Annotated in this window: 38 protein-coding genes and 3 pseudogenes; 8 read left to right on the plus strand and 33 right to left on the minus strand. The window is 63.6% G+C overall.

Features of this window, described 5'->3' with window-relative positions:
• The 8 genes and pseudogenes from SCA01S_RS21945 to SCA01S_RS19490 form a co-directional block, all read right to left on the minus strand.
• Positions 1-802, minus strand: a pseudogene (locus SCA01S_RS21945) (IS3 family transposase); the annotation flags it as partial.
• Positions 803-863: 61 nt separating this feature from the next.
• Positions 864-1,130: a hypothetical protein gene (locus tag SCA01S_RS22395; protein ID WP_157089054.1), complete on the minus strand. Its 267-nt coding sequence runs from the start codon at positions 1,128-1,130 to the stop codon at positions 864-866.
• Between the two features lie 84 nt (positions 1,131-1,214).
• Complete coding sequence (locus tag SCA01S_RS19470) at positions 1,215-1,694, minus strand: tetratricopeptide repeat protein (protein ID WP_062788350.1); 480 nt, start codon at positions 1,692-1,694, stop codon at positions 1,215-1,217.
• On the minus strand, positions 1,691-2,860 hold the full coding sequence (locus SCA01S_RS19475; protein ID WP_245652797.1) for a calcium:cation antiporter family protein: 1,170 nt from the start codon (positions 2,858-2,860) through the stop codon (positions 1,691-1,693). Before SCA01S_RS19475 ends, SCA01S_RS19470 begins: the two co-directional genes overlap by 4 nt.
• A 116-nt stretch (positions 2,861-2,976) precedes the next feature.
• On the minus strand, positions 2,977-3,339 hold the full coding sequence (locus SCA01S_RS21950) for a DUF190 domain-containing protein (RefSeq protein WP_327196016.1): 363 nt from the start codon (positions 3,337-3,339) through the stop codon (positions 2,977-2,979).
• Positions 3,340-3,351: 12 nt separating this feature from the next.
• Positions 3,352-6,606 carry an efflux RND transporter permease subunit gene (locus SCA01S_RS19480; protein ID WP_062788353.1) on the minus strand — a complete coding sequence of 1,085 codons (3,255 nt, stop codon included), beginning with the start codon at positions 6,604-6,606 and terminating at the stop codon, positions 3,352-3,354.
• Between the two features lie 3 nt (positions 6,607-6,609).
• Positions 6,610-7,779 carry an efflux RND transporter periplasmic adaptor subunit gene (locus SCA01S_RS19485; RefSeq protein ID WP_062788355.1) on the minus strand — a complete coding sequence of 390 codons (1,170 nt, stop codon included), beginning with the start codon at positions 7,777-7,779 and terminating at the stop codon, positions 6,610-6,612.
• Positions 7,776-9,038 (minus strand): TolC family protein, encoded by a 1,263-nt coding sequence (locus SCA01S_RS19490; protein WP_062788357.1) that lies wholly within the window; start codon positions 9,036-9,038, stop codon positions 7,776-7,778. The genes SCA01S_RS19485 and SCA01S_RS19490 overlap by 4 nt, the downstream gene beginning before the upstream one ends.
• A 782-nt stretch (positions 9,039-9,820) precedes the next feature.
• Here SCA01S_RS19490 and SCA01S_RS19495 point away from each other — a divergent pair.
• Entirely contained in the window at positions 9,821-10,225 is a 405-nt protein-coding gene (locus SCA01S_RS19495; RefSeq protein ID WP_062788359.1) for a MerR family transcriptional regulator, read from the plus strand.
• Between the two features lie 265 nt (positions 10,226-10,490).
• Positions 10,491-11,036 carry an MAPEG family protein gene (locus SCA01S_RS19500; protein ID WP_157089055.1) on the plus strand — a complete coding sequence of 182 codons (546 nt, stop codon included), beginning with the start codon at positions 10,491-10,493 and terminating at the stop codon, positions 11,034-11,036.
• 91 nt (positions 11,037-11,127) lie between these two features.
• Here the strand turns inward: SCA01S_RS19500 and SCA01S_RS19505 are convergent, their stop codons facing one another.
• The 3 genes from SCA01S_RS19505 to SCA01S_RS19515 all read right to left on the minus strand — a co-directional run bounded on the left by SCA01S_RS19505 (position 11,128) and on the right by SCA01S_RS19515 (position 14,870).
• Positions 11,128-12,279 (minus strand): aspartyl protease family protein, encoded by a 1,152-nt coding sequence (locus tag SCA01S_RS19505; protein ID WP_245652799.1) that lies wholly within the window; start codon positions 12,277-12,279, stop codon positions 11,128-11,130.
• A gap of 79 nt (positions 12,280-12,358) precedes the next feature.
• Positions 12,359-14,308 (minus strand): FTR1 family protein, encoded by a 1,950-nt coding sequence (locus tag SCA01S_RS19510; RefSeq protein WP_412103072.1) that lies wholly within the window; start codon positions 14,306-14,308, stop codon positions 12,359-12,361.
• A gap of 142 nt (positions 14,309-14,450) precedes the next feature.
• Positions 14,451-14,870, minus strand: a complete 420-nt coding sequence (locus tag SCA01S_RS19515; protein ID WP_062788362.1) for a MerR family transcriptional regulator — start codon at positions 14,868-14,870, stop codon at positions 14,451-14,453.
• Positions 14,871-14,937: 67 nt separating this feature from the next.
• Between SCA01S_RS19515 and SCA01S_RS19520 the strand changes: the two genes are divergently transcribed.
• From SCA01S_RS19520 to SCA01S_RS22885, 3 genes are all read left to right on the plus strand, one after another.
• The gene (locus tag SCA01S_RS19520; protein WP_245652801.1) at positions 14,938-17,460 is read left to right on the plus strand and encodes a heavy metal translocating P-type ATPase; all 2,523 of its coding nucleotides are present in this window, start codon (positions 14,938-14,940) and stop codon (positions 17,458-17,460) included.
• A gap of 65 nt (positions 17,461-17,525) precedes the next feature.
• Positions 17,526-18,398, plus strand: coding sequence for an undecaprenyl-diphosphate phosphatase (locus tag SCA01S_RS19525; RefSeq protein WP_062788364.1), 873 nt, complete (start codon positions 17,526-17,528; stop codon positions 18,396-18,398).
• A gap of 200 nt (positions 18,399-18,598) precedes the next feature.
• Positions 18,599-19,015 carry a hypothetical protein gene (locus tag SCA01S_RS22885; protein ID WP_245652803.1) on the plus strand — a complete coding sequence of 139 codons (417 nt, stop codon included), beginning with the start codon at positions 18,599-18,601 and terminating at the stop codon, positions 19,013-19,015.
• Positions 19,016-19,372: 357 nt separating this feature from the next.
• Here SCA01S_RS22885 and SCA01S_RS19535 read toward each other — a convergent pair whose 3' ends face one another.
• The 7 genes and pseudogenes from SCA01S_RS19535 to SCA01S_RS19560 all read right to left on the minus strand — a co-directional run bounded on the left by SCA01S_RS19535 (position 19,373) and on the right by SCA01S_RS19560 (position 26,560).
• Entirely contained in the window at positions 19,373-20,089 is a 717-nt protein-coding gene (locus tag SCA01S_RS19535; protein WP_062788366.1) for a hypothetical protein, read from the minus strand.
• Position 20,090: 1 nt separating this feature from the next.
• Positions 20,091-22,964, minus strand: a complete 2,874-nt coding sequence (locus tag SCA01S_RS19540) for an HsdM family class I SAM-dependent methyltransferase (protein WP_218016420.1) — start codon at positions 22,962-22,964, stop codon at positions 20,091-20,093.
• Positions 22,965-23,013: 49 nt separating this feature from the next.
• Positions 23,014-23,226 carry a hypothetical protein gene (locus SCA01S_RS19545; protein ID WP_206432991.1) on the minus strand — a complete coding sequence of 71 codons (213 nt, stop codon included), beginning with the start codon at positions 23,224-23,226 and terminating at the stop codon, positions 23,014-23,016.
• A gap of 239 nt (positions 23,227-23,465) precedes the next feature.
• Positions 23,466-23,615 (minus strand): hypothetical protein, encoded by a 150-nt coding sequence (locus tag SCA01S_RS19550; RefSeq protein ID WP_162854508.1) that lies wholly within the window; start codon positions 23,613-23,615, stop codon positions 23,466-23,468.
• 292 nt (positions 23,616-23,907) lie between these two features.
• Positions 23,908-25,395: pseudogene (locus tag SCA01S_RS19555) on the minus strand (S8 family peptidase); the annotation flags it as partial.
• Between the two features lie 134 nt (positions 25,396-25,529).
• Positions 25,530-25,943 (minus strand): annotated as a pseudogene (locus tag SCA01S_RS22970) (GNAT family N-acetyltransferase); the annotation flags it as partial.
• A complete protein-coding gene (locus SCA01S_RS19560; RefSeq protein WP_008832583.1) occupies positions 25,940-26,560 on the minus strand; it encodes a recombinase family protein in 621 nt (206 codons plus the stop codon). The gene SCA01S_RS19560 and the pseudogene SCA01S_RS22970, both read right to left, overlap by 4 nt.
• A gap of 125 nt (positions 26,561-26,685) precedes the next feature.
• On the opposite strand from SCA01S_RS19560, the gene SCA01S_RS19565 reads away from it, so the two are divergent.
• The gene (locus SCA01S_RS19565; protein WP_016746447.1) at positions 26,686-29,577 is read left to right on the plus strand and encodes a Tn3 family transposase; all 2,892 of its coding nucleotides are present in this window, start codon (positions 26,686-26,688) and stop codon (positions 29,575-29,577) included.
• 196 nt (positions 29,578-29,773) lie between these two features.
• On the opposite strand, the gene SCA01S_RS19570 is transcribed toward SCA01S_RS19565, so the two are convergent.
• The 13 genes from SCA01S_RS19570 to SCA01S_RS19630 all read right to left on the minus strand — a co-directional run bounded on the left by SCA01S_RS19570 (position 29,774) and on the right by SCA01S_RS19630 (position 44,418).
• Positions 29,774-30,523 (minus strand): HAD-IIB family hydrolase, encoded by a 750-nt coding sequence (locus tag SCA01S_RS19570; RefSeq protein ID WP_062788371.1) that lies wholly within the window; start codon positions 30,521-30,523, stop codon positions 29,774-29,776.
• Complete coding sequence (locus SCA01S_RS19575; protein ID WP_004212886.1) at positions 30,520-33,021, minus strand: heavy metal translocating P-type ATPase; 2,502 nt, start codon at positions 33,019-33,021, stop codon at positions 30,520-30,522. The genes SCA01S_RS19570 and SCA01S_RS19575 overlap by 4 nt, the downstream gene beginning before the upstream one ends.
• Positions 33,018-33,626 carry a cation efflux transmembrane domain-containing protein gene (locus tag SCA01S_RS19580; protein WP_004212885.1) on the minus strand — a complete coding sequence of 203 codons (609 nt, stop codon included), beginning with the start codon at positions 33,624-33,626 and terminating at the stop codon, positions 33,018-33,020. The genes SCA01S_RS19575 and SCA01S_RS19580 overlap by 4 nt, the downstream gene beginning before the upstream one ends.
• Positions 33,623-34,309 carry a ZIP family metal transporter gene (locus tag SCA01S_RS19585; protein WP_004212882.1) on the minus strand — a complete coding sequence of 229 codons (687 nt, stop codon included), beginning with the start codon at positions 34,307-34,309 and terminating at the stop codon, positions 33,623-33,625. Before SCA01S_RS19585 ends, SCA01S_RS19580 begins: the two co-directional genes overlap by 4 nt.
• 3 nt (positions 34,310-34,312) lie before the next feature.
• The gene (locus SCA01S_RS19590) at positions 34,313-34,726 is read right to left on the minus strand and encodes a hypothetical protein (RefSeq protein WP_004212881.1); all 414 of its coding nucleotides are present in this window, start codon (positions 34,724-34,726) and stop codon (positions 34,313-34,315) included.
• A gap of 47 nt (positions 34,727-34,773) precedes the next feature.
• Positions 34,774-35,151 (minus strand): putative periplasmic lipoprotein, encoded by a 378-nt coding sequence (locus tag SCA01S_RS19595; protein WP_062788373.1) that lies wholly within the window; start codon positions 35,149-35,151, stop codon positions 34,774-34,776.
• The gene (locus SCA01S_RS19600; protein ID WP_013849881.1) at positions 35,148-35,636 is read right to left on the minus strand and encodes an SRPBCC domain-containing protein; all 489 of its coding nucleotides are present in this window, start codon (positions 35,634-35,636) and stop codon (positions 35,148-35,150) included. The genes SCA01S_RS19595 and SCA01S_RS19600 overlap by 4 nt, the downstream gene beginning before the upstream one ends.
• Positions 35,637-35,689: 53 nt before the next feature.
• Positions 35,690-38,935: an efflux RND transporter permease subunit gene (locus tag SCA01S_RS19605; protein ID WP_004212878.1), complete on the minus strand. Its 3,246-nt coding sequence runs from the start codon at positions 38,933-38,935 to the stop codon at positions 35,690-35,692.
• Positions 38,936-38,938: 3 nt separating this feature from the next.
• Positions 38,939-40,117, minus strand: a complete 1,179-nt coding sequence (locus SCA01S_RS19610) for an efflux RND transporter periplasmic adaptor subunit (RefSeq protein WP_004212877.1) — start codon at positions 40,115-40,117, stop codon at positions 38,939-38,941.
• Positions 40,117-41,394 (minus strand): TolC family protein, encoded by a 1,278-nt coding sequence (locus tag SCA01S_RS19615; protein WP_013039111.1) that lies wholly within the window; start codon positions 41,392-41,394, stop codon positions 40,117-40,119. Before SCA01S_RS19615 ends, SCA01S_RS19610 begins: the two co-directional genes overlap by 1 nt.
• 60 nt (positions 41,395-41,454) lie before the next feature.
• On the minus strand, positions 41,455-41,751 hold the full coding sequence (locus SCA01S_RS19620) for a hypothetical protein (RefSeq protein WP_007406840.1): 297 nt from the start codon (positions 41,749-41,751) through the stop codon (positions 41,455-41,457).
• A 73-nt stretch (positions 41,752-41,824) separates the two neighbouring features.
• Positions 41,825-43,792 carry a cytochrome c/FTR1 family iron permease gene (locus SCA01S_RS19625; RefSeq protein WP_004212871.1) on the minus strand — a complete coding sequence of 656 codons (1,968 nt, stop codon included), beginning with the start codon at positions 43,790-43,792 and terminating at the stop codon, positions 41,825-41,827.
• Entirely contained in the window at positions 43,792-44,418 is a 627-nt protein-coding gene (locus SCA01S_RS19630) for a cation efflux transmembrane domain-containing protein (protein ID WP_004212870.1), read from the minus strand. Before SCA01S_RS19630 ends, SCA01S_RS19625 begins: the two co-directional genes overlap by 1 nt.
• A gap of 78 nt (positions 44,419-44,496) precedes the next feature.
• Between SCA01S_RS19630 and SCA01S_RS19635 the strand changes: the two genes are divergently transcribed.
• A complete protein-coding gene (locus tag SCA01S_RS19635) occupies positions 44,497-44,913 on the plus strand; it encodes a MerR family transcriptional regulator (RefSeq protein WP_004212867.1) in 417 nt (138 codons plus the stop codon).
• Here the strand turns inward: SCA01S_RS19635 and SCA01S_RS19640 are convergent.
• A complete protein-coding gene (locus tag SCA01S_RS19640) occupies positions 44,907-46,109 on the minus strand; it encodes an aspartyl protease family protein (RefSeq protein ID WP_013039112.1) in 1,203 nt (400 codons plus the stop codon). The genes SCA01S_RS19635 and SCA01S_RS19640 overlap by 7 nt on opposite strands.
• Positions 46,110-46,398: 289 nt before the next feature.
• Positions 46,399-46,971 carry a recombinase family protein gene (locus SCA01S_RS19645; RefSeq protein WP_009824027.1) on the minus strand — a complete coding sequence of 191 codons (573 nt, stop codon included), beginning with the start codon at positions 46,969-46,971 and terminating at the stop codon, positions 46,399-46,401.
• A 191-nt stretch (positions 46,972-47,162) separates the two neighbouring features.
• On the opposite strand from SCA01S_RS19645, the gene SCA01S_RS19650 reads away from it, so the two are divergent.
• On the plus strand, positions 47,163-47,851 hold a 689-nt coding region (locus SCA01S_RS19650; protein WP_157089057.1), incomplete at its 3' end, for a TnsB C-terminal domain-containing protein.

Raw genomic sequence — 47,851 nt, forward strand, 5'->3', positions numbered from 1 at the left:
CTGACGACCATGCCCGGCTTGCCACGTTCCGCGATGAGATCCGCCAGTTCCCGCACCAGCCTGCGGCCCGAGATCGAGGTATCCGGCACTGCCCGCAGGCATTCCCGGGTCACGTCATCGACGATGCTTAGCACCCTGAACCGACGCCCTGACGCGAGCTGATCGTGCACGAAGTCCAAGCTCCAGCGCTGGTTGGGCAACGCCAGAACCGGTGCCGGAGCACGTGCCCCAATGGCACGGCGCCGATTGCGTCGCCGTCTGACTGCCAGCTTCTCCTCGCGGTAGAGGCGCTGGGTCTTCTTGCGGTTGATCATGATACCCTCCCGCCGCAGCAGGATGTGCAGACGGCGATAGCCGAACCGCCGCCGCTGCTGAGCCAGCTCGCGCAGCTTCGACCGAACCTCGGCATCGTCATCCCGCCGCGACCGGTAGCGCATGCTCTTCCGGTCAGCGCCTATCACACGACACGCCCGCCGCTCGCTCATCCCCAGGAACGCCTGAAGACGCGCGACCGCCTCTCGCTTGGCAGCGGGCGTCACCAATTTTTTGACAGAAGATCCTTCAGACCGGCGTTGTCCAGCATGGCCTCGGCCAGCAGACGCTTCAGCTTGGCGTTCTCGTCCTCGAGCGCCCGCAGCCGCTTCGCTTCGGACACATCCAAGCCGCCATACTTGGCCTGCCAGTTGTAGATCGTCGCTTCCGACACACCGTGCCGCCGGGCCAGGTCAGCGGTCTTCGCACCCGCCTCCGCCTCCTTCAGCACGCCAATGATCTGCTCTTCCGTGAACCTCGCTCGCTTCATCTGTCCGTCCTTCCAATGGGCCAGACTCTAATCAAGCTTGGAGGAAAATCAGGGGGTCACGTCAGGAGGTATTTTCATCGTGCGACAGGAACGCAAGTGCTGCAGTCGCCAGATCGCGCGGGTTGACGTCTCCGCGACCAAATAGCCCCATGAGGATATGACGAAAATTCTCACCCTTCGGAACCACCTTGGTATGCCGAAGGCTCGTACCCAACAGCCGCCACAAAGCGGCGGCGTCGGGGCGAGATTCGACCGCTCGAGAGAGCGCCTCCAACCCAGCAACCCCTTCGCCGATCTGAAGGAAGGCGCGCCCCAAATTGGCCAGCACACTTGGCCGCAGCGAATGGCCCAGTCCAATTGCGCTCAGCGCTGCCCGAAAACTAGGCACCGCTGCCGCCGGCGCCCCAAGCTGCTACTGTAAAAGTCCGAGCTCGTGCAGTGCCGAGGGCAATACCGGTGCGAGTTTGAGCGCCTTTAGAAAATGCCGCTCCGCCTCGTCCCGGCGACCGAGCATGAGCAACGATTCCCCCGCCAGCGCGATCGCCTCGCCGAAATCGGGCTTCAGACTTGCAGCCCGCTGGAAGCAGGGCACGGCCAGCGCATATGCGTGGCTGCGGCGATAAGCTTCACCCAGATTAAAGTGGAGAAAGGGGCTTTTCGGCTCAGCGGCCACGGCGCGCCTGAAGAGGGGGATCGCCTCGTCAGGACGCTCGTCCTCCATCGTCGCGCTGGCGAGCAAATTGAGAGCCGTCCCATCGTCGGGTGCCAAGCTCAATGCTGAAAGAGCATGTTCCGACGCCTCGGACCATCTGGCGGCGTTGAAGTGATCAGCAGCTGAGTTCAACGCCTGGATAAAGAGGTGGCGACGCGGATTCTCCTTGGGCGGCTTCATTCGTCATCCTGTCGAGGCAGAGAAAGCGGATGGGTTTCTGGGTGGCCGGCCGATATGCCCACACGCAACAGGTGCCCAAATAACCTCGCATTGGCGATGAACATGACCCCTGCCAGCGCCAGATATGCCCAGGCAAACCCGGTCAGGGTGGCAATCGTGGCAGTCTCGTCGCCGAGGAAGCGTAGCGCCAGTCCAACCTGCACGAGGAACAGGATGGCGAGGGCGAAGGCTCCCCAGAGGCTGAGCCGGAGCCGCAAGAGCAACGCGATCCCGAACATCGATTGGGCGGCCGTCAGGAAAAATTCCTCATGCTGCCGCGCATCGAGCGGCAGCGCGGAAAGACTGCCCGCGCCGAGGCTCATCGCCAGTGGCAGCATGCCGACGAGCAACGTCCACTGGTTGATCTTGTCAGAGATCATCGTCGCGAGCCCGTTGGCAGCGCGGCCCGACAGAACGAACAGAATCGCGATCGTGACCGCGGGCGCTTCGCTCGCGAGCGGCGCGAGCCACTGGATGAGCAGGAACTCGTCGAATCCGAGCACGCGGCCCGAGTCCACCATCGCTTCGGCAAAGGGCTCCGCTGACACCAGGATCACCGCAGCGGCAACGATCGTGAGCGCGCACATGACGAGCCATTGCCGACCAAGGGAAAGCGTCGCCAGCGCCGCCGCAGGGCCAGGTTCGTCGTCTTCGTCCTCTTCGGCCTTCGGAAGCCGGCTGACGCGCCAGACATAAACGCCGAAGACGGCGACAAGCACCAACGTATCGAGCAGACCGATCTCCTCGCGCAGCAGGATTGTGAACGACCAGATGGATCCGATAAGCAGGAACGTGACTTCCGCGGCGTTGACCGGGGCAAGGTCGATTTGACGCTCCCGCGTGCGGAACCAGTGAATGAGAACGAGCGCAGGCCATGCCAAGCCCACGAGAAGGCGGTTCGCACCTGTCATGTTGGCGGCCGCATAATGGACATAGTTCGAGGCTGGGTTTTGGCCCGCGACATAGGCATAATAAAAATCGACTGCATATTCGGGCAGTACAGTGATCAGCGCGATAGCCGCGACGATGAGGCCCTGGCTGATCCGCTTCTCGGCCGCCTCGGCACCCCAAGAGAGCATGAACCCAGCAGCAAGAATCGCGCCACCGAACAGCAGCGCATCAAGCAAAGGGTCCGGTCGCCATCCCCCCAACCGTAGCGCTATCGCCGGAACCGTTATCGCGACCGCTATGCCAAGATAGACGGCAAACCTTCCGAGCGAGACTCGGGTGTGGACGGGGCTTGTCATTCTGGCCTCGTCAGCTCGGCGGTAGGTTTGGGTGTTCTTCGGATGGCGGCGCCTCGAACAGAATTTCGACGGCTTCGAGCGTCATCAGCCCGATGCCCGAGATGTCGGCGAGCGATGCTGCGAAAGCACGCAGGCGTACCTCCTTCGTCGATGATCTCGATGACAAGCGGCTGGTCTTCTTCCAGTAGAAGATGTCGATGCCGGTGGGGGCTGTGGCCGAAGCCGAACAGCGCCCGCACGACCGTCACACCCGCCAGATTCGCGACTTGCACGCGAGCCGCCACGACCTCGAATACCCTCTCATCTCCAAAATAGGCCGCCTCGTCGGTGTAAATGCGTAGTAACTTCATGTTCGCCATGGTTTCTCTCCGTCAGGGCCTGAGCTCAGCAGCAGCATCGGTGAGGCTGGATGGCCGTTTGCTCTTGCGGCGCGCCCAACCCTCTCCGAAGTCGAGCACGACCTTGGAGATTGCTGGGAGAACGAGCAGTGTCAGGATGGTGGCCGCAACCAGTCCGCCGATCACGACCGTAGCAAGCGGCTTTTGGACTTCGGCGCCCGTACCGTGCGCGAGCGCCATCGGCACGAAGCCGATCGCGGGCACGAACCCCGTCATCACAACCGCCCGCATCTTCTCCGCCATACCGTCGCGGATCGCCTCCGCGAGAGGTCTCCCCGCATCGAGTCGTTCGCGAATGGCCGTCATCACCACGAGCCCGTTCAGGACGGCTACGCCCGCAAGGCAAATGAACCCGACGGCGGCGGACACGGAGAATGCGATACCGGTGAGCGCTAGGGTGAAGACACCGCCTGCAAGACCCAGAGGCACCGCCATGAACACGGCTGCCGCACGGCCCAGCCCCCCCAACGCCATGTAGAGGAGCCCAAAAATCATGGCGAAGCAGATTGGCACAACAATCGACAGGCGCTTGGTCGCGTCCTGCAGGTTCTGGAATTGTCCGCCCCATTCGAGGTAATAGCCGGCCGGAAGCTTAACCTGCCCAACCTTCGCTTGCGCCTCAGCGACAAACGACCCTGCGTCACGACCTGCCAAGTTCGCCTGAATGACTACGCGGCGCTTGCCGTTCTCACGGTTGATCTGGTTCAATCCGTCTATAAACCGTATTTGCGCCACTGCAGAGAGCGGTACTGAACGACGCGGCTGCCCTTCCTGCTCGGGCAACATCACCGGCAGTGCGAGCACTTGATCGAGGGAGACCCTGGTCGCCTCGGGCACGCGGACGGTGATATCGAAACGCCGATCGCCTTCGAACAGCAGACCAGACTCACGCCCGCCGATCCCTGCTGCAACCGTGTCCGCAACTTCTTTAAGTGTAAGACCATAACGCGCGATTGCTGCGCGATCGAAGCGAATATCGAGCGTTGGCGCGCCCGTAACCTGGTCGGCTTTCACGCTAGCCGCACCAGGAATCGCTTGGAGGATCCGCACGATCTCGCCTGCGGTCCGCGACATCTTTTCCAGGTCATCGCCATAGAGCTTGATGGCCACATCACCGCGGACACCTGCGATCAACTCGTTGAAGCGGAGCTGAATCGGCTGGCTCGTTTCAAAAACATTCCCGAGCAGTCCACCCGTCTTTTGATTTATCCTGGCGATCACATCGGCTTTTGTTGTGCCGCGAGGCCATTCTTCAGTTGGCTTGAGGATTACATAGCCATCCGAAAAGTTCTGCGGCATGGGATCGGTCGCCACCTCCGCGGTGCCGGTTTTAGAAAACATCAATTCGACTTCTGGAACCTTGGTTACAGCTTCCTCCACCTTGCGCTGCATGAACAGCGACTGTTCAAGGCTGACCGAGGGCACGCGGGTTGAAGCGAACGCGAGGTTTTTTTCGTCAAGCTGCGGGATGAATTCGGAGCCTAGAAGCCCAAAGGCCGGAATCGCCGCCACAAAAAAGGCGAGCCCGCCGAGGATGAAGGGCCAGGGCCGCGCGATTGCTTTGTCGAGGAGCGGCAGGTAGCGATCTCTGGACTTGCGAATCAGCCACACCTCTTTTTCTGCCACTCGGCCGCGGATCAGGAGCGCGACAAGCGCTGGCACCAGCGTGATCGCGAGAATGAAGGCCGCAACGAGCGCAAGCATGATCGTGATGGCCATCGGCGAGAAGGTCTTCCCCTCGACGCCGGTGAACATCAGCAGCGGGGCAAAGGCGAGCAGGATGATAGCCTGGCCGAACACGGTCGGCTTGATCATCTCCTGGGAGGCGCGCATGGTCTCCTCGAGACGCTCGCGAAGGACGAGTAGCCGTCCCTCATGCTCCTGTCGATGCGCGAGCCGCGCGAGACAGTTCTCGATGATGATAACGGCACCATCGACAATCAGGCCGAAGTCGAGCGCCCCCAGGCTCATCAGGTTGCCGGGCACACCGAAGGCATTCATGCCCGTCGCCATCATCAGGAACGAGAAAGGTATCACGAGCACCGCGATCACAGCCGCACGCCAGTTCCCAAGAAGCAGGAACAACGCCGCTGCAACTAGGATCGCACCTTCGGTCAGGTTGCGCTGAACGGTTGAGACCGTGGCACTGACCAGCTTGGCGCGATCGAGCACTACCTGGACGTGAATGCCGGGCGGCAGCGTCTTACTCACCTGCTCCAGCTTGTCACCGACAGCTTGCGCGACGATGCGGCTGTTCTGGCCGATCAGCATCAACGTAGTGCCGACCACCGCCTCCTTGCCGTTCATGCTTGCTGCGCCGGTACGCAAATCGCCTCCGACTTCGACGTTGGCGATTTGGCCTGCAGTGATCGGAACACCACCACGTGTCGCTACCACGGCATTCCTGATCTCCTCGACCGAACGAATGCGAGCATCCGAGCGGACAAGATAGGCTTCGCCGCCACGGTTGAAGTAATTGGCGCCGATTGAAAGATTGGCCGCCTCCAGCGCTTCGCCCAGTTCGCTATAGGAGATGCCGTAGCTCGACAGCTTCACAGGGTCGGGCTCGACCACAAATGTTTTCGCGTAGCCGCCGATCGAGTCCACACCGGCGACGCCGGGCACCGTCCGAAGCTGCGGCCGGATGATCCAGTCCTGGACGGTCCGCAGATAGCCCGCTTTCTGGACGTCGGTGGTCAACCGCTCGCCCTCGGGCGTGAGGTAACTGCTGTCCGGCTGCCAGCCGGGCCGCCCCGTCACCTTCGTGGCACCCTTGCCGTCGGGATTTGTGTACCCAACCGTATACATGACGATCTCGCCGAGGCCGGTGGTTACCGGGCCGATCTGTGGCTGTACGCCGTTGGGAAGCGTATCGCGAGACTGGGTCAGGCGCTCCCCTACTTGCTGCCGCGCGAAATAGAGGTCTGTACCTTCCGAAAAGATAGCCGATACCTGGCTGAACCCGTTGCGGGATAGCGAACGGGTGGTCTGCAGGCCCGGGATACCAGCCAGCGCCGTCTCGATTGGATAGGTGACGAGCTTCTCCATTTCGACGGGGGAGAGCCTGGGATCGACAGTGTTGATCTGCACCTGTTTGTTGGTGATGTCGGGAACGGCATCGATCGGCAGCTTCAAAAGCTGCCAAAGACCGAGGCCAGCCACGGCAAGGAAGAGGAAAAGAACCGCCCAGCGTGCGCGGACGGAAAGTGCCATAAGATAGGCTATCATGAGTTATTCTTCCTCGCCTGCGCCTTTGCCGAGCTCGGCCTTGAGCAAGAAGGCCTGTCGCGTCGCGATCTGTTCGCCGGCAGAAAGCCCGCTAAGGATCTCGATGCGTCCCGCACTGCGGCTACCAAGTGTCACCGAGACGGCGCGAAAGCCTTGTTTCGTCCGCAAGAAGACCACGTCGCGACCCTCAAGCGACTGGACCGCTTCTTCGGGCACGACAATCGCAGTCGATCTTTCGCCCTGGCTCGGCTTAATCCTCACGCGGACGGCGAGACCTGGCTGGAGGGCGGTATCGGCCACATCCAGAACCGCGGTTGCTGCACGGGTCTCCCCGCTCAATGTCGGCGTCACCGCTCGGACACGAGCGCTGATGGCACGTCCGTCAGGCATCTCGACCACGGCGGCATCGCCAGCCGCGATCCGTGCCGCTTCTGCCGCACCGACCGCTGCCTCGATCTGCACCAAGCGCGGGTTGGCGACGCGAAACAGCTCTGTCTCCGGTTGCACAAAAGCCCCCAGGGCAATCGATGTCGCGGTCACTCGACCGGATATTGGACTGGCCACGATCACGCCGCGACCATCGCTCGTAATCCTGGCCGCGCTCGCCGCGACTTGTGCCCGGCGCGCTTCAGCCCCAGCGGCCGCAGCTTCGGCCTGAGCCTGCTCGAAATCGACACGAGCGGAGACCCTCTCCCTGTAGAGGTATTGCTCGCGAGCGAGCGCCTTCTGCGCAAGAACCGCTTTCGCGTTGGCCGACGTACGCTCCGCGGCAATCTGCGCGGCATCTCGGCTTTCGACGATCGCGAGGGTTTCGCCGGCGCCGATCGAGTCGCCGAGCCGCTTGAAAACGCGGGTCACAGCGCCGCCTGCGCGCGCCGTCACTACGGCCTCGCCGCCGGGTCGGGCGGTCACGGTGGCCTGCGCGACGATCTCCGCGCCGAGCCCCCCTGCGCTGGTTGTCTCAGTGGTAATGCCTGCGTTCTTAATGGCCTCGAGCGTCATGGCGACGCTGTCGCCGCCTCCTTCCGCATGCTCTTCGCTTTCGCCTTTCTCGGCCTTTTGTGCAGCCGGGGCGGGATCCGTTGTAAGGCGGGCAAGCGTGAACCCCCCGATGCCGGCAAGAAGTGCGGCTCCCGCCACACCACCAACCAGGCGCTTGTCTTTGAGTGTCATTCTGAGTCTCCGGAAAACTGGGGCGCCGGTGCCGTCAGCCGCGCCAGGCGGGCGTCGGCATCATGAAAGGCTGCGAGCGCATCGATGGCGGCAGATCGCGTCTCGGCGAGCGTGCGTTCGGCTTCCAGCAAGATAAGTTGATCGAACTTACCCTGGCGGTAACCAATGCGGGCGATGCGAGCCGCTTCGTTGGCAGCCTCGAGCGCAGGCGCCGAGGCCCGCACACTGGCTGCCGCATTGTCACGATCCCGCTGTACGTTGCTGATCTCTTGCTCGGTTTCGAGCCGGGCTGCCCGCTGCTGCGCGTCGGCCTGGTCACGTTCCGCACGAGCCTGGGCGATCGAAGCGCGTCCATTGTTAAAAAGCGGTAATGGGATAGAGACGCCTACGACCGCCGCAGTATCATTGGTGGCCGACAAGCGCTTTGCGCCCGCGATCACCGTGAGATCAGGCACACGCTGGCTACGTGCGAGCCGCACATTGGCGTCGGCGATACGAAAGTCGGCGCGAGCGGCCGCAAATGCTAGCGTGCCCTCCACGCGGACGGTTGCGTCGGGCCCATAGCCACCGACGCGATCGAACCATGCCTGATCAAGTGCGCCGTTGATCGGATCTCCGACCAGGAGCTGTAGATTCTGGCGTGCGACGCGCTCAGCGCGCTCAGCGCGCTGCACTTCGGTTAAGGTATTGATCTGTTGCACGGAGGCGCGCTGTTCGTCGATGGGCGAGACAGCGCCGACCATCACCCGGTCTCGTGCGACGCGCAACGCCTCATTGGCGATGCGAAGCTGATCTCGCGCGATTGTTACTCGACGCTCGGCCGCGACAGCCTCGAGGTAGGATTGTGTTACGCGTAGCCGTACATCGGCAAGTGCGATGGCGGCGTCGAGACGTGCCCGGTATGTCCGTGCGTCCGCGACGCCGACCCGCGCTCCGCGCTTCCCACCCAGCTCGATCGGCATTTCAAACCTGACGGTGGTTTCGGCCTCGTTGAAGCCGCGATAAGGGCCGGTGCCCACCACATTTTCGCTTTCCGCTGAGACCGAAGGATTTGGCCGCAGCCCCGCGACCGTCCGGGCTGCCTCGGCCGCCCGCACCCCTGCTCCCGCCGCTTGGGCGGAAGGCGACGATGATCCCGCGCGGGCTAGTGCTTCGTCCAGCGTAATGACGTCTTGCGCAGCTGTCGGGGGCGACGTCTGCGCCTCAGCGAGGCTTGCGTAGGACACAGCGGCCAATAGCGCCGCGATAACTCGATGCATGAAAGATACTCCAGACTATCCAGACAAATGGTTGCGGATACGGGCCGCAAAGGGGTCGGATGGCCAGGCCTGGGGAGGCCGGAGCGCAGGGGCGCTGCACACACTCGCGCGCATGGAGGTTCGCATCACAACTCTCGCAGCCGCATTGCTCTCAGGGGCTGCTTCCGAGGGTTGCAAGACAATCGCTGTTGCGTAGTGGGCGTGGCACGCGCAGTGACGATAGGGACAAAATTTCCCTTTATCCGATGGCACCCCGTCAGCGCCGCCGCTCAGATAAGCGGCCTGACCGTCGATGCTACCGTCAACGGCAATAGAAACCGTGGGCCCGAGCGCATACGCTGCCGGCGCCGCTGCAATGGACAAGATGAGCGCCAAAAAACCGAGCAGAACGACTAGGCGCGGAATGCCGAGAGGAGGCCTCAGCCGCCCCTCAGCCGCATCAGACCGGGCCTGTTGCCGAACATCTAGACGAGCTCGGAAACATTTGGTGCGGACCCTATCCAATTCCGGGTAGATGGTCGCGAAACGGCTCGCCGCTATCCCACAGGAGATCAGGTCGTTCCCATGCGCAGCCGCAACGCCTCGGACATAGACAGTCATGCCATACCCACGACCATCTCGGTCGCGAACGCGATCCAGAGCACACGCCGCCAGTGTTGAACGTAGGCCGTGTCTACCTTCGCTGATGCGCGGCTGCTGCAGGTCATTGCGTTATCCCCGAACGAATCGACGACCGGCGTTATGCAGTCTATAGCTGCTATAGGGTCAAGCGAGAATTTCGAATGCAGATTGGTGAGCTGGCACGAACGACATCAACCAAGGTCGAGACAATTCGCTTTTACGAGAAGATTGGTCTGCTCCCGAAGCCGTCACGCACCTCGGGCAATTACCGAGACTACGGATCTGACCATTTGGCTCGTCTTTCTTTCGTGAGGCGCGCACGCGGCCTCGGCTTTAGGCTAGACCAGGTGCGCGAGCTCCTTCCCCTCTCTGACGATCAGAATCGTTCGTGCAGTGCGGTTGACATAGTCGCACGGGCGCATCTCGCACGGATCGACCAGAAAATCGCCGACCTTCGCGTGCTGCGCTACGAACTCGACGAGTTGATCAGCCATTGCCGCAAAGGCGCTATTTCGGACTGCCGGATCATCGAGGCGTTGGGACCACCCAACGAAGCGGGCTATTGACCCTCTAGACGCTAGAGGGTGCAGAACGTTTTTTCGCGACTCGCCGCGGAGATCATGATGACCGGCTGCAGATGTAAGCCGGACACGTTACGAGCAGGCGCCGACGCCTATCGGTACGCGCGACCGCGCTGCAGCTCGCTCGCGAACCTCGTTCGCAGTGTTTATAAGCATTGCCACCTAGCGCGCATTCAATGCAGTTCTGGCCGAAACGGAAATGAGGTGCTCAGCGTCGCGGTGGATCGGCCGGACCAATATGGGGCTAGCGATGAACCTGAAAGCAGAACAACGGCAGATCCGGAAACAGTCCACACAGGCCTTTCTTCTATGCGCCGCGATTACGGTAGGGTGCGTCCTCTTCCTGCCAAAGTTGGTCACCTTCCCATCGGAGGTCGGCGCACGGCTGGCATTCGCGATCCAGACGAGCGCCGTTCATTTTGCCATCGTCATTGTTGCAGTTCGGCTGGTGTCAAGCGGGCGCTATCGGTCGGCCGCCGACATCGGCGGAGCGGCGAAGGGACCGCGGAGCCCTGAACTCGCGGTCAAGGTTGCCTTCCTCCAGAATACGCTGGAGCAGGCTTTTGTCGGCGTCGGCGCACATCTGCTACTGGCCTCGGTTGCAGGCGGTCGCTGGCTGGCACTGCTGATCGCGTCCGACGTGCTGTTCGCAATTGGCAGGCTCAGCTTCTACCGCTGCTATAGCTATGGTGCCGGCGCCCGGGCCTTCGGCATGGCGACGACCGCGCTCGCGTCGTTGGCTTGTTATCTGGCCACCTTTGCGCTGTTCATCGGCCGGCTATTCGGAGGGGGATGAGCAGAGTGGCGGCTGCACTGTCAGAAGTCATTCATCGGCATGAGTACGATGATCTCCCCGACTCTGCATCCCAGGACACACGATACTTGCCCTAAAAGTAATCGGCAAGTCGGAGCTCGCGCATGCGTCCGGCCTGGTCTTGCAACTTCACGAGGGTTCCTGGGGGCATGAAGCGCCACCGCCAATGTTGGCCACGGATATAAGATGCGTCGATACGACGACCATTGATGGCCAGGATGCGATCTCCTACTCGCCAGCCATCGCTCGCGGCGGGGCTGTTGGCCGCGACATGGACGATGGACAGTTCATTGTCGCCCGATGCGAGTCCAAAGCCGCTGTGATCCTCCAGCATCGGCAGTCCGCGCCGCGCCGGGCGCAACCATATCTGCCCCGCAGAAACATCAAGCACGACATCGAACTGCGAGATCAAAGGAAACCCGATGCTGCCAAGGGCACTTTTGGAAAGCCAGTCTGACGGAGCCAGGGTCGGCACAGAACGGACCGGGAATCCGCCCAGCTTGACGTCGTTCGCCATGAAGGCAGCAGCCAGCCTAATACCATCCACTCCTCCGATCGCCGCTGTCGATTGTCTGATACCTTTGAGAAGTTGGTGATCGTCAACATAAGTTCGGGCCAGCATCAACGCGGTCGAGCTCCCCAAGTCGAAGACCATGGGCGTATTCGGAAGCCCCGCGACGGAAGCAGCCACAAGCAACTCGCGATTCGAACCGTGCGCAACGGAAATACTCCGCCAACCCCGCCCGCCGGCAAAGGCGCCACTGTCACCGATTGAAACTTGGCTGCTTTCAAAATCCAGAGCTACGCAAAGCCCAGCAAGCACATCCTCCCCGAGCACCACATCGACCGGTCGGCCGAGCGCGGACGATACCGCTTTCAGGTCGGCTATGACGACAAAGGGCAAATGGCGTTGCTGTCCGGCAAGCACGAACTCGACGTTGCGCGCGAGCTGAACGCTTGCCCGACCGCCAATTCCACGAATCGTCGTCTGTTCGGTCGAGGAGAGGCCAAGTCTCGCAGCCAATGACGAGCTGACGATCGAGGCCGCGCTACCGCTGTCGAGGATGGCATCAACCGAGATACCCGCGACATCGGTCGGGAGTACAATCGTGTCGCCTGTGATCAGTGTGAAAGATTGCCAACGAGGCGGTTTGGCAAACCCGCTCCAATCGGAAACCAGGGCCGCCGCTGCCGCGAAGGCAGGCTGAAACGGCGAGATGGCCACGGCAGATCCGCAACCTACAAGCGCGCCCGTGATCTCCCGCCGGGAAATCATACCTCGTCCGAACACCATCTCGTGGACATCAGTTCGTCTCCACCGCAGCACGGCGATGGTTGAACATGAAACCGGCAACGAGCGCTGCGAGCATCAGAAGTTGAGCTCCGATCGACTGCATCGTCGGGAAAATGCCGAGCATTGAAAGCCGCGGCGCAGTCGCCAGAGGTGCGATGTCGATGATACCGGCCTCCTGCAACGCCGCCACGCCCTTGCCGGCGAGCACCACGGTTAGGATCGCCATGAGCCACGCGCTGTAGGCGAAGAACTTGGCGATCGGCAGATCGCGGCTATAGCGGAGCATGGCCCAGGCGATGACTCCAAGGAGTAGCACCGCCGAGCCCGCCCCTGCCAGCATCATACTGCCATTGCCGTGGGTCCAGAGCGCTGCATAGAACAATATGGACTCGAATACCTCGCGATAGACCACGACGAAGGCGAGGCCAAACAGAAACCAGACGGATTGCCGCGACAACGCGCGCGACATCTTCTCGCGGATGTAGCGCTGCCACTGGTCCGCCTGCGCCTTGCCATGCATCCAGATTCCCACGGAGAGCAGGACCACAGCCGCGAACAGCGACCCGTACCCTTCGGTCAACTCGCGGCTCGCGCCGCTGATTCCGATCGCATAGGTCGCGATTACCCAAGTCAGGGCACCCGCCGCCAGCGCGCCGATCCAGCCGGCGTGGACATAGGGCAACACCTCGGGTCGCTCGGCCTTGCGCAGGAAGGCAATCATCGCGACGACGATCAGCAGCGCTTCAAGGCCCTCGCGCAACAGGATGGTGAGGGCGCCGACGAAGGTCGACGCGCTGCTCGCGGCGTCCGGAGACAGTGCGGCCTCCGCGTCATCGAACAGGCCGTCGAGCACCTGAACACGCGTCGCCACCTCGTCGGCCGGACGGCCTTGCTGAAGCGACGCGCGAAACTCGCCCATGGCGCGCTCGATATGCCCCATAAGCGTTGCATCGCGCGCCGTCAGCATGGGCTCAAGCGGCTCAAACCCGTCGAGATAGGCCGACAACGCCAACTCCTGCGCCGCATGACGGTCGCCCGCGCGATAGGCCGCGAGGCTCTGTCCAAGCTTCGCACGCGCCACGTCGAGCGAGCCGGGGGCTTGCTGTACCACGGCTTCGGGGTGGCGGCGCAGATAGCCTATGACCGCATCGGCCTGCTCGGCCCCAATACTCTTGGCGAGGGTTTCCGGGGTCAGCCCGGCCAATGCCGTCAGATCGGGAATCCGCTGGCGAAGGCCAGGATCGGCTTTCCAAAGTCGTTCGCCTTCCTTGGCAGCGGCATCGGAAAAGGCAAAATACCCCGCATAGAAGGCGAGTGCCCATCGATCATCGGTCGACAGCGACGAGAAGCTCTGCATCGCGGTGCCGTCGATGCCCTGGTCGATCACCTGATACAGCGCGAAGGGGCTGCGCTGGCGGGCGCGGACGACATCGGTGAACGCGATCGGCGGGGTGGCGAGCTTGGCGGCGTTCGGGCCATGGCCATCGCCAGCAGCACCGTGACAGCTCGCGCAGTTCTGGGTGAAGAGCGTCGCGCCACGGGCGAAATCGGGTGCCTTGGCCGGAGCAAGCGGGACCGGATAGGCTTTCAGCAGATCGGCGGCGAGACCATGGGCAAGATCGGCAACCTGGCTCGGCGCGCCCTTGGCGGCAACGACCGCCTGAAGCCGTGTCGCACCCTCGATGAGCCTGGCGCGTGCGGGTGTTGGCGGCAGCGTTGCGAGGCGCGCAGAGACTGACGCCGCGAACTCGCTCATTTCGGCATATTCGGACGCACTCTTGATCTTGCCGCCGGAGACCGCGCCCCCATAGTCGACCGCCATATAGTCGAGAAGCCGCCATGCGGTCTGGACGTCGGCCGTTTCGGCATGGGCAATAGCGCTGGTACCCAGCGTACAGGCCACGGCACCAAGCACCGCCAGCACGCGGAGTACCCATCGGTGGAGTGCCGGCGCTTGCAGGCGAATCGGCAAAAGGCAGAGGCGGGTCGGGGACGTAAACATCCGCCTCCTTTAGACCCTCTAGCAGCTAGAGGGTCAAGAAGTTTTGCGACTCGTTTGCATTAGCTGCTGCGTGCGGACGGCATTGTGGACACCAACTCCTCTAACTGAAGGCTGTAGAATCCGGCGCCAGGGTTTCGATGATGCGGCACTCGGAAATGGTGCCCTGCCCGCACTGAACGATCACGCTGCTTAATTCAGACCTGAGAGTATTCAGATCCCGAAGCTTTCGGTCGATCTCAGCGAGATGTTCGCGTGCGATCGTGTCCACGGCCTTGCACGAGATATCCTTCTGATCGGCGAGCTTGAGAAGTTCCTGAACCTGATCGATCGAGAAGCCCAGCGCGCGTGCCCGGCGGATGAAGCTGAGCCTCGCGAGATGCTGCGCGGTGTAGGCCCGATAATTGTTGTTTGTCCGCGCCGGCGGGGCAAGCAGGCCGACGCTTTCGTAATAGCGGATTGTCTCGACCTTCGTTCCGGTCGCTTTCGCGAGCTTTCCGATGCTGAGTGGCTCGACGGACATATCGGTTGACCCTCTAGTGACTTCAGACTTTATAGAGGGTGTCATGTCGAAGAGTCGAGGTGACGATATGATCAAGCAGACCGACGCACGCGCTATCGCGACGGGCCGCTGGTGGCGCTTCAAGGTCCACGGGCTCGACTGCCAGAATGAGGTTCGGCTTCTCAAGGAAGTCCTCGTCCCGCTTGTCGGGGAAGAGGAGCTTTTGTCGTTCCAGCCGAAGCGTGGCCTCCTCGATGTCGATGTCGAGGCCGGCATCGGAGTGGAGGCGGTAATCGCGGCCGTATCGACCACCGGGATGACAGCGGAATTGCAAATCACGAATGCGTTCGCGGAGGATAAAGCAGATGCCGGCGGTTGCAGCGGCTGCTCGGGCGAACCGACGCCTCTCGAACAGATGCTTCCCGGCCGTCCGGATAGCGTCATCTTCAAAATCCACGGCATGGACTGCGGTGACGAAGTCGCGGTTCTCAAGCGCGAAGTCGGGCCAGTCGTCGGGTTGGGAAACCTGTCGTTCGATCTCATCAATGGCCGCATGTCGGTCGCGGGTGCTTCCGACGCTGTGCATCACGCCGAAATATTGAAGGCGGTTGAGCGCACCGGTATGCGCGCCGAACTCTGGAAAGAAGGCGAGAACAGTGCCGGTGCGCAAGCCGAGCAGCGTCGGCGCCGCATCCAGGCCGCGCTGACGATCGCGAGCGGCGTGTTGGTCGTTGCAGGCTTTGCGATCCATGTCGGCGCGAGCGGTCTCGCCGCGGTGTTGCACGAGAGTCTGGGGCGTGAGGCCCATCCCCCGCTCCTCGCCATGCTCGCCTATTCCCTGGCGATCCTGTCAGCAGTTCGGTACGTCGCCCCCAAGGCGATCCTCGCGGCGCGCCGGCTCCGGCCGGACATGAACTTGCTCATGATCGTCGCGGTGGCGGGCGCCCTCGGCATTGGGCAATGGTTCGAAGCGGCGACCGTGGCGTTCTTCTTCGCCCTCGCACTCGCTCTTGAGGCATGGAGCCTTGGACGTGCCCGTCGTGCCGTCGCGGCGCTCATGGACATCGCGCCTGACTCTGCCCGGATACGGGATGCCGCAGGCGTCGAGAAGAATGTGCCGGTCGCTGACGTCGCTGTCGGCACGCAAGTGATCGTTCCGCCCGGCGGAAAGATTCCGCTCGATGGGCGCGTCGTTGCGGGGACGAGCGCGGTCGATCAGGCGCCAATTACAGGCGAAAGCGTACCCGTCACCGTAGCGCAAGGCGCAACGGTCTTCGCCGGGACCATCAATGGGATGGGTGCGATCGAGATCATAACGACCAGGCCGGCCTCCGACACGACGCTCGCCCGTATCGTGCGCATGGTTGATGAAGCGCAGAGCAAGCGTGCGCCGACCGAACAGTGGGTGGAGCACTTCGCACGGATCTACACGCCGGTCGTGATGGCGCTTGCGCTGGCGGTATTCCTCGTGCCGCCGCTTCTGCTCGGGGGTAGTTGGGCCACCTGGTTTTATCAAGCACTGGTGTTGCTTGTCATCGCCTGCCCCTGCGCCCTCGTCATCTCGACCCCCGTCAGCATCGTTGCGGGGCTGACCGGCGCGGCCCGGCAGGGCGTGTTGGTCAAGGGCGGCGTTCATCTCGAAACGCCCGCTCGCATCACCGCGATCGCCATGGATAAGACGGGCACGCTCACGCGTGGACGTCCCAAGGTGCTCGAACTGATCCCGCTTGGCGGCCGGGACGAACTTGAGCTGCTGGCGGTTGCGGCTGCTATCGAAGCGCGAAGCGAGCACCCTATTGCGCGTGCGATCCTCGATGCCGCAGCGGAACGCGGCGTTGACGTGGTTCCCGCAAAGTCCGTGACGGCGTTGCCCGGCAAAGGCGTCGTTGGCGCGATCGATGGCCGCGAGGTCTGGGTCGGATCCCCGGGCTATCTTGGAGAACGGCTTGGGAACGCAGCCGATGATGCGCTTGCCGTCCAATTGCATCGCATAGCCGTGGCTGGACTGACCGGGATCATTGTCGGTGAGGCGGAGTCAGTCATCGGATTGATTGCAGTCGGCGACGCGATGCGCCCCGAGGCTAGGCAGATCGTCGAGCAACTGCATAAGCTCGGTATCGCGCAGATCGTCATGCTGACCGGAGACGGTCGTGCGCCTGCCGAGGCCATCGCGCGCGATACCGGCGTGGATGAGGTTCACGCCGAGCTGCTTCCCGAACAGAAGGTCGAGGCGATTGAAAGGCTGGTAGCGCAGCACGGCCTCGTCGCCATGGTCGGTGACGGCGTCAATGATGCGCCGGCAATGGCGCGCGCCGGTCTGGGCATCGCCATGGGCGCGATTGGCAGCGATGCGGCGATCGAGACGGCGGATATCGCGCTGATGCAGGACGATCTCTCTCGCCTGCCGTGGCTCATTCGGCATTCGAGGGCGACGCTCACCGTCATCCGGCAGAACATCGGCTTCTCGCTGGCAATAAAGCTCGTTTTTGCTGGCCTGACGCTGCTTGGCAGGGCGTCGCTTTGGGGCGCGATCGCGGCGGATGTCGGCGCATCCCTCCTGGTCGTGCTCAATGGTATGCGTCTTGTCGGTAGCGACCAGCAGGTTCGATAATTCGGTTACCCAGGCAGCGAAGCAACGATCTACGCTCACCCACCACCCAAAAGGACTGCGCTGATATGACCGGACAATGTGCCGCAGGCGTCGACACGGGTTTCGTGACACTTGGCTATGCCAAGGTCGCCATATTGGGCGTGGTGCAAGGTATCACCGAACTTCTGCCGATTTCGTCGACGGCTCATATGCGCGTCGTGCCGGCCCTCTTGGGCTGGCGAGATCCAGGCTCGGCATTTTCGGCCGCGATGCAGCTCGCCGCGCTCGCCGCCGTGATCAGCTATTTCTGGCAGGACGTTCGCCGCCTGGTGGTAGGTTCCGTGTCGGCCATCGGCCATCGACAGTTCGCCGATCCCAATCTCCGTTTGGCGATCTGGATCGCTCTCGCGACAGTCCCGATCGTGCTGGCGGGTGCTCTACTGTCGAACAGCCTCAATACATGCAACTCGCCCTTTCGCGCCCTGCCCGTGATTGGCTGGGCCTGCATCGCGATGGCGGCGCTGATGGGGCTCAGCGAAATTCTGGCGCGCCACAGCCGCAGCGTTGAGACGGCATCGTTGGTTGACGCGCTGCTCGTCGGACTCGCGCAGGCCGGCGCCCTCATTCCCGGCGTATCGCGCTCCGGATCAACGCTGACCGCCGCGCTCGCGCTCGGATTCAAGCGGGAGGAAGCAGCCCGCTTCTCATTCCTGTTGGGCATTCCGGCTATCGCTCTCGCGGGATCGAAGGAATTGTGGGAGCTGCACAAAGCCCATCTCGATATGCATGGCTGGTCCGTTTTGGCGGTCGGCTTGGTTGTTGCGTCCGTTTCTGCGTTCGCGGCGATCTGGGCGCTGATGCGCGTCCTTGAGCGGTTCTCCGCCTGGCCGTTCGTCATCTATCGGGGAATGCTGGGCGTTTTTCTGCTCGTTGCGACCGCCAACGCCTGGCTCATTTGAATCGGGCGGCTTCGACGGGCGGCGTCAGAGGCGGCCCTAGCTGTGTTCAGCCCATCCGCCGACCAAAATTACGAGCTCGCGACCTCTTCAATACTAGCTGAGTCAGGAAACAAGCCTTGCGCACCCCCATGCCCCGCCAATCGCAAGGCTCTTCTAAATAGCTCATGGCACATCGAGTTACCGGTGCATAAGAACGCGATATGTCGATGCTCGATGTTCAACTTCGCCGCGCCGTGCGCTTGGTTGCGCTGTTCAATCTCGCCTATTTCGGGATCGAGTTTGCGGTGGCGACCGCGATCGGGTCGGTATCGCTGTTCGCCGACAGCGTCGATTTTCTCGAGGACGCGGCTGTCAATTTCCTGATCTTCGCGGCGCTGGGCTGGAGCATGCGCAGGCGAGCCAAGGTTGGAAAGATCCTGTCGTTGATCCTGCTGGCCCCCGCACTCGCGCTGCTCTGGACGCTCTGGCATAAATTCAACGCGCCAACGCCACCCGCGCCGGTCCCGCTGTCGCTGACCGACCAGAATACCGTCTTGTCCACCCGTCTTCGCCCCCGCTTGTCGCAGCCTGCTCTTAGCCCACTTTATAGAAAGGGTGCTACTCCGCTTATGCGATAACTGTATTATCGCAATAAGCGTTTTCTCGATCTAGCACCATGGAGTGCCGTCAGCAGTCGACCAATCATTGTCATTCAAAGCCGGTTTCCGACTTCCCAAATGCGGACATGTTTTCCCGCTTGCTTCCGGGTCGCCCAATGTCAGAAAAGTCGGACGTTTGGGACTGTCCGGATTTACTCGCCAAGATGGAGAAGCGGTCTTTGATCTTGGCCCTGATCCGCTCATGCCAGTGCTACGTCCCAGCAAGGGAATGGGCGATCATTCGCGAAGGCGTTTGCCGAACCCGATCTTCGAGGACTTTCGGTTCCCTGGCCGACGCCACGTCACGACTTCGCCGGCCCGGTCGGGAATCGCGTTCTACATCTCGATCCAGAGATGATCGATCTGGATCGGAGACAGGCCGGCGAGTCGTTGATGATGGGATCGCAGGAACGCCAGGCGCTGCGCTGCATCGTGGCCTAGCAGCGCCAACTTATCCGTGACCGACCAGTTTTCCACTGTGTCGCCTACGATCGCATCAACCCAGCTATCGAGCTGCTGTTTCCAATGCGGGATGTCGTTGACCTGGACATAGCCGATCATCGCGGCACGGCTATGGCTGCCACCGTGGTGCCCAGCCTTAAAGCGCTGAATCCCACCCGTCGAACTGAACCGGCTGATCAGGTACTCGCGTTCGTCGCGATCCGCCGCTGCGGGCGTGGGCAGGCGCTTGCATTCGATCGGGAGCAAGGTGCGATACTCGGTGTATTCGCGCCCTTCGATCCAGATGATGGCTCCGCTCGGGGCGACGGCAAGGTCGATCGCGCGGCGGCCATCAGCTTCATCAGGCTCCTCGCGCTTGAACTGGATGAAATCCCAGCCTGGCGCGTGGCGAGAGAGACTATTCAGCCGCGAGCAGAGCTGCGCCGTCAGCTTGGTCTCGCCGGTCGCCGCTTCGCGCGCCGGATCATCGCGCCAGCCCGCCAGCGCACCGCCGATGAAACCGACCAGCGCCGACAGCCATTCTCCGGGCTGATGGATACCGACACTCAGCGCTCCCGCCGGTCTACCGCGTTCGCCTTCGTCCGCCAGCACCTCAGAAGCCCTGCGCTCTGAGGTCGGCGAGCACGTCGTCGGCGTCCCGAAGCGCGATGGCGGGCGTCCAAAAACGATGGCGATCGGGCTTCAACAAGAACACGAAGCCGTCGTCGTACAACCGGGTAATCCGCGTGATCGTCAGGCTGGTGCCCCGGCGCTCTTGGAGCAGCGCATCGAGCTTCTGGCGCAGTCCATCCGCGCCGGTCCAATCCACCTCGCCATCACCGAAGACATAGGCCTTGCAGATCGCCCCAGGCCAGCGCTGACCCGGCAGCGCCTTCAGGGCGGTACGCGGATAAACCGCATTGATCTGCCGGGCGAAAACGTCGTCGAATTCGGCAAGGGCTTCGCCCGGCGCGGGCCGCATGACGGCGGCGCCGGTGCCGAGGCGGATGAATTCGCGCTGGTGTTCGACCACATCCGCCGCAACGATCCGCTCGTTCTCGCTGAGGTCGAGGTCATGATCCTCGGGATAGGGCACGGCCAGAACGTCGGCGCTCAGAATGGCGGTGGCGCGCTGCGTGAAGAGCCGAGCGCTGATCCCCGCCACGTAGGCACGCAGAACCGTCGCTTCTCGGAAGAGCCAATCGTTGATCGCGCTCAGCGCACCGAGTTGCTCCGCCGGGGCCGCCAAGCCGACGATCTCGTGCTTGTAGGCGAGGTAGTGGCCGTTCCACACGCCATGGTGCAGATCCTCGTGCTCCTTGATGAGCAGCAAAGGCGGCGTGAAACGCCGCGCGGTCTTGGTGTCCTTGATCGGCTTGTCGGGCACGACGTCGAGAAAGCGCGTATCGAGCCCATCACGCGACAGGTTGCTGGTCGGAAGCAGCGGCTTGCCGACGAGGTGCTCCGCTGGGCGCGAGATGCCCTTCCGGCCGGCGATATAGCCTTCGCCGAAATCCCACTGATGCTTCTGCGCGAAATCCCGCAGAGTCGGATAATCGCGCAAGCGCTGGATCAGGTCGTGGACGCGGCTTCCGCCGAGCAGGTTCGCCCGCCAGATGTCGCGAGACTTCTCCGCGATCGCGTTGCCGAACCAGTGCAGGTCATAATAGTCGATGTCGAAGCCCTGCTCGGCCGTCGCCCGGCCGTTGCGGCGAAACACGGCATGAAGGAGGCGGCTGTCGGCGGTCGGCTGCACCGCCTCGGCAATGACCACGACGACCTTCGGGTCGGCCTCGCCCTTCTTGAAGAGGCCCCGAACCGAGACGAAGTCCAGAACCTCACGGACCGACCAGCGGCTGAAGAAGGACTGACGGAACGTGAGAGCGTGCTGGTTGTAGAGAAAGCCCGCGGGCTCGACCATCGCGAGCACGCCGCCCGGCGAAAGCAGCTCCATCGCCTCGCTGAGAAAGAGATAGGCGAGCTGGTTGTCGGCGAGCGCCCCATGCGCCTTGGTATAGGCGGCATAGCTTCGCCTCGCGCCGTCCGTCGTGAGAGCGGATTCGAACGGCGGATTGCCTACGACGACCGCGACCGGCGCCTGGACCAGGCCGCGCTCTTTGGCCTCGAAGAAGCAGCTCCAGTGGAGCGTGTTGTCGGCGAGCCGCGGAAACAGCTTGACGCTGGAGCGGATCTCTTCGGGCTGGAGAGCGTCGCACAGGCTCAGGCACAGGCTGAACGCGGCCAGTTCGACCGCCCCCTCTTCGAGATCGACACCATGCACGCGCTGGAGCAGCGGACGCAGATCGTCGACATCCGGACGCGCCCAGCCGTTGCGCCAGCGCCAGTGCAGCACCAGCCGCTTGTATGCCTCGACCAGGAAGACGCCCGATCCGCAGGCCGGATCGAGGATGACCCCGTCCCCGGCCATGAGCCGGTCGATACGGTCCCAGCTCAGCGTCTCTTCCAGCATTAGCCGAACCAACGCCGGCGGCGTGTAGATCGAGCTGGCCGCGTCTTTCACGAAGAGCTGGTAGATGTTGCTGATAAGCTCCACCGGCAGGTCGCGGAAGGAGTAGAGGCGCCAGAGGCTGAACTGCCCCGTCGAATCCTCGAAGCCCTCGACCAACCGCGCGTAGCTGGCGAGTTCGGTGCTGTCGGCCAGCGCTGCGCGCTCTGCATCCTTCAGGCGGAACACATGTCCGTTGAACCGCTCTTCGAGCGCTTCGAGCAATGTTATCAACGCCGGACCATTGCCCAGAACCTCGAAAAAGTGGGTGGCGCCAGGCAAGGCGCGAGCGAAGTCGTCCGGCAGAAGGACCGACCGTTCCTCGAGATAGGCGATGAGCAGTGAGAGGATCAGTAATCGCCGCTGCAGCCCGCCATCGAGCAACCTACGCTCGCCCATCTGCCTAGCGAGCTCGCGGACTTCTTCGACCAGTTTACGATGGGCCGATTTCTGAGCCGAAAGCATCAGGCGGCAGGCATCGGGGTCGTCCCAGATGGCGCCATTGCGGATGCGAGCGGCATCCCACCATACTTCCTGCACCGCGATCTCCGCGCCGATCGCCAGCGTGCGGATCGGCCGGCAGATTGGCGTGTCGTCGGGACCGACGAAATCGGGCGCATGCGCGCAGCGGAAGAGCTGAATCTGCCCCGGACCGGCGCGGTAGACGATCGGGACGCCGCTCCAGCTCCACAGCCGCTTGTGCAGCTCAGCGAAAGCCCGATCGTCGGCATGCACGGCAGCATCGAAAACGAAGGCCTGCGCGACCGATGCGCGACCATGCCGGCCAGCTTCGAAAAATACCGCGCGCGCGCCGTAGCTCGCGGCCTTCTCGATGAAGGCGACTTCCTCGGGGGGCCGCCCCGCCGGAACATAGCCATCGACAGCGACCAGGCCATCGACGGCGGGCAGATCGCCCCCGCGCCCGATCGCGAAAAGCCATTCAGCGCCTTCGAATGCAGCGCCGGGTGTGTGGGGCGTCACATCCGCCTCCTCGGACCGAGGGCGGATGGAAGGGCGAACGGCACCACGATCATTTCTGCCGCTTCTTCTTCGAGAGCGCGAAGCCCTCCTTCAGCAGATCGGTCATCGTGATCCCTTGGGAGACCGCGAAGCCCTTGAACTCTTTCTTGAAGTCGGGACTCACCTTGAAATTGAGCGACTTGTTCTCGCCGTCGCCCCCATGATCCTCGTCGGCCGGATCGGTTCGACTGCTGGCCAAGATACGCCCTCCCACTGCGGCCATGTTCCCTCTCGGCTGCTTCGGTTTGGGCAGAAATACAGATTTCCGCCTTTCTGGCAATCCGGAAAGACGGAATTCCTGAAATCTGGAAAGACAGAAATAAAGAAATCTGGATCGACTCCTCGACTCACGCTGGCTCAGGCGGATTGATGGAAACGGCTAAAAACCGTTGTCATAACGAGAACGCAATAGGAACATTTGGTCAACCTGCGGCTTTGTGGCGCCGAATAGAAAACCGACCCCTATTCGTCCAGACTGGCTCCGGTCGACCAACGCTCGTCGCTCGGTTTCAGGAAATACCCTTCCTCGCAACAGGCCGGCGCCAGGGCGTGGAGCGGCGCCTGTTCGTCAAGCCATTCGCCGATCGCGAACGGATCAATCAGGAGAGGCATGTCCCTGCTCGCGCGGCCGACGATCGCGTTCGCGGCGGTGCGAATGCCAGCGCAGTACATGCCGTCAGGCCCATCAGCGATACGGGCGTTGATCCGTGAGGCGATTTGGCGGCTGCTTACGACCAAACCCGGTCGGTCAGATCAGCCACCGCGAACGTCGGCTCCTGACAAAACTTGCCAGTATGACACTCCGAACCGGACCGTCCGGAAGGCGCCATCAATGCGGCCATTTCAAGTTTCCCCAATCGACCCTGAAAGCTGCCCGTAGGTGACGCGAACGCGGATAGCTGCGCTACGCTTCGATAATAACTTCGGGGACGATTTGCGCCTTGACCTCAGCATATAGCTCCGCTCCTGGAGCGGCCCTAATGCTGGCGATCAGGCTGTATCGCACCGCTTCACCGACATGTCCCTGGGCGACGTTCTCGCGCCACCAGCCCCCGGTCGGATAGACGATGATCGCATCGCGGGCGGCGAGTTCGGTCGCCATGCCTTCCCAGATATCGGCATGAAGCGAGCCGCGGCTGCGCAGCTGGGGACCGACGGTCCAGCCGGTGTCCGGCGCGGTGCGCGCCGGCGGCCGTGCTCCGGCTTCCGAGGTGCGTCGACGCAAGAACACGTCGAGCTGTTCGTCGGCATGTTTGAGGTCGAAGCGAAGGCCGTGGCTGGCATAGACATGGCGGCGCGACAGGCCCCGCTCACCAGGATTGGGTTCGATGAAATAGCTGAGTGTGATCCGCAGTTGGACCTGCGCTTCGCCGAGCGCCAGCAGCGTCTCGCGCGGCCAAGGCAGAGCATGGACGGCGAGTTCGTCAGTGACCGCCTTGCCGCTCTTCATCTTGAATGGGACGAGCATCTCCTCGGCGACGATCGTCACGTCGTGGTCGAGGCTGCCCAGCGCTCTTGCTAGTGAAGGGACGCCGAACCCATAACGGCGTAGCAGGGCGGGTTTGCCGATCGCGCCTTGGTTCGCACGCATCGCCGGAGTCCATTCAGCTGAATGGACGATGAGGCCGCGCACGGTCTCCGGCCACAGTGCTGGCTTCTCCGCCAGGATCTGCGCGCCCATCCGGGCCGCGAGCGCCGTCGCCGCGCTCGTGTCCCCGGTCGTCGTGAACGGGCGCTCGGCGGTAATGCGATAGGTGGTGAGCAGGGCAAGATCATCGACATGATCGCCGTTCCCGGTGGCAGGGTCATGACCGATATTGCCGCCTTCGAAGACAACGTCCGGCTTCAAAGGCCATTCGCGGTGCCAGCTCACCGAGGTACGGCTGCGCGGCATGATGTCGCCGGCAAGGCCGAGCGCACTCCATCCGGCAAAGGCGGGATCTGTGATGACGGTGCGCTCGGTGAAGGCGCCGACGGTCAGCACATTCCAGGCTTGGGCCGGGTTTTCGATCGGCATGGTGTCGTTGCGGGTGGGATAGTCCGCTGCGACGATCTGGCCTCCAATATTGCCTGCGGCGACAGCCATGAAACGCTGGACCTCGTCGCGCCCGAAGGTGATGGCGTCGAGCTTGGCCGACCAGGAGGAGGGGCGTCCGCGCCAATGATCGCCAAAGCTCGTAATGGCGAGGCAGATGGCACGCGGGCGGTTGGGAGCGACGATCTCGGCCCGCGCGATCGATTGGGCGGTGATGGCGCCGTAGAGATCAGGATCGTTAGCACCGTGGTCGGGCAGGATCTTGACCGATTCCAGGCGGTGGCGAACCTCCACCGGGCCATTGCCATCGAGCACCTCCATGAGGTCGCCGTAGAGCGCCGTCCCGGACATCTGCGTGCCGTGCCCGCCATGGACTTGATTGCTAGAATCCTCGACACTCCATCCGGTGTCGAAGGGCTCAGTTCTATCCGGCGATGGCTACGCATTTTGAAGGTGTCTGGCCCAACGCGCCGATACTCAATGAAGCCGAGAGAACGCCAAAATCGCTCTGCCGCTTCATTCGCTTCCAGCACGGCCAACCGAATCTCTGTGGCACCTCTCGCAGCGGCCCAGCTTTCGACCGTCGAGTAAATTGAGCGTCCGACGCCACGACCACGCTGTGCGGCATCTACGATCATGAAGCCGAGATACCATGTGCCATCACGCGGATAATCGCGGAGGATGGCCGCGATTGCATATAGGCCGCCAGGCCCCTTCCATCCCAGGACAGCTTGATTGTGGGCGCTCTTTTCGGGCGGCACATCGGAGAAAAGCTCGCGAGCATCGTCCAGCGTGGGCGCGGCCCCGTCCTGCAACAGGAAATAGTCGCTGCAACGGTTGTACAGGTCTGCAACGTCTGCGGCGTCCGCTTGGGTAAGTTTGATCGGGGCTCCCGTCATCATCATCGCGTTTTGGCAGCAAGCACGCGCTGACCGTAATCCCGGAGTTCCCCGTTGGGACCGACATAGCGGTAGAGAGTGACGCGCTCGATCCCGAGTTCCTTGCAGAGGTCGGAAACGGACGTGTCGCGTTGGGCCATAGCAGCCTGAGCGAGCCGCACCTGGGCCTTGGAGAGGGCGAACTTGCGGCCACCCTTGCGTCCCCGCGCGCGGGCAGCGGCCAGGCCAGCCATGGTGCGCTCGCGGATCATATCCCGCTCAAACTCCGCCAGTGTGGCAAAAATGCCGAACACCATCCGGCCCGATGGCGTCGTGGTGTCGATCTGCGCGCCCTTGCCGGTGAGCACCCGCAGACCGATACCGCGATCCGACAGATTCTGCACCGTGCTGACCAGGTGGGTGAGCGTTCGGCCGAGCCGGTCGAGCTTCCAAACGATGAGGACATCGCCGTCGCGCAACGATTTCAGGCAGGCGGCAAGACCGGGGCGATCATCACGGCTACCGGATGCACGATCATCATAGATATTGCCTGGCTCGACACCGGCAGCGCGAAGGGCATCGTGCTGCAGGTCGAGCGACTGCGAGCCGTCGGCTTTGGACACGCGGGCGTAGCCGATCAGCATGGATCACAAACGAAGGTTTGAGGCGGTGACGAACATGAGCACATAAGATTGGGCTATTGTGTATCTTAACCAGCATCTCAATCAAGCTATCTCAAACCGTAGCTCGGAAAGAATAAGGAGCATGTATGCCGCGTCGCGTGACCCTGACCGATCGACAGCGCGAGGCGCTGCTTCACTTGCCGGTCGATCAAGGTGAGCTGCTGCGGCACTATACCCTCAGCGATGAGGATCTCGGGCATATCCGCCAGCGCCGGCGCGCCCACAATCGTTTTGGCTTCGCGCTGCAACTGTGCGTCCTGCGCTACCCGGGCCGGGTGCTCGCTCCTGGCGAGTTGATCCCGGCGCAGGTATCGGATTTCATCGCGGCCCAGCTCGGCCTGACCAGCGACGATCTACTCCTCTATGCCGCGCGCGAGGAGACCCGGCACGAGCATCTGGCGGACCTTCGCCGAATCTACGGCTATCGCTCCTTTTCGGGGCGGGGCGCACGGGATTTGCGCGAATGGATCGCTCGGGAAGCCGAGGCGGCGACATCGAATGAGGATCTTGCCCGTCGCTTCGTTGCGGAGTGTCGCCGCACCCGCACGATCCTTCCCGGCTCCTCGACGATCGAGCGCCTTTGCGCCGATGCGCTGGTTGAGGCCGAGCGCCGGATCGAGGATCTTATCGCCCATCGCATCACGCCAACCCTGAGCGAGAATTTGGCTCACCTGTTGGAGGATACGGTGGATGGTCGCGTCACGCGCTTCGTATGGCTGCGACAGTTCGAGGTTGGCGCAAATTCAGCAGCCGCTAACCGGCTGATGGATCGACTGGAATATCTTCAAAGGTTCGATCTTCCGGCGGATTTGCTGGACGGCGTGCCGGCGCATCGTGTGACCCGGCTTCGCCGGCAGGGCGAGCGCTATTACGCCGACGGCATGCGTGATCTGCCCGAAGACAGGCGGCTTGCGATCCTCGCTGTCTGCACCCTGGAATGGCGGTCATCGCTGGCCGATGTCATCGTGGAGACCCACGATCGCATCGTAGGCCGTCTCTATCGGGCCTCCGAACGCCTTTGCAACACCAGGATCGCCGACGAAAAGGCGGCCGTTCGGGACACGCTGAAGTCCTTTGCCGAAATCGGTGGTGCTTTGCTTGGAGCGCAGGACGATGGCACGGCCCTGGACGGGATAATCGCCACCGGGCCTGGCTGGGAACGGTTCAGAACCCTTGTCGCCACGGCCTCCGCGCTGACCAACGTGCTCGCGGCCGACCCGCTCAGCCGTGTGCTGGACGGCTATCACCGTTTCCGCCTCTACGCGCCCAGGATGCTGCGCCTGCTCGACATGCAGGCGGCGCCGATCGCCACGCCTCTTCTGGCGGCCGTTGCGATGCTGCGTAACGGGATCAAGGTCGATCCGCCGGTGGATTTTCTACGTCCCAACTCGAAATGGCATCGTCATCTTCGCGCTGAGCCCAGCGGCGACCACCGGCTTTGGGAAATCGCGGTGCTGTTCCACATCCGCGACGCCTTCCGGTCCGGTGACATATGGTTGGCGGGATCGCGCCGCTATGGCGACCTCAAGCAGCTTCTGGTCCCGCCACAGGCGATAGAGCAGACCGCGCGGCTCGCCGTGCCGCTGCGACCCGGCGAATGGCTGGCCGAGCGCAGGGCTCGACTGGATACACGGCTGAAGGAGTTTGGCCGCGCGGCGCGAACCGGCACGATCCCAGGCGGCATCATCGAGAACGGCAAGCTGCACATCGACAAGCTGAGGGCCGACACGCCCGAAGGGGCCGAGGATCTCGTGCTCGATCTCTATCAACAGCTCCCGCCCGCGAGGATCACCGATCTGTTGCTGGAAGTCGATGAGCGAACCGGATTTTCCGAGGCGTTCACGCATCTGCGCACCGGCGCGCCCTGCAGCGACCGGATCGGCCTGATGAACGTGTTGCTGGCGGAAGGCGTCAATCTCGGTTTGCGCAAGATGGCGGCGGCGACCAACACGCACAGCTTCTGGGAATTGCTGCGGATCGCGCGCTGGCATGTCGAAGGCAGCGCCTATGATCGGGCGCTCGCCATGATCGTGGAGGCCCACGCCGCCCTGCCCATGGCCGCCTTCTGGGGACAAGGGCAATCGGCATCCAGCGACGGGCAGTTCTTCCTTGCTACCGAGCAGGGCGAGGCGATGAATCTGATCAACGCGAAATATGGCAACGTCCCGGGCCTCAAGGGATACAGCCATGTGTCCGATCAATATGCGCCGTTCGCAACCCAGGTGATCCCGGCAACGGTCAGCGAGGCTCCCTATATCCTGGACGGGCTGCTCATGAATGACGCGGGCCGCCGCGTTCGCCAGCATTTTGCCGACACGGGCGGCTTCACCGATCATGTGTTCGCCGCCTGCGCCTTGCTCGGCTACAGGTTCGCCCCCCGTATCCGCGATCTCCCTCAGAAAAGACTCTATGCCTTCACGCCCAACGCGACGCCGGCCAATGTGCGAGCGCTGGTCGGAGGTAAGATCAATGAACCGCTCATCGAGCGCAACTGGCCCGACATCCTGCGCATCATGGCGACGATCGCAGCGGGGATCGTCGCCCCCAGCCAGATTCTTCGCAAGCTCGCCTCTTACCCGCGCCAGAATGAGCTGGCCCTCGCATTGCGAGAGGTGGGCCGCATCGAGCGAACCCTGTTCATGATCGACTGGATTCTTGATGCCGGCCTCCAGCGCCAGGCTCAGATCGGCCTCAACAAGGGTGAGGCCCACCACGCCCTAAAGCGCGCCATCAGCTTCCACCGCCGAGGTGAAATCCGGGATCGATCCGGCGAAGGCCAGCACTATCGCATCGCCGGAATGAACCTGCTCGCCGCCATCATCATATTCTGGAACACCATGAAGCTCGGCGAGGTCGTCAATACCCGGGCCGCCAGCGGTACCCATATCGCGCCTGATCTACTCGCCCACGTCTCGCCGTTGGGATGGGAACACATCAATCTAACCGGGGAATATCGCTGGCCCAAATCCTTAGCGTAGGATTCCGCCCCCTCCCGCAAACGCCCCCTACGATTGAGAAGCGCGGCGGAATCTCTTAGATTGATCGCTGGAGGCTTTGTTCGCGGAGACGCGCACATTGCCTTCTTTTCGTTTTAGGAAGCGCTGCCCTAAGCGACAGAAGCCAGAGCTTTGACAATGCGGCATTCCGCGATGGAGCCGACCATGTATCTTGATCCTATCGGTGCAGACACGCGATGATGGCGGTCACGACGGCGGTGGTTTCCGCGACGTCGCGCACCCTCACTGTGTCGAGGCCGATTTCAGCAGCGGGATAGTCATTCCCACCGGGGAATATCGCATCCCCAATGAACAGCATCCCGTCGAGCGGGACACCGCTCTCGGCACTCAGGCGCTTCAGGCCATAGCCCTTGTCGATCCCTGCTCTGGTCACGTCGATCGGTGTCGTGCCACCGAGATTGATCGAGAGCTCCGGCAGCTTCGCGCGCAACGTGGCCTGCAACGCGGTCCTCTTCTTTCGGTCAGGATCCCACGCTTCCTTTTCCTTCAGCGGCGCTGCCTGCCCCAGGCCCGAAAAGGTGATCTGGCTGCCCCGGTCCTCGATCCGTTCGCCCCAGATACGTTCGTCGGCGAGACCGGCATCGGTCAGCGCCTGATCGAAGGCCGTGCGGATCTTCGCCTTCTCCGCGTCGTCGAACAGTTCGGCATAGACCGCGCGCCAAGCGCCATTGATGAACCGATAGAGTTTCGTGCCTGTGGTCGGCATCAACCAGAGACGGTCGAGCGCGACGCCGGCAGGAAGGCGCGAGGCGATCTGCTTTTCGAACTGCGGCCAGTCCCCGCCCGAGATCACCGCCACATCCGTGATGGCGAGCAATCGGGCGAGGATTGCGGCCATATCCTCCGATAACGGCCGCTTGCTCTCGGCAAGCGTGCCGTCGAGGTCGAAGGCGATCAGCCACTTCATGCCGCCTTCCCTGCCGGATCGCGGTAGGCGAGCAGCCTGAGCGCATTGATGACGACGAGCAGCGTCGATCCCTCATGAACCGCCACCGCTGGCCCAATGCCGAGGCCGAGGATGGTAGCAGGCACCAGGAAGGCGACCACACCCAGGCTGACGAAGACGTTCTGCCGGATGATTCCACGGGTATGGCGGCTAAGACCGACTGCGAATGGCAGGTGCGCCAGATCGTCGGCCATCAGCGCCACGTCGGCTGTCTCCAGCGCAACGTCCGACCCCGCCGCGCCCATCGCGATGCCGACCGTGGCGCTTGCCATCGCCGGCGCATCGTTCACGCCGTCGCCCACCATCGCGACCTTGTCTTCGCCGGCGAGCTTCTTGATCGCGGCAACCTTGTCTTCGGGCATGAGGTCGCCCCACGCTTCGTCGATCCCGACTTCGTCGGCGATCGCTTCGGCGACTTTCTGGTGATCGCCGGAGATCATTATCATCCGCGACACGCCCATCTCGTGCAGCCGACGCAACGCGGTCTTGGCAGCTTCGCGAGGCGTGTCCATCAGGCCGATCGCGCCCAGGTCGCGGTCCCCCTTGCGGACCACCATTGTCGTGCGGCCGTTCTCGCGCAGCTTCGCGATTGCGTCCTGCGCGCCCTGCCCCAGCGCCGGAATGCCCTCACTTCCGAACATCTCGGCCTTGCCGATCCACACCGTCTCGCCATCCACGCTCGCGGTGACGCCCCGACCGGTCAGGCTCTTGAGGTCGCCGGCAGTCGGCACGGCACGATCGTTCAGACGTTCGCGGCCGTCCTTGACGATCGCTTGGGCCAGGGGATGGTCGCTCAACGCTTCGACGGCGACAGCCAGCGCCAGCAACTCGCCTTCATCGGCGCCATCGACGGGCACGACATCAGTGATGCGCGGACGACCTTCGGTCAGCGTGCCCGTCTTGTCGAAAGCGATCGCTTTGAGCGACCCGAGGTTTTCGAGCGGTGCACCGCCCTTCACGAGCACGCCGCCCCGCGCTGCACGGGCAACGCCCGACAGGACCGCGCTCGGCGTTGCGATCGCGAGCGCGCACGGGCTTGCCGCCACCAGCACCGCCATCGCGCGATAGAAGCTGTCGCGGAACGGCTCGTCGACGACCACCCATGCGAACAGCAGGAGCACTGACAGGACCAGGACGGCGGGCACGAAGATCCGTTCGAACCGGTCGGTGAAGCGCTGCGTCGGCGACTTCTGCGTCTCCGCTTCGCTCACCATCTTCACGACCTTGGCAAGCGCGCTTTCATTGGAACGGCGTGTCACCTCGATCTCGATCGCGCCGCCGCCGTTGATCGTACCAGCAAAAACCCGGCTTTCCGCGTCGACTGCATCGGGCTTGGCGCGTGCCGCTGCGGCATCTGCGACCGGCACCTTGTCGACCGGGATGCTTTCACCCGTGACCGGGGCCTGGTTGATCGCGCTGGTGCCCTTGATGACGAAGCCGTCGGCAGGCAGGCGCTCGTTCGGGCGGACGATGGCAATGTCCCCGACGACCATCTGCTCGACCGGGATTTCGCTGGTCTGCCCGCCGCGTCGCACGGTCGCGGTTTCGGGCGCGAGCTTCGCCAGCGCCTCGATCGCCTTCTTGGCGCGGCCCATTGCATAATGCTCAAGCGCATGGCCGAGGCTGAACAGGAACAGCAGCAGCGCACCTTCGGCCCATGCGCCCAGCGCAGCGGCGCCGGCCGCAGCGACCAACATCAGCGTGTCGATCTCGAACTTCTTCATCCGGAGGTTGTCGATCGCCTCGCGCAGCGTGAAGAATCCGCCGAAGAAATAGGCTGCGATATAGCAGGCGGTCGGCAGCCATTCGGGCGCGCCAGCGACCAGCCTCTCGATCGCGTAGCCGATCCCCAGCAGCGCGCCACAGGCGAGCGCGAAGATCAGCTCGGTATTGGGGCCGAGAAATTCGGCGTGGCTATGGTCGTGGCCATCGCCGGGGCCGTGCTTCTCTTCGCCCGCGCCGTGGCCCCCGGGGCCGTGGTCGTGGCCGGCATGTTCATCGGCAGCGACCCGCTTGCCCACCCTCACCTTCAGCTTGCGAAGCGCAGCGCGCACCTCCTCTTCGGTGGTTTCGCGGCGATCATATTCGACCCGGACAGACCCGCTGGTGCTGGCGCTTGCCTGGACCACGCCGGGCAAGGCGCACAGCGCATCGCTGACCGTGCGCGCCCGACGTTCGTGGTTGATCCCCGTCACCTGCCAGATCGCATGGCCGTAGCGCTCGGTGATTTCGGCACCTGCGGCGCGCACCATTTCGCGCAACCGTGGCAGCGGCAGCTTGGCGGCATCGAAATGGATGCACAGCGCCGCTGGCGTGTTGCCGTCGAGACAGATCACATGCGCCCGCTCGACACCTTCGCGCTTTGACAGGGTTGATACGAGACGGTCCAGGCAGGCATCGGCCGCGTCAGGAAGGTCCGGCAACAACACTGGAATGTCGAGTTCGAGCTTGTCGTTCATGACGACCTCCTTTCGCTTTTCTTGGTTTCGGCGCGCGCGTCGCGCAGGATTTCGACACCGCCCTTGATGGCGATGATGGCGGTGGCGAAGCCGACCAGCAGGTCCGGCCAATTGGTACCCAACCACAGCACCAGCACGCCGGCGATCAGGATGCCGCCGTTGGAAATGAAGTCGTTGAAGCTGAAGGTGGTTGCGGCCCGGAGATTGACGTCCGGATCCTTGAGGCGCTGGAGCAGCCGCAGGCAGAGGTAATTCACGACGCCGGCGATCGCGGACATGACCATCATGGTAGGTCCGATGGGCTCGCTGCCCTGCACGTAGCGCCGTCCGACATCGATCAAGATGCCGCCCGCGAAGATCAGCAGCATGACGCCCGAAGCGACCGCGGCGCGTGTCTTCCATGTCTGGCCCCGGGTGAGCGCCACAAGGCTCAGCGCATACACAGCCGTATCGGACAGGTTGTCGACGCCGTTGGCGATCAGCGCGCTCGAGTCCGCGAAGAAGCCGGAAACGAAGAAGCCCGCAGCGATCGCCGCGTTCAGCAGCAGGACGATCCACAGTGTGCGGCGCTCCTGCCCGCCATTGTTGTCGTTGCCCGGGATCATCCCATCATCTCCTCAAGTGTCAGCAGGGCCAGGAAGCCGACGAAAAACATCGAGCTGATGAGCGGGGTGTCGGGTTTCTCGTGCGCCTCGACCAGCAACTCCTCCGTGACGAGGTAGAGCAGCGCCATCAGCCCGAAGCTGAGGAAGCCGGCGATCATCACCGGCGACAGCGCGGCGACCGGCACGGCAGCGAGCGCGCCGATCGGCAGCAGCAGGGCCAATGCCGAGACGATCACGATGATGCGCAAGCGCGAGCGATAGGTTTCCGCCAGCTCGTCGGTCAGCGTCAGTCCCAGAAATAACACTTCCAGAGTGAGCGCGATCGTCAGCAGGAGACCTGCCTTCTCGCCCGCCACGAAAGCGAGGCCGAGCACCAGGCCGTCGACCAGAATGTCGATGCCGATCGCGGCGAGTAGCGCCATCGGCCCCTTGAAGCGGGCCTCAAGAGCCTTGAGCCCCAGCATGGTCGCGACGCCCGCCGCCCCGCCGATCAACGTCGCGCTGGGCGATGCCTCATGCTTGACCTGCGGCAGGATTTCGGTCGCTGCCGCCGCGAACACGACGCCGGCAGCGAGATGCTGTAGGCCCGCCACGAGGCCAGGTTTCAACTTGGTGCGGCTCGCGACAATCGCGCCGAGCACGACCGCCAGCACAGGCGCAAGCGTATAGAGCAGTGCCTGCATTTCCTAGGACTCCTCCGGGGTTCGGTGGCAGACGCGGATCTTCCCGCGTCGCGTGAACGCGATCGATCCGCCCGCCACGACAGCCCGCGAATGGTCGCCGCGAAACTCGTCACCGGTTCGCTGCGCGCGCAGGATCTCGGTCCTGCCCTTCGGCAGCCAGGTGACGGCCATTTTCAAGCCGTCATCGATGAAGTCGACATCGGCGCGTGTGCCGTCGTCGCAGTACATGATGCGCTGCGCGATTAGTTTCGACGTCAGATGCTTTTCATGCGCCGGCTCGGTAGGCTGGGTCGGCGCTGGATTACACGCCCCTATAACCGCCCCGGAGACGAGAACGACGCCGAGGCGCGCGATCGCCAGACCGGCCCGATTCAGGCCGCACAAGGTTGTCACATTTGAAATCGACGTGTCAGACATCGGTCTCTTCCGACGAAGCGCCCTGTGGCGTTCGAAGGCAGGGCAGTTCATCGCGTGCCTTCCTGCTCGCAGATCCGGGTACGGCCATCGCCTTCCACGATGGTGAGCTGCGACCCCTTGAAGGTCGCGGTGGCTGTTTCGCCGACATATTGCAGGCCCTGCGCTGGCGCGGTCAGCATCATCGGCGGTCCCCCGTTGGAGCGCCGCAAATCGATCTGCAGGCCGTTGTCCTTGTAATCGACGAACAGCGGTTGCCCGTCGGAACAGCGATATCTATGCCGCCCCATTTCCCCGGTCGCCACGGCGCTGTCGGACGAATGGATCTGCTGCTCCGTTGGCGGGGCTGGCGGCTTTCTTTCCGAGCACGCCGCGAGCCCGACAACGAGGATGACGGCGGGCAGCACCCGCTTACAGTGCATCATCATCGCGCCTTCCTCCTGCAGCGGAAGGGGACGCGCTGACGATTGATAGCCCGGGCAGGCTGACCTACCCGCCAGCGGAGATAGGTTGCGAGGCGATCGTCAGATTCGACCATCAGGGATCGCAGGCGGCGCAACATCATCGCCGCGAACGGCAGGGAGAGCGCCCCGCGCAGCGTGCAGCTATGCGTTAGCCTGGTGCCGCCATCGTCCCCCGCCAGCTCGTACCGCTCTTCGAGCGTGAACAGATAGGGGATGCCGCAGGACCAAGCGAAGGCGTGCGGTTTATCGAATCGATCAATCCGTGCTGGCGTCCGAATTGGCCGGGTGATGCCCTGGATCGCAAAGGTGCATTCTGTGTCGCCGAGCCGGGACGGATCATCGAGAAATACGAGCGGACTCCACGCCCGGCGATGATCCGGATCGGTGAGTGCCGACCAGATGCGCAGTGGCCCGCCGTGAAGCATCGAGCTGGTTATGGTGCGAGGCATATCCCCATCTCCCAGAGATGGGCGGGGCGATCGCGGATCGCCCCGCCCATCCATCAGGCCAAGTTGTTCACGAAGGTCTGACCGTGGTCGTCCCCTTCATGCTCCTCATTGTAGTGCTCGGGTTTCTCGATCACTTTCTGCCCGAACCGGGCATAGAGTGTCGGCAGCACGAACAGCGTAAGAAGCGTCGCCGAGATCAGACCGCCGATGACGACCGTCGCCAAAGGCTTTTGAACCTCTGCGCCGGCGCCTTCGCCCAGCGCCATCGGCACGAAGCCGAGGCTGGCGACTAGCGCGGTCATGATGACGGGTCGCAGACGCTGCATCGCGCCAACATGCGCGGCTTCCTCGCGGCTCATCCCTGATCGGATCAGATCTTGGATCGAGCTGACCATGACGAGGCCGTTGAGGACCGCGATGCCCGAGAGGGCGATGAAGCCCACTGCCGCCGAGATCGAGAAGTCCATGCCCCGCAGGAACAGCAACAGGACGCCGCCCACCAGCGCGAAAGGCACGCCGGTGAACACGATCGCGGCGTCGCGGACCGATCCCAACGCCCCGTAGAGGAGCAGCAGGATCAAAATGAAGCAAGCCGGAATGACCAGCTTCAGCCGTTCGCTTGCCGATTGGAGGTTCTCGAACTGGCCGCCCCATTCGAGATAGGTGCCGGCAGGCAGCCGGAGTTGGCTGCCGATCGCCGCCTGCGCATCCGCCACGACGGATCCGACGTCGCGGCCACGCACGTTGGCTTGCACCACCACGCGCCGCTTGCCGTTCTCGCGGCTGATCTGGTTCGGACCATCGACCACCTTGATCTCGGCGACGCTGGACAGCGGTACATAGCCGCCGCCTGCCACCGGCACCTGCACCTGTTGGAGCAGGCCGATGTCGGCACGCTGCGCCTCCGACAGGCGGATCACCACGGGGAAGCGACGGTCGCCCTCGAAGATCTGGCCCGATGTTCGCCCGCCGATCGTCGCAGTCACGGTGTCCTGCACATCCTGAGCCGTAACGCCCAACCGCGCCATCGCGTCGCGGTTGACGCGAATGTCGAGCATGGGAAGACCGGTCGTCTGCTCCACCTTCACGTCCGCTGCGCCTTGCGTTCTGCGCAGCACCGCCGCGATTTGCTCGGCCGTCCGGTTCATCTGGTTGAAGTCGTCCCCGAACACCTTCACCGCGATGTCGCCGCGCACGCCGGCGATCAGCTCGTTGAAGCGCATCTGGATGGGCTGGGTGATCTCGTAGGCATTTCCCGGAATCTTCGCGAGATTACCCTCGATCCGGCTGACCAGCTCCTCCTTGGGAAGCTCAGGATCCGGCCAATCCTTGCGCGGCTTCAGGATGACGAACATGTCGGTCGCGTTCGGCGGCATCGGGTCGGCCGCCAGCTCGGCGGTGCCCGTCTTGGAATAGACGAATTGCACCTCCGGCTGCTTCGACATCATCCGCTCGATCGGCACCTGCATCGCCTGGCTCTGCTGGACCGACGTTGCCGGAATGCGGAGCGACTGGATCAGCAAATCGCCTTCGTCGAGCTGCGGCAGGAACACCGAGCCGAGCGTAGTGAAAGCAAGCGCCGCCACCACAAGGCTTCCCACACCCGCACCGATCGTCAGCGTCGGGCGCTTCATGGCCCGGTCGAGACCGGGTTCGTAGCGCTTCTTCAGCCACGTGATGATGCGGCCGTCCTTCTCCTCGACCTTCTTCGACAGCCAGATCGCAATCATCGCCGGCACGAAGGTGAGAGAGAGGATGAAGGCGAAGGCGAGCGCGATGATGACGGTCAGCGCCATCGGTCCGAACGTTTTACCCTCCACGCCGGTCAGCGTGAGCAGCGGTACGTAGACGAGGATGATGATTGCCTGCCCGTACACAGAGGGACGGATCATCTCACGCGCAGCGGCTGCCACGGTCGCGAGCCGTTCCTTGACGCTGAGCAATCGGCCTTCATGATGCTGTTGCTCGGCAAGCCGGCGCAGCGCGTTTTCGACAATGATGACGGCGCCGTCGACGATCAGACCGAAGTCCAAAGCCCCAAGGCTCATCAGATTGGCCGAGACCCCAGCGCGCAGCATACCAAAGCCTGTCAGCATCATGGTGATCGGGATGACCAACGCCGCGATCAGGGCCGCACGGAAGTTGCCGAGCAGCAGGAAGAGCACGACGATGACCAGCACCGCGCCTTCGGACAGGTTTTTCGCGACCGTCTTGATCGTCGAATTGACCAGCTCGGTGCGGTTCAGCACCGGCTGAATTACGACGTCAGGAGGCAGCGAAGCGTTGATCGTCTTCAGTTTCTCAGCGACCGCGGTCGACACGATGCGGCTGTTCTCGCCGATCCGCATGATCGCCGTGCCGACGACGACTTCGGTACCGTTCTCCGATGCCGAACCCATGCGGATCGCCTGACCCGTCTTCACAGTCGCAACTTGTTCGACCGTGATCGGCACGCCGTTACGTGTCGCGATCACGGTCCTGGCCAACTCGCTGGCATTGCGAACGAGCGCATCCGAGCGAACAGCCAGACCTTCGCCATTGCGATTGACGAAGCCACCGCCGACGCTGGTGTTATTGCGCTCCAGCGCATTTCCCAGGTCCGTCAGCGTGATGCCGAGCGAGGCCAGCTTCTGCACGTCGGGCACGACGAGGAACTGCTTGGCGTAACCGCCAATCGAGTCGACACCGGCGAGGCCCGGTGTGGTCTTCAGAAGCGGCGTCACGATCCAGTCCTGCGCGGTGCGCAGGTAGGTCGCCTTGTCCTCTTCGGTCGTCAGTCGCTCGCCCTCTGGCGTGATGTAGCTGCCATCGGGCTGTTGGCCCGGTTCACCGGGCTTGTGCTTGTCGTCCTCGCGATGATCGAGACGAACGGTGTACATGTACACCTCGCCCAGGCCTGTCGCGATCGGACCCATTTCAGGGTTCACGCCGTCGGGCAGATTCTCTTGCACGCCCCGCAGACGCTCGCCCACCTGCTGGCGGGCGAAATAGATGTCCGTCGCGTCCGAAAAGACCGCCGTGATCTGCGCGAAGCCGTTGCGGCTCAACGAGCGCGTATATTCCAGGCCGGGGGTGCCGGCGAGCGCGGTTTCGATTGGAAACGACACCTGCTTCTCGACCAGCTCGGGCGAGAGGGCAGGCGCGCGGACGTTGATCTGGACCTGATTGTTGGTGATGTCCGGCACCGCGTCGATCGGTAGCCGGTAGAGGGAAAAGGCGCCGATGGCGGCGACGATGACGGTGAGGAGCAGGACTAGCCAGCGCTTCTCGACCGCCCAGGTTACGATACGGGCGATCATGGCTTAATCCTCGTGGCTCGCTTCGCCCTTGCCGATCTCGGCCTTGAGCGTGAAACTTCCGGTGGTGGCGATCTGTTCGTTGCCGGTCAGGCCCGACCGGACGATCACCGTGTCGCCCGACGCATCGCCGAGCTGGACCGGGGTCGCCTTGAAGCCGGTGGGCGTGCGCACGAACACGACCGACTTGCCCTCGAAACTCTGGACCGCCGTCGTCGGCACGCGGACCGCCCCGCTCCCGCCGCTGCCCGTGAGCTGCACGGCTGCCGTCACAGGCTCGCCGACCCGCCATTCGCCACCGCGATTGTCGAGGGTGGCGAGCGCAGGCACGAGCCGCGTCTGCGGATCAAGCGCCGGCGACACGAAGGTCACGCGGGCGGTCGCCTGACGGCCTGCCGCCTTCACCAGCACCGTATTGCCGGGACGCACCCGGCCCGCATCCTCGGGCTTGAGATTAAGCGCGATCGACACCTGGCTCAGGTTGGCGATGCGATAGAGTTCGGCATCCGCCGCGACCGTTTGTCCCAGCGTCACGGGGCGCGCAATGATCTGGCCCGAGATCGGCGCGGCAATGCCGAGCCGGTTGAGCCCGCCGCCGCCGACACCCGCCGCCGAAACCATGCTCTGCGCCTGCGTCAGGGCGATCCGCGCCTCCGTCGCCGCTGTGCGGGCGGCGATCAGATCCTGTTCAGGGGAGACTCTCTGCGCGAACAGCCGCTGTTCGCGCGCGAGGTTCGAATTAGCGAGCTGAAGCCGCGCCCGCGCCGCCTCGACCTCGCCCTTGATCTGCGCCGCCTCGCGGCTTTCGATGACCGCAATGGTCTGGCCGCGTCCGACCGATTGGCCGAGGTTACGGGTGAGCGCGACCACGCGTCCCGCAATTGCGGCCGAGACGACCTGCGTTCCCTGTGGGTCGCCCTCGATGATCGCGGGCAGCTCGATCGTCCCGGCCCCGCCGATGATCGGCCGTCCGACCTGGACGCCCGCTGTGGCGATCTGGTCGGCACCCAATGTGACGACGCCTTCACCGGCATGACCGCCTTCAGCACCGCCCTTTTCCGTGCCCGCTGCCGTCTCATTGGCAGCTGCGCCTTCGGCAGTTGCCTCGTTTCCGCCATCCTTGCCGCCGCAGGCAGCCAAGAGCAGGGCGAGCGACGCCGCGCCCGCGAGATAAAAGCTCTTCATCACTGATTCCCCCCATTGGGCGCACGAGCGGTCAGTCGCTCCACTTGCGCGCGGGCATTCTGGTAATTGGCAAGCGCGTCGATCGCGGCGACCCGCGTTTCGGCGAGCGTGCGTTCAGCATCGAGCAATTCGAGCTGGCCGAACTTGCCCTCGCGATAGCCGATCCGCGCGATGCGGGCGGCCTCCTGTGCAGCCGCCAGCGCCGGCCCCGACGCCGCACGAGCCGTCGTTGCGGCATTGGCCGCCTGCGCCTGCGCGTCCGTGATCGCCTGTTCGATGTCGAGCGCGGTCACGCGGCGCTGCGCATCCGCCTGGGTCCGCTGCGCGGTCGCCTGCGCAATCGCGGCGCGACCATTGTTGAACACCGGGATCGGGATCGACACGCTGAACACCGCCGCCATGTCGTTGGTCGCTTCCAGGCGGCGGATCGACGGCCCGACGTTCAGGTCAGGCACGCGATTGGCGCGCGCGAGCCGCACGCCGGCTTCGGCAATGGAGAAATCCGCGTTGGCTGCCGCCAGCGCGAGTGTGCCGGTCGTGTTGACCGGTGCCAACGGCCCATAGACGTTCACATCGGGAAGGCGATCGAGCAGCGTGTCATCGAGCAGGCCGTCGATCGGCCGTCCGATCCGACGCGCCAGATTGGCGCGGGCCGCCTCGGCCAAGCGAAGCTGCCGCTCCACATTGGCGTCGGCATTGATACGCGCGACATCCGCGCGCTGTTGCTCGAGTGGCGATGCCCGCCCTGCCTGCACGCGAACGCTCGCGGCCCGCAGCGCATCGCTGGCGATCCGGGCCTGATCGCGGGCTGTCATTACCCGGCGATCGGCCGCGACCGCTTCGACATAGAGCTGCGTTACCTGAAGCCGGACATCCGCCGCGATGATCGCGGCCTGGATCTCGGCCCGGGACAATTGCGCATTGGCGACCGCGACGCGGGCGCCGCGCTTGCCGCCTAGCTCGATCGGGATCGCAAAGCCGACCGTGGTTTCCGCGCTGCGGACCCCCCGATACGGCCCGGAGCCGATGACATTCTCGACTTGGCCTTGAACCACCGGATTGGGCCGCAAGCCGGCGACTGTGCGACCTGCACGGGCCGCGTCGATTCCAGCTGTCGCCGCTTCCGCAGCAGGGGCCGAACCGCCCGCTGCACTGACCGCTTGGTCAAGCGTGTAGACCGGCGCATCCTGCGCAACAGGCGCGGACGGTCCGACCTGCGCCTGCGCCATCGTGGCGCAAGACGCTGCGGCCAGCATGGCCGCGAGGATACGATTCATGAAAATAGGACTCCTGACGATGATCGACAGGGGCGCGCCAACGCACGCCCAAATCGGACGTCAGGCTTGGGGGGGCCTCAAATGGACCATGCCGGTGCGGCCGTCGAGCGACGCAGAGGCGGAGATTGTCGGCTTGGGCACTGTGAGGACGGGGGTATATTCCATCGTCGTGCGCGCAGGCGCGCCGACGTCGTGTCCGTGACAATAATTGTGATGATGCGGGACATTCTTGTCCGAGTCCGATGGCACCTGATCGATGTCACCGGCGGTATGGACCGTGAACTCAACGCCCGCGATGCTTCCCCCCGCCAGATCGGCGGCATGGGCCATGCCGGAGAAGCTGGTCAGGACCAGCATCAGGCATGTCAGGAAAGGCAAAAAGGCTCGCACTAGCTTGCCTCTATCACGGAAGGGTTTTCATGTCATTGCACTAATTCGAACCAAGGGTCACTGAGCCGGAACCCGAGCGGGATCGGTCGCGCCCGTTCCAGGCGAACCCGACCGCAATGGCGACCGCCATCAGGAGTTGCGCCAGCACCGATTGCCAAGTGGGAAACACGCCGAGCATCGACAGCCGTGGCACGTCCGCGAGCGGTGCGATGTTGATAAGGCCGGCTTCCTGGAGCGCGGCGACGCCTTTACCCGCCAGCACGACGGTCAGGACCGCCATGAGCCAGGAGCTATAGCGGAAGAACTGCGCGATCGGCAGCTTGCGACTGTAGCGAAGCATGGCCCAAGCGATCAGGCTGAGCAGTCCAATCGCCGACCCGGCCCCCGCGAGAAGCATCCCGTTGTCACCTTGCGCCGAAAGCGCGGCATAGAACAGGATCGTCTCGAAGACCTCGCGATAAACTACGACGAACGCCAGCCCGAACAGGAACCAGCCCGACCCGCCCGAGAGCGCCCGCGACATCTTCTCGCGAATATAGCGCTGCCACTGATCGGCCTGCGCCTTGCCGTGCATCCAAATCCCGACCGAGAGCAGCACGACCGCGGCGAACAGCGAGCCAAACCCTTCCGTCAGCTCCCGGCTCGCACCGCTGATCCCGATCGCATAGGTGGCGACCGCCCAGGTGATCCCGCCCGCGATGATCGCGCTGACCCAGCCGCCATGCACGTACCGCAGCGCCTCGCCGCGCTCGGCTTTACGCAGGAACGCGATCATGGCGACAACGATGAGCAGGGCTTCGAGCCCTTCACGCAGCAGGATCGTGAACGCGCCCAGGAACGTGGACGCTTCGGTGGCGGCATCAGGCGCGAGCGCCGCTTCCGCATCGTCGAAAAGGCCGCCCAGTACTGCGACCTTCTCCGCGAGATCATCGGGCGACGCGCCCCGGTCGATCGAGGCGCGGAACTCCCCCATCGCGCCCTCGATTCGACCCATCAGCGTCGCGTCGCGCGCGGTGAGTGTTGGCTCGATCGGCTCGAACCCATCGAGATAGGCCGACAGCGCCAGCTCTTTCGCCATGCGCGCATCGCCGCGCCGCGCAGCCGCCACGCTTTCGGCGAGTTTGGCGCGGGCGACCGCGAGCGAGCCGGGAGCCTGTTGTATCACCTGTTCGGGATGACGACGCAGGAATGCGAGCACTGGGTCAGCCTTGGCGTCGCCGATCGCCGCGCCGAGCGCGGCCGGGGTGAGCGCGACCAGGGTTTTCAGGTCCGGAATGCGCCGGCGAAGGGTCGGGTCGGATTTCCAAAGCCGCTCGCCTTCGCGCGCCTGCGCATCCGTGAAGGCGAAGCTCCCGGCTCGGAATGCTAACGCCCAGCGCTGATCGTTGGGCAGATCGGCGAAGCTCTGCATCGCGGTCCCGTCGATGCCTTGCGTCACCACCTGATAGAGCGCGAACACGCTGCGCTGGCGCGCGCGCTCGGCATCGGTGAAAGCAATCGGGGGCGTAGCGAGCTTGGCGGCGTCAGGGCCACGGCCGTTGCCCGTCATCCCGTGGCAGGACGCGCAGGATTGTCGGAACAGTGCATCGCTGGAGACGAGGTTCGGAGCCTTATCGGGCGCGAGCGGCACCGGGTAGGCGCGCAACAGATCGGCCGCGAGCCCGTGCGCCAATGTTGCCACCTGTTCAGTCGGTCCCTTTTCCGCGATCACCGCCTGGAGGTTGGCAGCCCGCTGGATGAGGGCTTGACGCTCCGGCTTCGCCGGCAGGCCCTGAAGCCGTGTCGAGACCGACGCGGCGAACTCCGTCATCTCGGCATATTCCGACGTGCTCTTGATCCGACCGTTGGCGACCGCGCCGCCATAATCGACGGCCATATAGTCGAGCAGCCGCCATGCGGTTTGCACGTCGCCGGGTTCGGCGATTGCCGCAGCAGGGATCAGCAGCGCCGCGAGCGCGGAGAGCAGCCGCAACGAGAGCATTGCCCGGATCAACGCGAGCAGACGCACTACCGCTCTCCCAATTCGCGCCGAGCGCCAGTGACGATTTCATAAGCGGAGTGGAGGAACAGGAGGGCGATGAGGCCGGCGACGGCGAGGTCCGGCCAGGCGCTTCCTGTCCACGCCACCAGACCGGCCGCGGCGATCACCGCCACGTTGGCGAGCGCGTCGTTGCGGCTGAACAGCCAGATCGCGCGAACATTGGCGTCCCCTTCCCGGAAACGCGCAAGCACCAAGGCGGACACGACATTGATCGCGAGCGCGACAACGCCGATTGTGCCCATCAGTTCGGCATCGGGCGCGGTTGCGTTCAGGGCGCGCCAAATCGCGAAACCGATTACGCCCACGCCAAGCGCACCGAGAAACAACCCCTGCGTCAGCGCGACCTTTGCCCTCGCCCGTGCGGACCAGGCAAGCGCGAGAAGACCGATAAGGCTGATCGACCCGTCCCCGAGAAAATCGAGGGAATCCGCTTTCAGCGCTTGGCTATCGGCGATGAACCCGCCGAACAGCTCGGCGACTCCGAAGCCGAGGTTGAGCACCACGACGGTCAGCAGCGCACGGCGATAGGCCGGATCGGTTTGCGCGCGCGCGGGCTCCCCGTGGCACCCGCAGCTTTCGGTAGAAGCATTCATGCGGCCTTCCTTACCACCTCCAGTCGCTGTAGAAGCAAGCGAAATGTGCGACACGTTCGCATAAGCAAGGATGGCATGATGAAGCCGGTGATGATTGGGCAGCTCGCCAGCGAGACCTCGACGAAGGTGACGACGATCCGCTTTTATGAGTCGATCGGGTTGCTCCGATCCGCCCCTCGCACGGCGTCGGGTCGCAGAACCTACGATGCCAGTGACATTGAGCGTTTGCACTTCATCCGCAACGGTCGCCGGCTTGGCTTCTCCGTCGACGAGATCCGTTCGTTGATGGGGCTGGCGCAGAACCCGGACCAGGATTGTGGTGCCGCCTCAGCTATCGCTGCTCAGCACCTCAAGGATGTGGAGGAGAGACTGGCGCAACTCGCGGTGTTGCGGGATGAGTTGGCAATGCTCAGCCAGAGCTGCACCAAGGCGCGCATGGCCGATTGTCGGATCATGAAGGCGATCGGCAAAGGCCACCCTCAAGCCGATCAATAATAATCGGCCAGCCTGAGCTCGCGCACATCACCCGAGGCCATCGTCAGCTTTACGAGGGTGCCAGCAGGCCGGGAGCGCACTTGCCAGAGCTCCCCACGCGTATAGTTCGCATCGATCGAATGGCCGTTCACCGCCACGATCCGGTCGCCGACCGCCCAGCCAGCCTTTTCTGCGGGACTGTTCGCCGCCACATGAACAACGGTGAGCGCCGTTGGTGAGGCTGCGAGGCCAAGGCCGCTACGGTCCTTCAGCATCGGCAGGCGACGACGAGGACCGAGTGGCCGGAGCCACACGAATCCGGCGGTCACGTCGAACACCACGTCGAATTGAGCGATCAGCGGTAGGCCGACATTGCCAACCGTGCTGGTGGAGAGCCAAGCTCTCATCCCGAGTGTGGGGACGTTCGAGACGCCAAGCCCTTCGATGTTGATGTTCTGGATCGTGAAAGCATCGTTGATACGCACACCATCGACGCCGCCGATCGCCGCGGTCGAGACGAGCTTCCCGTTCAACAGCCCTTGATCGCGGGCATAGGCCGACGAGAGCATCAGCGCGGCCGAGCTGCCAAGATCGATCATCAAGGGCACGGGAGGCAAACCCGAGACGGAAGCTCGAATGAACAGCTCCTGCTTGGCACCGCGCCCGAGCGCGACAGCGCGCCAGTCGGGACCGGCGAGAAACGTGCCTGACTTGACGACCGCCATACGCCTTTTCGCGAAATCGAGCGCGATGCAGCTACCCGTGAACATATCGGCACCGAGGAGGATATCGATCGGTCGTCCGAAGGCCGCCGACACTGAACTCAGATCACCAACGACGGCAAAGGGTAAGCGACGGGTTTCGCGGGCGAGCTGTACGTCGATGTCGCGGACCAGCAGCACCGGGGCCTTGGCGCTCAGCCCGCTAATCATGCGCCGCTCACCATCGTTCAAGCCGAGCTTCGCCGCGAGCGCCGTGCTCATGATCGACGCGCCGCTGCCACTGTCGAGCACCGCCCGCACCGGCACTCCGCGCACTTGTGCCGAAACAAGGAGGGTATCACCCGTGCCGACTTCCAGCGGCTCCCATTCGAGGTGAGCCGCACCGAAGTTCCACGAGCCCGCAGACCGGGAAGTCTGTCGCGCGAGCGTTGGAGAACCGAGCACCAAGCCGGTTCCACAGGCCACCAGCCGCGCCACTAATGAGCGTCGAGACATACCGATTGCTTCAACACGGGCCGTCAAAAAGCCACCTCCAGCCCCCCGTCCGCAGGAGAGCAAATTGCGGTTACATGCTCCAGCCACTGGAGGAGCAAGTGCTTTTGGTGCGCCCGAAAATCCTCAGAAGCGCTTGGAGAACTTTAGATGAAGGATGGTGCAGACCGCTTAGATGCCTTCCCGATAACGAACGGTTCCGGGGGACGCTGGGCCGATCGGGACCGCGAACGGTGTAAACGCTCGCGCTAAGTGGCGGCATTCTGATCGCGCTATTTGTCGGCGAGCGTCGCTACGCGGCTACCGGCTTGGTCTCGGCCGATCGCACATAGGCGTAGAGTTTTGGCTTGGAGATGCCGAGCATCGAGCAAATCTTGGCGATCGGCATCGTGTTCTCGTGGTAGAGCCTGACGGGCAGGTCGCGCTTGTCCTTGCCGAGTGCGGCCGGCCGGCCACCCTTCTTGCCGCGAGCGCGGGCTGCGGTGAGACCGGCCTGGGTCCGCTCGCGGATCAGGTTGCGCTCGAACTCCGCCAATGCCCCGAACAGGTGGAAGGTAAGCTTGCCCGACGTGGTGGTCGTGTCGATCGCCTCGTGCAGGCTCAGCAGCCCGACCTTTTCCTCGTCGAGGTAGGTCATCCATCCGATCAGATCACGGAGCGAGCGGCCGAGCCTGTCGAGGCGCCAGACCACCAGTGTGTCGCCGGCGCGAAGCAGCTCCTTCACCTTTTCCAATCCAGGGCGAGCGGCAGTCGCCCCGGAGGCCTTGTCGGTGATGACCTTCTCGCAGCCGGCAGCCTTCAGCGCATCACGCTGGAGGTCCAGGTTCTGCTCGGCGGTCGATACGCGGGCGTAACCGATTTTCATGCGTAGGGCCGGTGGCGCCCCGATCGGGCGCGGTTTGGGAAGAAAGTCGTCATCGGCAGGTCTATGTTGCCCTAGTTTTCTTTACCGGGTAGATTTACGTCGAACAGGCCGGTTTGGCAACGCGAGCGGACTCGCATGGCGATGGGCAGGCAAATCTCCGTTTTCCTTACCTGCGACACGGACCGTCGGCGGTGACGCATCCGGCGCTTGTCCCGCCGCTGGCGATCGAGCGCTACCGCGTCCTTGAACCGCACCTCGCCGATGGCATCCCGCTCGCGGACCTCGCCCGCACCGGCACGCTGAGCGAGCGGACGTTGCAGCGCTGGCTCGGGCGCTACCGTGCCGAAGGACTTGCCGGTCTCGCGCGTCTGCCGCGCAACGATCGGGGCAGGCTGCACCTGCCGGAACATCTGGTCGAACTGACCCGCACTCTCGCCACCAAGCGCCCGCGACCCCCGGTCGCCGCCATTCACCGAAAGGTGCAGGAACTCGCCATCGCGCATGGACACCGAACCCCCAGCTATGCGGCCGTCGCGCGTGTCGTCAGGGCGATACCGGCAAGCCAGATCGCCGCAGCCTCCGATCCGGCCGTCTACCGCGACCAGCACGAGCTAGTGCATCGGCGCGAAGCCGCGACCTCGAACGAGATGTGGCAGGCCGATCATACCGTTCTCGACATTCTCGTGCTCGATGATGCCGGAACCCCGGTGCGTCCTTGGCTGACCGTCATCGTTGACGATCACAGCCGAGCCATCGCCGGTTACTTCCTCAGCCTCGATGCCCCCAGTGCCCTCAACACGGCGCTCGCCTTGCGGCAGGCGATCTGGCGCAAGCCCAATCCCGAATGGATCGTCAGCGGCATTCCCGAACAGCTTTACGT

Source organism: Novosphingobium capsulatum NBRC 12533, from assembly GCF_001598375.1.
Classification (GTDB): Bacteria; Pseudomonadota; Alphaproteobacteria; order Sphingomonadales; family Sphingomonadaceae; genus Novosphingobium; species Novosphingobium capsulatum.

Excerpts from the sequence above, each read along its gene's own strand:
- SCA01S_RS19645 (WP_009824027.1), bottom strand. The coding sequence starts at position 46,971 with ATGAAAATCGGTTACGCCCGCGTATCGACCGCCGAGCAGAACCTGGAC.
- SCA01S_RS19600 (WP_013849881.1), bottom strand. The coding sequence starts at position 35,636 with ATGCCTCGCACCATAACCAGCTCGATGCTTCACGGCGGGCCACTGCGC.
- SCA01S_RS19620 (WP_007406840.1), bottom strand. The coding sequence starts at position 41,751 with ATGCTGGTCCTGACCAGCTTCTCCGGCATGGCCCATGCCGCCGATCTG.
- SCA01S_RS19590 (WP_004212881.1), bottom strand. The coding sequence starts at position 34,726 with ATGTCTGACACGTCGATTTCAAATGTGACAACCTTGTGCGGCCTGAAT.
- SCA01S_RS21950 (WP_327196016.1), bottom strand. The coding sequence starts at position 3,339 with ATGGCGAACATGAAGTTACTACGCATTTACACCGACGAGGCGGCCTAT.
- SCA01S_RS19580 (WP_004212885.1), bottom strand. The coding sequence starts at position 33,626 with ATGATCCCGGGCAACGACAACAATGGCGGGCAGGAGCGCCGCACACTG.
- SCA01S_RS19515 (WP_062788362.1), bottom strand. The coding sequence starts at position 14,870 with ATGTCCGTCGAGCCACTCAGCATCGGAAAGCTCGCGAAAGCGACCGGA.
- SCA01S_RS19585 (WP_004212882.1), bottom strand. The coding sequence starts at position 34,309 with ATGCAGGCACTGCTCTATACGCTTGCGCCTGTGCTGGCGGTCGTGCTC.
- SCA01S_RS19495 (WP_062788359.1), top strand. The coding sequence starts at position 9,821 with ATGCAGATTGGTGAGCTGGCACGAACGACATCAACCAAGGTCGAGACA.
- SCA01S_RS19640 (WP_013039112.1), bottom strand. The coding sequence starts at position 46,109 with ATGTCTCGACGCTCATTAGTGGCGCGGCTGGTGGCCTGTGGAACCGGC.
- SCA01S_RS19575 (WP_004212886.1), bottom strand. The coding sequence starts at position 33,021 with ATGAACGACAAGCTCGAACTCGACATTCCAGTGTTGTTGCCGGACCTT.
- SCA01S_RS19565 (WP_016746447.1), top strand. The coding sequence starts at position 26,686 with ATGCCGCGTCGCGTGACCCTGACCGATCGACAGCGCGAGGCGCTGCTT.
- SCA01S_RS19485 (WP_062788355.1), bottom strand. The coding sequence starts at position 7,779 with ATGACACTCAAAGACAAGCGCCTGGTTGGTGGTGTGGCGGGAGCCGCA.
- SCA01S_RS19550 (WP_162854508.1), bottom strand. The coding sequence starts at position 23,615 with ATGCCTCTCCTGATTGATCCGTTCGCGATCGGCGAATGGCTTGACGAA.
- SCA01S_RS19490 (WP_062788357.1), bottom strand. The coding sequence starts at position 9,038 with ATGCATCGAGTTATCGCGGCGCTATTGGCCGCTGTGTCCTACGCAAGC.
- SCA01S_RS19595 (WP_062788373.1), bottom strand. The coding sequence starts at position 35,151 with ATGATGATGCACTGTAAGCGGGTGCTGCCCGCCGTCATCCTCGTTGTC.
- SCA01S_RS22885 (WP_245652803.1), top strand. The coding sequence starts at position 18,599 with ATGTCGATGCTCGATGTTCAACTTCGCCGCGCCGTGCGCTTGGTTGCG.
- SCA01S_RS19545 (WP_206432991.1), bottom strand. The coding sequence starts at position 23,226 with ATGGCCGCAGTGGGAGGGCGTATCTTGGCCAGCAGTCGAACCGATCCG.
- SCA01S_RS19520 (WP_245652801.1), top strand. The coding sequence starts at position 14,938 with ATGATCAAGCAGACCGACGCACGCGCTATCGCGACGGGCCGCTGGTGG.
- SCA01S_RS19630 (WP_004212870.1), bottom strand. The coding sequence starts at position 44,418 with ATGAATGCTTCTACCGAAAGCTGCGGGTGCCACGGGGAGCCCGCGCGC.
- SCA01S_RS19605 (WP_004212878.1), bottom strand. The coding sequence starts at position 38,935 with ATGATCGCCCGTATCGTAACCTGGGCGGTCGAGAAGCGCTGGCTAGTC.
- SCA01S_RS19570 (WP_062788371.1), bottom strand. The coding sequence starts at position 30,523 with ATGAAGTGGCTGATCGCCTTCGACCTCGACGGCACGCTTGCCGAGAGC.
- SCA01S_RS19470 (WP_062788350.1), bottom strand. The coding sequence starts at position 1,694 with ATGAAGCCGCCCAAGGAGAATCCGCGTCGCCACCTCTTTATCCAGGCG.
- SCA01S_RS19525 (WP_062788364.1), top strand. The coding sequence starts at position 17,526 with ATGACCGGACAATGTGCCGCAGGCGTCGACACGGGTTTCGTGACACTT.
- SCA01S_RS19500 (WP_157089055.1), top strand. The coding sequence starts at position 10,491 with ATGAACCTGAAAGCAGAACAACGGCAGATCCGGAAACAGTCCACACAG.
- SCA01S_RS19635 (WP_004212867.1), top strand. The coding sequence starts at position 44,497 with ATGAAGCCGGTGATGATTGGGCAGCTCGCCAGCGAGACCTCGACGAAG.
- SCA01S_RS19560 (WP_008832583.1), bottom strand. The coding sequence starts at position 26,560 with ATGCTGATCGGCTACGCCCGCGTGTCCAAAGCCGACGGCTCGCAGTCG.
- SCA01S_RS19615 (WP_013039111.1), bottom strand. The coding sequence starts at position 41,394 with ATGAATCGTATCCTCGCGGCCATGCTGGCCGCAGCGTCTTGCGCCACG.
- SCA01S_RS19610 (WP_004212877.1), bottom strand. The coding sequence starts at position 40,117 with ATGAAGAGCTTTTATCTCGCGGGCGCGGCGTCGCTCGCCCTGCTCTTG.
- SCA01S_RS19480 (WP_062788353.1), bottom strand. The coding sequence starts at position 6,606 with ATGATAGCCTATCTTATGGCACTTTCCGTCCGCGCACGCTGGGCGGTT.